General features: G+C 74.3%; 46 protein-coding genes and 1 pseudogene (1 of these 47 running past the window's edge). 23 read left to right on the top strand and 24 right to left on the bottom strand.

Features of this window, described 5'->3' with window-relative positions; translation table 11 throughout:
- Positions 1-337: the 3' end of a type VII secretion protein EccCa gene (gene eccCa / locus FVA95_RS06430; RefSeq protein ID WP_240051314.1), read on the top strand. The gene continues 3479 nt to the left of window position 1, outside the view; only the last 337 of its 3816 coding nucleotides appear in the window; the start codon falls outside the window, past its left edge; the stop codon is at positions 335-337.
- A 201-nt stretch (positions 338-538) separates the two neighbouring features.
- On the opposite strand, the gene FVA95_RS06425 is transcribed toward eccCa, so the two are convergent.
- Genes FVA95_RS06425 through FVA95_RS06415 form a run of 3 tightly spaced genes read right to left on the bottom strand, consistent with a single transcriptional unit; the run spans position 539 to position 3482 of the window.
- Complete coding sequence (locus FVA95_RS06425; RefSeq protein ID WP_149663375.1) at positions 539-1207, bottom strand: GntR family transcriptional regulator; 669 nt, start codon at positions 1205-1207, stop codon at positions 539-541.
- 26 nt (positions 1208-1233) lie between these two features.
- Positions 1234-2004, bottom strand: coding sequence for an aspartate/glutamate racemase family protein (locus tag FVA95_RS06420; RefSeq protein ID WP_149663374.1), 771 nt, complete (start codon positions 2002-2004; stop codon positions 1234-1236).
- The gene (locus tag FVA95_RS06415) at positions 2004-3482 is read right to left on the bottom strand and encodes a dicarboxylate/amino acid:cation symporter (RefSeq protein WP_149663373.1); all 1479 of its coding nucleotides are present in this window, start codon (positions 3480-3482) and stop codon (positions 2004-2006) included. The genes FVA95_RS06420 and FVA95_RS06415 overlap by 1 nt, the downstream gene beginning before the upstream one ends.
- 116 nt (positions 3483-3598) lie before the next feature.
- Between FVA95_RS06415 and FVA95_RS06410 the strand changes: the two genes are divergently transcribed.
- Positions 3599-5032 (top strand): aspartate ammonia-lyase, encoded by a 1434-nt coding sequence (locus FVA95_RS06410; protein WP_161992214.1) that lies wholly within the window; start codon positions 3599-3601, stop codon positions 5030-5032.
- Positions 5033-5115: 83 nt separating this feature from the next.
- Here the strand turns inward: FVA95_RS06410 and mycP are convergent, their stop codons facing one another.
- From mycP to FVA95_RS06385, 5 genes are all read right to left on the bottom strand, one after another.
- On the bottom strand, positions 5116-6405 hold the full coding sequence (gene mycP / locus FVA95_RS06405; RefSeq protein WP_149663371.1) for a type VII secretion-associated serine protease mycosin: 1290 nt from the start codon (positions 6403-6405) through the stop codon (positions 5116-5118).
- A 17-nt stretch (positions 6406-6422) separates the two neighbouring features.
- Positions 6423-8858, bottom strand: a complete 2436-nt coding sequence (locus FVA95_RS06400) for a hypothetical protein (RefSeq protein ID WP_149663370.1) — start codon at positions 8856-8858, stop codon at positions 6423-6425.
- 126 nt (positions 8859-8984) lie between these two features.
- A complete protein-coding gene (locus FVA95_RS32690; RefSeq protein WP_240051313.1) occupies positions 8985-10673 on the bottom strand; it encodes a MinD/ParA family protein in 1689 nt (562 codons plus the stop codon).
- A 16-nt stretch (positions 10674-10689) separates the two neighbouring features.
- Positions 10690-12546: a hypothetical protein gene (locus FVA95_RS06390; protein WP_149663369.1), complete on the bottom strand. Its 1857-nt coding sequence runs from the start codon at positions 12544-12546 to the stop codon at positions 10690-10692.
- A gap of 170 nt (positions 12547-12716) precedes the next feature.
- Positions 12717-13487 carry an ABC transporter ATP-binding protein gene (locus FVA95_RS06385; protein WP_083695224.1) on the bottom strand — a complete coding sequence of 257 codons (771 nt, stop codon included), beginning with the start codon at positions 13485-13487 and terminating at the stop codon, positions 12717-12719.
- Between the two features lie 88 nt (positions 13488-13575).
- Here FVA95_RS06385 and glgX point away from each other — a divergent pair, with 88 nt between their 5' ends.
- A complete protein-coding gene (gene glgX / locus FVA95_RS06380) occupies positions 13576-15594 on the top strand; it encodes a glycogen debranching protein GlgX (protein WP_149663368.1) in 2019 nt (672 codons plus the stop codon).
- Between the two features lie 59 nt (positions 15595-15653).
- The gene (locus FVA95_RS06375) at positions 15654-15881 is read left to right on the top strand and encodes a zinc ribbon domain-containing protein (RefSeq protein WP_149663367.1); all 228 of its coding nucleotides are present in this window, start codon (positions 15654-15656) and stop codon (positions 15879-15881) included.
- A 143-nt stretch (positions 15882-16024) separates the two neighbouring features.
- Here the strand turns inward: FVA95_RS06375 and glgP are convergent, their stop codons facing one another.
- A complete protein-coding gene (gene glgP, locus FVA95_RS06370) occupies positions 16025-18610 on the bottom strand; it encodes an alpha-glucan family phosphorylase (RefSeq protein ID WP_149663366.1) in 2586 nt (861 codons plus the stop codon).
- A gap of 258 nt (positions 18611-18868) precedes the next feature.
- On the opposite strand from glgP, the gene FVA95_RS06365 reads away from it, so the two are divergent.
- Positions 18869-20860 (top strand): alpha-1,4-glucan--maltose-1-phosphate maltosyltransferase, encoded by a 1992-nt coding sequence (locus FVA95_RS06365; RefSeq protein WP_149663365.1) that lies wholly within the window; start codon positions 18869-18871, stop codon positions 20858-20860.
- A 78-nt stretch (positions 20861-20938) separates the two neighbouring features.
- Here the strand turns inward: FVA95_RS06365 and treS are convergent, their stop codons facing one another.
- The gene (gene treS / locus FVA95_RS06360; RefSeq protein WP_240051312.1) at positions 20939-23257 is read right to left on the bottom strand and encodes a maltose alpha-D-glucosyltransferase; all 2319 of its coding nucleotides are present in this window, start codon (positions 23255-23257) and stop codon (positions 20939-20941) included.
- 393 nt (positions 23258-23650) lie between these two features.
- Between treS and FVA95_RS06355 the strand changes: the two genes are divergently transcribed.
- From FVA95_RS06355 to glgB, 6 genes are all read left to right on the top strand, one after another.
- A complete protein-coding gene (locus tag FVA95_RS06355) occupies positions 23651-25009 on the top strand; it encodes an aminoglycoside phosphotransferase (protein WP_240051311.1) in 1359 nt (452 codons plus the stop codon).
- A 168-nt stretch (positions 25010-25177) separates the two neighbouring features.
- Positions 25178-25825: a DedA family protein gene (locus FVA95_RS06350; protein WP_149663364.1), complete on the top strand. Its 648-nt coding sequence runs from the start codon at positions 25178-25180 to the stop codon at positions 25823-25825.
- On the top strand, positions 25813-27060 hold the full coding sequence (locus tag FVA95_RS06345) for a glycosyltransferase (protein WP_161992212.1): 1248 nt from the start codon (positions 25813-25815) through the stop codon (positions 27058-27060). Before FVA95_RS06350 ends, FVA95_RS06345 begins: the two co-directional genes overlap by 13 nt.
- Entirely contained in the window at positions 27057-27905 is an 849-nt protein-coding gene (locus tag FVA95_RS06340; RefSeq protein WP_161992211.1) for an alpha/beta fold hydrolase, read from the top strand. The genes FVA95_RS06345 and FVA95_RS06340 overlap by 4 nt, the downstream gene beginning before the upstream one ends.
- Positions 27902-29038, top strand: a complete 1137-nt coding sequence (locus FVA95_RS06335; RefSeq protein WP_149663362.1) for a glycosyltransferase family 1 protein — start codon at positions 27902-27904, stop codon at positions 29036-29038. Before FVA95_RS06340 ends, FVA95_RS06335 begins: the two co-directional genes overlap by 4 nt.
- A 165-nt stretch (positions 29039-29203) precedes the next feature.
- Positions 29204-31705, top strand: coding sequence for a 1,4-alpha-glucan branching protein GlgB (gene glgB, locus FVA95_RS06330; RefSeq protein WP_368667301.1), 2502 nt, complete (start codon positions 29204-29206; stop codon positions 31703-31705).
- 383 nt (positions 31706-32088) lie between these two features.
- Here the strand turns inward: glgB and FVA95_RS32685 are convergent.
- Positions 32089-32820: pseudogene (locus FVA95_RS32685) on the bottom strand (glycosyltransferase family 87 protein); the annotation flags it as partial.
- A 235-nt stretch (positions 32821-33055) separates the two neighbouring features.
- Positions 33056-34045, bottom strand: coding sequence for a tetratricopeptide repeat protein (locus FVA95_RS06320; RefSeq protein ID WP_240051310.1), 990 nt, complete (start codon positions 34043-34045; stop codon positions 33056-33058).
- Between the two features lie 666 nt (positions 34046-34711).
- On the opposite strand from FVA95_RS06320, the gene FVA95_RS06315 reads away from it, so the two are divergent.
- Complete coding sequence (locus FVA95_RS06315; RefSeq protein ID WP_020623302.1) at positions 34712-34957, top strand: hypothetical protein; 246 nt, start codon at positions 34712-34714, stop codon at positions 34955-34957.
- Between the two features lie 197 nt (positions 34958-35154).
- Here FVA95_RS06315 and FVA95_RS06310 read toward each other — a convergent pair whose 3' ends face one another.
- Both FVA95_RS06310 and FVA95_RS30750 read right to left on the bottom strand, forming a co-directional pair.
- Entirely contained in the window at positions 35155-35958 is an 804-nt protein-coding gene (locus FVA95_RS06310) for an alpha/beta fold hydrolase (RefSeq protein ID WP_161992210.1), read from the bottom strand.
- Positions 35955-36269 carry a thiamine-binding protein gene (locus FVA95_RS30750; RefSeq protein ID WP_161992209.1) on the bottom strand — a complete coding sequence of 105 codons (315 nt, stop codon included), beginning with the start codon at positions 36267-36269 and terminating at the stop codon, positions 35955-35957. Before FVA95_RS30750 ends, FVA95_RS06310 begins: the two co-directional genes overlap by 4 nt.
- 65 nt (positions 36270-36334) lie before the next feature.
- Here FVA95_RS30750 and FVA95_RS06305 point away from each other — a divergent pair, with 65 nt between their 5' ends.
- Both FVA95_RS06305 and FVA95_RS06300 read left to right on the top strand, forming a co-directional pair.
- On the top strand, positions 36335-36838 hold the full coding sequence (locus FVA95_RS06305) for a MarR family winged helix-turn-helix transcriptional regulator (protein ID WP_020623305.1): 504 nt from the start codon (positions 36335-36337) through the stop codon (positions 36836-36838).
- A gap of 289 nt (positions 36839-37127) precedes the next feature.
- Positions 37128-38096: a helix-turn-helix transcriptional regulator gene (locus tag FVA95_RS06300; RefSeq protein WP_149663358.1), complete on the top strand. Its 969-nt coding sequence runs from the start codon at positions 37128-37130 to the stop codon at positions 38094-38096.
- A gap of 16 nt (positions 38097-38112) precedes the next feature.
- Here FVA95_RS06300 and meaB read toward each other — a convergent pair whose 3' ends face one another.
- The gene (meaB, locus tag FVA95_RS06295) at positions 38113-39105 is read right to left on the bottom strand and encodes a methylmalonyl Co-A mutase-associated GTPase MeaB (protein ID WP_149663357.1); all 993 of its coding nucleotides are present in this window, start codon (positions 39103-39105) and stop codon (positions 38113-38115) included.
- A 90-nt stretch (positions 39106-39195) separates the two neighbouring features.
- Positions 39196-40383, bottom strand: a complete 1188-nt coding sequence (locus FVA95_RS06290; protein ID WP_149663356.1) for an acetyl-CoA C-acetyltransferase — start codon at positions 40381-40383, stop codon at positions 39196-39198.
- A 138-nt stretch (positions 40384-40521) separates the two neighbouring features.
- Here FVA95_RS06290 and mce point away from each other — a divergent pair, with 138 nt between their 5' ends.
- The 3 genes from mce (at position 40522) to FVA95_RS06275 (ending at position 44034) form a co-directional block, all read left to right on the top strand.
- Positions 40522-40980: a methylmalonyl-CoA epimerase gene (gene mce, locus FVA95_RS06285; protein ID WP_020623309.1), complete on the top strand. Its 459-nt coding sequence runs from the start codon at positions 40522-40524 to the stop codon at positions 40978-40980.
- A 212-nt stretch (positions 40981-41192) separates the two neighbouring features.
- Entirely contained in the window at positions 41193-42524 is a 1332-nt protein-coding gene (gene ccrA, locus FVA95_RS06280; protein WP_149663355.1) for a crotonyl-CoA carboxylase/reductase, read from the top strand.
- Positions 42525-42666: 142 nt separating this feature from the next.
- A complete protein-coding gene (locus FVA95_RS06275) occupies positions 42667-44034 on the top strand; it encodes a hypothetical protein (RefSeq protein ID WP_149663354.1) in 1368 nt (455 codons plus the stop codon).
- A gap of 21 nt (positions 44035-44055) precedes the next feature.
- Here the strand turns inward: FVA95_RS06275 and FVA95_RS06270 are convergent, their stop codons facing one another.
- From FVA95_RS06270 to nucS, 4 genes are all read right to left on the bottom strand, one after another.
- Positions 44056-44292, bottom strand: coding sequence for a hypothetical protein (locus FVA95_RS06270; protein ID WP_149663353.1), 237 nt, complete (start codon positions 44290-44292; stop codon positions 44056-44058).
- Between the two features lie 100 nt (positions 44293-44392).
- On the bottom strand, positions 44393-46177 hold the full coding sequence (locus tag FVA95_RS06265) for a 3-hydroxyacyl-CoA dehydrogenase family protein (RefSeq protein WP_149663352.1): 1785 nt from the start codon (positions 46175-46177) through the stop codon (positions 44393-44395).
- 144 nt (positions 46178-46321) lie between these two features.
- Positions 46322-47854 (bottom strand): aldehyde dehydrogenase family protein, encoded by a 1533-nt coding sequence (locus FVA95_RS06260; protein ID WP_149663351.1) that lies wholly within the window; start codon positions 47852-47854, stop codon positions 46322-46324.
- Positions 47855-47949: 95 nt separating this feature from the next.
- Positions 47950-48609 carry an endonuclease NucS gene (gene nucS / locus FVA95_RS06255; protein ID WP_020621452.1) on the bottom strand — a complete coding sequence of 220 codons (660 nt, stop codon included), beginning with the start codon at positions 48607-48609 and terminating at the stop codon, positions 47950-47952.
- Positions 48610-48696: 87 nt separating this feature from the next.
- On the opposite strand from nucS, the gene FVA95_RS06250 reads away from it, so the two are divergent.
- Positions 48697-49191, top strand: a complete 495-nt coding sequence (locus FVA95_RS06250) for an NUDIX hydrolase (RefSeq protein ID WP_240051315.1) — start codon at positions 48697-48699, stop codon at positions 49189-49191.
- 123 nt (positions 49192-49314) lie between these two features.
- Here FVA95_RS06250 and FVA95_RS06245 read toward each other — a convergent pair whose 3' ends face one another.
- Positions 49315-50565, bottom strand: coding sequence for a cytochrome P450 (locus tag FVA95_RS06245; protein WP_149663349.1), 1251 nt, complete (start codon positions 50563-50565; stop codon positions 49315-49317).
- Complete coding sequence (locus FVA95_RS31920) at positions 50562-51356, bottom strand: TetR/AcrR family transcriptional regulator (protein WP_240051309.1); 795 nt, start codon at positions 51354-51356, stop codon at positions 50562-50564. Before FVA95_RS31920 ends, FVA95_RS06245 begins: the two co-directional genes overlap by 4 nt.
- 61 nt (positions 51357-51417) lie before the next feature.
- Between FVA95_RS31920 and FVA95_RS06235 the strand changes: the two genes are divergently transcribed.
- From FVA95_RS06235 to FVA95_RS06225, 3 genes are read left to right on the top strand one after another with little or no spacing between them, the layout of a single operon-like run.
- A complete protein-coding gene (locus FVA95_RS06235; RefSeq protein ID WP_149663348.1) occupies positions 51418-52191 on the top strand; it encodes an enoyl-CoA hydratase-related protein in 774 nt (257 codons plus the stop codon).
- A gap of 23 nt (positions 52192-52214) precedes the next feature.
- Complete coding sequence (locus tag FVA95_RS06230) at positions 52215-53120, top strand: transporter substrate-binding domain-containing protein (protein ID WP_149663347.1); 906 nt, start codon at positions 52215-52217, stop codon at positions 53118-53120.
- A gap of 37 nt (positions 53121-53157) precedes the next feature.
- Positions 53158-54312 carry a hypothetical protein gene (locus tag FVA95_RS06225; protein WP_149663346.1) on the top strand — a complete coding sequence of 385 codons (1155 nt, stop codon included), beginning with the start codon at positions 53158-53160 and terminating at the stop codon, positions 54310-54312.
- Positions 54313-54351: 39 nt separating this feature from the next.
- Here FVA95_RS06225 and FVA95_RS06220 read toward each other — a convergent pair whose 3' ends face one another.
- A complete protein-coding gene (locus tag FVA95_RS06220) occupies positions 54352-56370 on the bottom strand; it encodes a protein meaA (protein WP_149663345.1) in 2019 nt (672 codons plus the stop codon).
- Between the two features lie 218 nt (positions 56371-56588).
- Here FVA95_RS06220 and FVA95_RS06215 point away from each other — a divergent pair, with 218 nt between their 5' ends.
- Complete coding sequence (locus tag FVA95_RS06215; protein WP_149663344.1) at positions 56589-56921, top strand: hypothetical protein; 333 nt, start codon at positions 56589-56591, stop codon at positions 56919-56921.
- 4 nt (positions 56922-56925) lie between these two features.
- Here FVA95_RS06215 and FVA95_RS06210 read toward each other — a convergent pair whose 3' ends face one another.
- Positions 56926-57264, bottom strand: coding sequence for a DUF1206 domain-containing protein (locus tag FVA95_RS06210; protein ID WP_149663343.1), 339 nt, complete (start codon positions 57262-57264; stop codon positions 56926-56928).
- 190 nt (positions 57265-57454) lie between these two features.
- Between FVA95_RS06210 and FVA95_RS06205 the strand changes: the two genes are divergently transcribed.
- A partial coding sequence (locus FVA95_RS06205) for a sigma factor-like helix-turn-helix DNA-binding protein (protein WP_193564260.1) occupies positions 57455-57671 on the top strand: 217 nt, incomplete at its 3' end.

Below are 57671 nucleotides of genomic sequence, written 5' to 3'. Positions count from 1 at the left end.
CGCGGTCGGCCAGGAGTACCAGCAGGACTACTCCGTCGGCGTCGACGCACTGACGACGGCGCTGCGGACGGTCGGGGAGACGCTGCGCGCCCGGGTTCCCGGACCGGACATCACCCCGGACCGGCTGCCGCGCCGGGACTGGTGGACCGGCCCGCGCTACTACGTGCTCGTCGACGACTTCGAGCTGATGGAGGGCGGGATGGGCGCCGGCGCGCTCGAACCGCTGGTGCCGCTGCTCGCCCAGGGCGCCGACATCGGCCTGCACCTGGTGATCGCCCGCAGCACCGGTGGCGCCTCGCGGTCGATGATGAACGCCGGGATCCGGCGGATGTGGTAGCTCGGCACCCCCGCGCTGCTGCTGTCCTGCCCGCGCGAGGAGGGCCGCTTCCTCGGGACGGTGCGGCCGCGCACGCTGCCGCCCGGGCGGGGCCAGTTCGTCGACCGCAGGCGGTCGGTGCGCCTGGTGCAGACACCCCGCACCGACGACGGCGGGTGACCGGCGCGGTGCCGGCGCGGCGGGTACCGCGCCGGCACCGGGTCAGCCGAGCTGGTTGGTCGCGAACAGCTCCGTGATGTGCCCGCCGAGCCGCTCCCAGTGCTGCCCCGACGAGGCCGCGGCGGCCGCGCCGTCGCCGGAGGCGCACAGGTCCACGAACGCGTCGTGGTGCTCGATCGTGTTGCGACCGCCCAGCAGCGTGGAGAACTTGCGGTAGAGGATCCGGTGGATCTGCGGGTGCAGCTGCTCGACGATCCGGGTCAGCGTCGGGTTGTCCGCGACGCGCAGCGGCACGCCGTGGAAGCGGTCGTCGGCCTCCAGGGCGGCGTCGGTGTCGTCGGAGACCACCGCACGCTCGAAGTCGCGGTTGGCCGCACGCATCTCCTCCAGGTCGGCGGCGGTCATCCGGGGCACCGCGGTGCCGACGGCGAGGGTGTCCAGCGCCCGCAGCACCGCCAGCGCGCGCTCGGCATCGGTCCGGTCCAGCGGGGTGATCCGGGTGTAGACACCGGGCTTGGCCTCGACCAGCCCGGTGTCCGCCAACCGGTTGAGCGCCTCCCGCACCGGGGTCCGGCTCAGGCCGAACCGCTCCGCGAGCTCGGTGTCACGGACCTTCTCCCCCGGCAGCAGCTCGAACCGGACGATGGCGTCGCGCAGACGCGCGAACACCTCGTCGCTGAGCAGGCGGCGCGGGACGGGAGCGATCTGCATGCAGCACACGATATATCAACGACACGTTAAATCGGCGCGGTCAACGCGACCATCGCCCGGGCCAGGATCCGTGCCGGATCCAGCAGCGGCACCGTGACGTCGGTCGTGGCCAGGCACAACGGGATCTCCGTGCACCCGGCCACGACCGCCTCCGCACCGGCCCTGGCGAGCCGGTCGGCGACCGCGGCCAGGACCGCGGTCTCGGTCGCACCGCGACGACCGGCCTTGATCGACAGGATCGCTGTCATCACGGCCTGCTGGTCGCGGGCGTCGGGCACGATCACCTCGACCCCCCTGCGGTGCAACCAGTCCTGGTAGAGCCCGGTGCCGACGGTCCCGTCGGTCGCGAGCAGGCCCGCGCACCGGACCGGCGGCGCCGCGCCGGCGAGGTGCCGGGCGACCTCGTCGATCATGTGGACGACCGGGACGTCGACGTAACGCAGCAAGGCCGGAACGAACGCGTGGGCGGTGTTGCAGGGGATGGCGATGTGCGTCGCCCCGGCCTCCTGCAGCTTCTCCGCGCCCGCGCGCAGCCAGGGCAGGGGGTCCGGCCCGCGCCCCTGCAGGCTCTCCGTGCGGTCGGGCACCGTCGGGTCGGACCAGATGACGACCCGGCGGTGCTCCTGGTCCCGGACCGCGGGGGTCGCGTCCACGAGCTTGGCGTAGAAGTCCGCGGTGGCCGCGGGACCCATGCCGCCCAGGATCCCGATCACCGGGGCATCCGGTGCGACGGGCCCGGTCGGGACCCGCGCCGCGACCGGCCCGGTCGCGTGCGGGGTGCGTTCCGGCGCGATCATCAGCCCTGCGATCCCTGCGTGGCGTCGACCCGCTCGTCCGGGGCGGGCGCCCCGGCACGGTCCGCCGTGACCGGCCCGGTGCGGACCGGACGCCCGTCCCCGGCAGCCGCGGCCGCCTCGGTCCCGGCATCGGCGGGGTCGGCGACGGGGTCGGCGGCAGCGTCGAGGTCGGCGGGCAGCGGCTCACCGCGCCGTCGGGCCCCCCGGATCTCCGACCGGTCGATGACCGCCGCCGCCAGCGAGTTGCCGACGACGTTCACCCCGGTACGGGCCATGTCGACGATGAAGTCGACGCCGAGCAGGAGCGCCACGCCCTCGGGCGGCAGCCCGATCGTCGTGCTCGCGGCGAGCAGCACGACCACCGACGCCGAGGCGACCCCGGCCATGCCCTTGGACAGCACGACGAGCACACCGACCATCAGCAGCAGGCTGCCCCAGGAGGTGTCGAGACCGAAGGCGTTGGCGATGAACACGAGGGCGACGGCCTGGTAGAGCACCGAACCGTCGGTGTTGAAGGAGTAGCCCAGCGGGACCACGAACGACGAGGTCGAGCGGCTCACGCCGAACTGCTCGAGACGACCCAGCAGCGGGGCCAGGACCGCCTCCGAGCTGCGGGTGACGAACGCCAGCCCGGCCAGGTCGCCGATCGAGCGCAGCATCGCGACGTAACGCACGCCGTAGATCGCCGCGATGATCGGGAAGATCACGCCGAGGACGAGGATCAGCCCCAGGTAGACCACTCCGACGAAGCCGAGCAGGCTCACCAGGTTGCCGAAGCCGTAGTGCGCGACGTCGTAGGCGATGAACCCGAGCACGCCCAGCGGGGCGAACGCGATGACGTAGCCGACGACCTTGAACATGGCGCCTGCGAAGGAGTCGAGGACGTCGTTGACCGGGCGGGCCTTCTCCCCGAGCGCGGCCAGCGCGATGCCCACCAGCGTCGCGAACACGATGACGCCGAGCAGGTTGCCCTCCGCGAACGCCTGGAACACGTTCTTCGGGATCGCGTGCAGCAGCAGCTCGTGGAAGTCCACGCCCTGCTGGAGGTCGCCCACCGCGGCCGCGTCGCCACCCGAGGTCGGGGCGCCGACGCCGAGGTCGAACGCCTTCGCCAGGCCGACGGCCAGCAGCAGGATGACCGTGGTGACGATCTCGAAGTAGAGGATCGACTTGCCGGCGATGCGGCCGACCTTCTTGACCGACTCCATCCGCGAGATGCCCAGCACGATCAGCGGGAACACCAGGGGGACGACGACCATCTGGACCGCGTTCAGGAACGCGTCACCGAGGATCTTCAGACCCTCGCCGACGGCGGGGAACGCCCAGCCGACCGCCGCACCGAGGGCCACCGCGATCAGCGACTGGACACCGATCGGGTAGCGCCAGAAACGCCAGTGCACGCGTCCGGCCACGGAGCCGCGGCCGGCTCGCGGCGGCGGTGGCTCCTGGGGCGTCGACGGCGTCGGGGACACGGCCATTGTGACTCCTAGCTGCTGTTCGCGTGCAATATATTGCACTCTGGGTTTTGAACTTCGCGTCCAACATTGAGTAGTCTGGCGGTCGTTGTCAAGAGTGGAGAGCAGCCATGAACGCGATGACGCGTACGGAGGGGGATTCCCTCGGCACGGTCGAGGTGCCCGCGGACAGGTACTGGGGGGTGCACACGGCACGGGCCGTCGCCAACTTCGCGGTGACCGGCGAGACGATCGGGGGTTTCCCGCGGCTGGTGCAGGCACTGGCCGCGGTGAAGGAGGCGGCCGCCCTGGCCAACCGGGACCTCGGGCGGTTGGACGGGCGCCGGGCAGACGCGATCGTCGCGGCCTGCCGGGAGCTGCGCGCGGGCGCGCTGGCCGATCAGTTCCCCCTCGACCCGATCCAGGGTGGCGCGGGCACCTCGACCAACATGAACGCCAACGAGGTCGTCGCGAACCGGGCCCTGGAGCTGCTCGGACACCGACGGGGTGACTACGCCGAGCTGGCCCCGCTGACGCACGTCAACCTGGGCCAGTCGACTAACGACGTGTACCCGACGGCGATCCGGCTCGCCATCGGATCCCACCTGCACGAGCTGATGGTCGCCCTGCAGCACCTGGCCGCCGCGTTCGCGCGCAAGTCCGCCGAGTTCCACGACATCGTCAAGATGGGCCGGACCCAGCTGCAGGACGCGGTCCCCATGACGCTGGGCCAGGAGTTCGGCACCTACACCACCATGCTGGGCGAGGACTGCCTCCGGCTGCGCGAGGCCGCCGAGCTGCTGCTCGAGAGCAACCTCGGCGGCACGGCGATCGGGACCGGGATCAACGGGCACCCGGACTACGCACGGCTGGCCTGCGCGCACCTGCGCGACATCACCGGCCGAGAGGTCGTCCCGGCGGGCGACCCGATCGAGGCCACCCAGGACTGCGGGGCGTTCGTCCAGGTCTCCGGCGTCCTGAAGCGGGTCGCGGTGAAGCTCTCGAAGGTGTGCAACGACCTGCGCCTGACGTCGTCGGGCCCGTCGGTGGGCCTGTCCGAGATCAACCTGCCTCCGGCCCAGGCCGGATCGTCGATCATGCCGGGGAAGGTCAACCCGGTCATTCCCGAGATGGTCAACCAGGTGGCGTTCGAGGTCATCGGCAACGACCTCACCGTCACCATGGCCGCCGAGGGCGGGCAGCTGCAGCTCAACGCCTTCGAACCGATCATCGTCTACGGGCTGATCCGGTCGGCCTCGCACCTGGAGGCCGCGGCGCGCACGCTGGCGGACCGGTGCGTCGACGGGATCACCGCGAACCGTGAGCACCTGGAGGAGGGGGTGCGCGGGTCGGTCGGGATCGTCACCGCGCTCTCGCCCGCACTCGGCTACGCGACCAGCGCGGAGATCGCCAAGGAGTCCCTGGCCACCGGCCGTCCGGTCGGCGACATCGCGGTGGCCCGGGGGCTGCTCGGCCCCGACGAGGTCGGCGAGCTGCTCTCCCCCGCTGCACTGGCGGGCCTGGCCGCTCCGGCCCGGCCGCTGCCGCGCGACCTGGACGCCGCCCTGCACTGACCGCCGCTGCGGCACGGGCCCCGGTGCGCGGTCGACGACCGCGCACCGGGTCCCCCGTCGTCCCGGGACGACCCGGGACCCGCTCATCCGGCCCGGATGCCGGTGGGCCGCTCCGGCACACCGCCGTCGTCCGCCGGACCGCCCGCGCCACCGTCGGCCGGGGCGGTTCCGCGGATCTCGACGCGCCGGGGCGGGGCCCACCGACGACGGTGCGCGGCAGGGCCCAGCCGGACCAGCAGCACGACCACCGCGGCCGTACCGGCGGCGGCGAGCACACTGAGCAGCGCCGTCAGCGGCCCCCACGACGGGGCGACCGACTCGGGTGCGCGGACCGGTGGAGCGACGACGGCGGCCTCCCGCCCCGTTCCCTCCTCGGGCAGCACGGCCGTGACGGCGTCGACCGGGTTCACCGTGCCCCAGCCGAGTGCCGGGTCGGGGAGCGGGACCGCGGGGTGCGTCGCGGTCGTCTCCAACCGGTGTTTGACCTGGTCGGCACGCAGGTCGGGCCGGTAGGCGCGAACGAGGGCGGCGGTGCCCGCCACGAACGGCGCCGCGTAGCTGGTGCCGCTGCCCTGCCAGTGGCCGGGCCCACCCGGTCCGATGCTGACCACGTCGCTGCCGGGGCCGACCAGGGACAGGTACGGGCCGGTCTGGGAGAAGTCGGCGCGCCCGCCCTCGGCGTCGACGGCACCGACCGCGATCACCGTCGGGTACGAGGCCGGGTAGGTGACGGGATCGCCCGTGCGTGCCCCGTTGGCGGCCGAGGCGACCACGACGACGTCGTGGGCGGCGGCGTGGGCCACCGCCGCGGCGAGTCCGGCGTCCGGGATGCTGGTGCTCGCCGACACGTTGATCACGCGGGCGCCCTCGTCCACGGCCCGGCGGATGCCCGCGGCCAGGGACGCGGCGGTCACCCGGCCGGCGTCGCCGTCCGGGCCCGGGACCGTGACCCGGATCGGCAGCAGCGTCGCGTCGGGGGCGATCCCGGCGAACCCGCTGCCCGCGACCGGCTGCGCGGCGATGATGCCGCCGACGAAGGTCCCGTGGCCGTAGCAGTCGTCGTCGGCGGGGCCGTCGGACACGACGTCGGCACCCGGGAGGACGCGTGCGCCCGCGAGCTGCGGGGTCCGGGCGTCGACCCCGGTGTCGACGACGGCGACGACCACTCCGGCACCCCGGGTCACCGGCCACACCCGCTGCGGCGCGAGCTGGCGCTGGGCCCAGGGCAGGGTCGGCTCGGTCACCGTGGGCGGGGGCAGGCAGCCCGGGCGGACCGCCGGGGCGGCGAGGGCGGGTGGCGCGGCGAGGGCCGGTGGGGCGGTCAGCGCCGTGACGAGCACGGCCGCACCGAGCGCCACGGCCCGGCCGACCACGCGGGACCTCGCCGACCTCACGACGCGGCGGCCGAGTCGCCGGTCGCGCCCGCATCGACCGTGAGGAGCGGGACGGTGAGGCGTCGGACCAGATCCGGGTCCTCCACCGTCCGCAGCACCATCCGGCGGCGACGCTCCAGGGCCCGCTCCAGTCGGGTCAGCGCCGCCTGGTCGCGCTCGCCGATCCGGGTCTCCTCGGTGCCACCGGAGCCCTCGCCCTCGTCCGCGCCGAGCTCGCGGACGAGAAGGGCGAGGCGCGGCGCCACCGGCCCGCCGTCGACGTCCTGGGGTGCGGGCGCATCGCGCACACCGATGGTCCGGAACCGCGTACCGGCCGGGAAGACGACCTCGGCGACGGGGCGGCCCGCGACGAGCTCGCTCGTGCGGCGCGCCGTGGTCGGCCAGATGAGGACGTCGTACCCGGCGTCGGGGACGGTCACGTCGAGCTCGCCGGTGGCACTGAGGAATCCCGGTTCGGCGAGCGTCCCGCCCACCACGGTGTGGTCCGACGGCGGTTGCGGCGTCTGCCCCTGACGCAGCACCGGGCGCCGGTGCGTCGGGAGGCGGCGCAGCCCGGAGACCAGGCAGGCCAGCTGTCCCTCCGGCAGGTCGCGACGGCCGGCGCGGACGCCCTCGTTGACGGCGCCGCCGCCACGGTCACCGTTGCCGAGGTGCAGGCACACCGCGGCCAGGTCGGTCTTGACACCGGACGCGTCCCCGGTGCGCAGCGACGGCCAGGACGCCAGCGCAGCGTTGACCGTAGCCAGTGCCTCGGTGTACTGGTCCCCGGCGGCGGCGACGAACCGTTCGCGTTCCTTGCCCGTGCTGGGCCGGTCCTCGACGACGAGCGGTGGCAGCTCGGGTGGCCCGGCCCGGTCAGCGGGCCCGGTCGTGGCCGCGGGGTCCCTGTCCTCGGCACCGGGACCGTCGGCGGCGCCGTTCCCGGTGACGGAGCCGGTCGGCCCGACGTCGGCGGCGGGTCCCGTGGGCACGACGTCGTCGGCCGGTGGCGGGGCCGCACCGCCGGTCGCGCCGTCGCCGGCCTCCGGCGGCTGCGGTGCGTCACCGAGGGTCGGGTGGCCGCCGGGGGTGGACGGTTCCGCGACGGCCGGGACGGGCATCGGGCGGCCGGCCGACTCGACCCGCAGGTCGGGTACGGTGGTGTCCCAGCTCGCCGGGGCCGGCCGGGGCAGCAGCCCGAGGGAGACGGCGCGGTCGGCGTCCTCCGGGGTGGCCCAGACCCCGCGGAGCCGGACCCGGTGGCGGGCGCGGCGCTCGTCGTCGAGGGAGTCGACGAGCGACCGGGCGGCGGCGAGGAGCTCCGCCCCGACGGGCTCGCCGTCGTGACCGAGGTGGAGGGTCCAGACCGCCGGGTCGTGGGGATCGGCCGGCGCCGGCCCGGCGTCCCCGGCACCGAGGACCAGGCCCGAGGGGACGACCGTGGCGACGACGTCGCCACGGACGTAGCCGCAGCCCCGCGCGGTCCACCCGGCCGGTGGGAGGCCCACCGACAGCACCTCCTGCCCCCCGTCGAGGCGTTGGCGCAGCACCGTCGGGAAGGGACGCATCCGGGTCTCCCGCCCGGGTTCGACGGCGAAGGTCTCCACCCCCGACGACGTCCGCAGCGCGACACCGGTGCCCAGGGCGAAGTCCGTGCCGAGCGCCTCGCCCAGGGCCGCCGGGAACCCGTCGGTGAGCGCTGCGGGGGTGAGCGGCGCGACCAGGACGGGGCCGTCGGAGGCGATCGTCCGCGCGGCGGCGGCGACCGCCTCCGGCGACGGGACGGCACCGGCGCCGCCGACGAGCAGCTGCACGAAGCGTCGGTCGAGAACGGCACGCAGCGCCACGTCGTCGTCCCCGGGGCCCTCCTCCGGCGCGGGGAGGCCACGGACCGCGAGACCGGCGGGCACCGGCTCGACGGCCGCGCCCTCGACGACCGTGGGCTCCTCGGGCAGCGCGCCCTCCCAGTCCGGGCGCGGGAAGCGGGTGCCGTGCGCCTGCGGGGCTGCCCCCGGTGCGAAACGCACCCATCCCGCACCGCCGACCGTGGGGCCGGTGAGAATGCCGGACCCGACGGAGAACCGCATGGCCCCCGACGGGGCGACGAGCGCGACACCGGTGGCGTCGACGACCTGTTGCAGCCTGGCACCCAGGGCGGCGATGTCGGTGACCGCGAGCCACAGCTCGCCGTCGGCACCCGCGGGGCCGGACATCACCTCGCGCAGCAGCCCGAGGAGCTCCGCCGCGAGGCCCGACCGGCGGTAGGCCGTCCCGACCAGCATGACGAGCGGCGGCCCCGACGGGCCCAGGCCGGACAGGAACCCGCGCTCCCGGGACGCCTCGGTCCCGTCGGCGATCAGGACGTGCGGCCCGACCAGGGTCGCGACCAGGGGGTCCGCGACGGACTCGGCCCGGGCGTCGGTCACCGGTCCCACCTCGCTCTCCTCGGGCACGCGTGCACCGCCCCCGGCGGGACGGACCCGATCCACCGTCGATCATGGCCAGGCCGGTCCCGCGGTGTGCCTCCGCGCGTCGCGCGGCCACCGAACACAGGGGTTTCCCCCGTCGACGGCCGGTGGTCAGCCCTCGAAACCGTCGGTGATCCGGGCGGCGAGCAGGAGGACCGCGTCGACGGTGGCCGGCGCCAGCCGGGCCAGGTCGATCCGGCCACCGTGCGCGAGGTGCTGGTCGAACGGCAGCTCCACGACGGCGCGGACACGGGACTCGAAGTGCCTGCGGACCACGTTCCGGTCGATCTCCCGGCTCCACCGGTCCTGGGAGAGCACGACGACCGCCTGCTCGGCGAGTGCGGAGAACCCGTGCCCGTGGAGCCAGTCCAGGGTCCTCGACGCCCGCGTCGCCCCGTCCACGGTCGGGGTCCCCACGACGACGAGCGCGTCGGCCAGCGTCAGCGTCCCCTCCATCGCCGAGTGCACCAGCCCGGTGCCCGAGTCGGTGACGAGCACGTTGGCGAATCGGCCGATCAGCCCGCAGACCGCCTCGTACTCCTCCCGGCTGAACGACTCCCCCGCCGCCGGATCCTGCTCCGAGGCGATGACCCGCAGGCGTCCGGCCAGGCTGCTGAAGCGGTCGAGATCGTGGACCGACGACGCGTGCGCGGCGCCCGCGAGCAGCTCCCGGACCGTCGCGGAGGTATCGCCGGTGAGCCGGTCCGCCAGGGTGCCCGCGTCGGGGTTGGCGTCGAGGGCGACGATCCGGTCGCCGCGGTTCTCCGCCAGCACCAGCCCCAGCAATGCCGACACGGTCGTCTTGCCGACGCCGCCCTTGATCGAGGCGACCGCGATCCTGCGGACCCCGGCCAGCGGTCGACGGATCTGCTGGATGAGGTTCTGCCGGGCGAGCTGCGCCGGGGACGGCCCGGGGTTGTAGCGGCCCGCGGTGACGGCGTAGACGCCGCGACGCCAGCCGTGCATCGGCTGGTCCCCGGCGTAGCGGATCGGGGCGTTCGGCGCGACGGGCCGGACCGGACCGGCGTGCTCGACCGGCAGCGGGACCGGTGCGGGCCTCGTCCCGGCGGGCGGCGCGGGCCGTCGCGGCCACGGCGGCGTGTCCGGGTGCTGCGGGACCGAGCGCGGCCGCCCCGGGCCGGGCGGCGGTCCGTCCGGCGACGCGGCGGTCGGCCGGGACGACGGATGCGCCCGACCGCGTGGCGGTGTCCGCCGGTCGGCCCCGTCGCGGGGCACCGGACCGGCCGCGGAGCCGGACCCCGCCGGTGGGGTGGTGCTCCCGCCGGAGGGGGTGGTGCGGCCGGTGACCACCGGGATCGCCGTCGTCGCCGGGGGTGCGGTCTCCCCGGTCGCGCTTCCCGTCCGCTCGGGGGACCTCGGCGGAGCCGCCGCCTGCGGCGTCACCCGCAGGGCACGGGTCTCCGGATCGGCCGCGCCCCCGGCTCCCGCCTGCGGCCCGGCGGCCCCGGCCGTCGTCGTGATGTCCCGGACCGGCGTCCCGGTCTCGGCAGGGTCCCGGACCCGCGCACCGGTGCCGGCAGGGTCGTGGTCCGGCGCCCCGAGGTCGGCGGGGTCGCGGCCCGGGAGCGGGAGGAGGTCCGGCGCCGACGACGGGGCAGGGGGTGGCTGGACCGGCGGATCCGGCTCCGGACCGGCCACGGGAGCCGGGCCGGAGGCCTGTCCGGCTCCTCCGGCGGATCCCCTCGGGCGCCCCGCGTCCCAGGTCACCGTCCAGTCGACGGGGATCCACTCGTCGGTGGCATCGCCCGTCGCCGGGTCCTGCCCCGTCCGGTCCTGCACAGTCCGGCCTCCGTCCTCAGCCGACCGACACCTCGGTCGACCTCACCGACGAGGGGTCGACCGGTTCGTCCAGGGACACGGTCACCGAGGAACCGCTGATCGTCTTCGTCGCGGACGTGCCGCCGTCGTCGGTGCTCACGGTGACGTGAGCGGTACGGCCCGAGCAGTGCTCGTCGAAGCCGGAGATGCGGACGGCCGTCACCTTGCCCTCGTCGTTCTGCTTCACCGAGACCGACAGCGACGACGCGTCGGTGGAGCACTGCTCCGAGGCCCGCTGTTCCTCGGCCTGCTGCCGCGCGGCACGCTCCTCCGCCGCCTGCCGTGCGGCCGCCCGCTGCTCGGCTGCCCGCTGCTCGGCCGCCTCCTGCGCGGCGGCCCTGCGCTCTGCCGCCTTCCGCTCGGCAGCCTTCCGCTCGGCAGCCTTCTGCTCAGCCGCCTTCTGCTCAGCCGCCTCTCGCTGGGCGGCCTGCTGCTGGGCGGCCTGCTGCTGGGCCAGCACGAACTCGACCGCCTGCTGCTCGATCGCGCGGTCGGTCCCCTCCTCGGCACGCGGGAGGGCGACCCCGGCCGGGCCGACCGCGTCTTGGGTGGCCACCTCCGAGGCGGTCCGGGTCGGCGTCGCCTCGTCCGGGGCGGAGCCGGTGGGGGTCCGGGCGGACGTGCCGTCGACGCCGGGCGCGCGCTCGGACTGACCGGCGACGGCGGCCCCGCGGGACGGCGCCTGCGCGACCATCTCGGACAACCGCCCGCGCTCGGTCGCCCCAGCCGACATCCGCGCGATCCACTGGTCGGCGAGCGAGAGCGCCTCCCGCTCCGAGACCTCCTCGGGTGCGGCGGCCACCGGAGCGGACTGCGGCGTGCCCTCCGCGGCGGGCGCCCCCTCCTCCGGCGCGGGATCGCTCGACGACGGTGCGGGCTGCGCGAGAACGGGCTGCTCCGGAGCGGATTGCGCCGGTGCAGGCTGTGACGGTGCGGGCTGCTCGGGAGCGGGCTGTGCCGGGAGGGACTGGACCGGTGCGGCCTGCTGCGTGCCCTCGGCCACGGGCTCCTCCGTCTGCTGCGGCGAGCCGCTCTCCGCCGGGGCAGCGGGCTCGGGCAGCACGCCCAACGCGGTGAGGGCCTCGGCGACCTCCGCCTGCCGGGCGGAACCGGTCGGCACGTCCGCGGCCCCCTCGGACGTCGCGGAACCGGACGCCTCGGACGGCCGGTCAGCGGCGACGAGGGACGTGACGGGGGTGGCGGCGGAGTCCACGGTCTCCACGGGCCGGTCGAGCGTCGTCGCGACGGCCCCGCCCACGGTGTCGGTGGCGTCTCCGGCGGACGCGGCTACGGTGTCGGTGGCCTCTCCGGCCGACTCGGCCACCGGCGTCACGACCTCGCGCACGGGGGCTGCCGGTACCGGCAGCGAGACCGGAGCCGACGCCACGGGGACCGGCAGCGCGACGGGCGCGGCGGCCACCGGTGCGGAGGCCACGACCGGGCCGAGCACGGACGGCGCCGAGGGCACCGCGGGCAACAGCGTCTCGGGGGCCACGACCTCCGGCTCGTCGACACCGACGCCGTCGAGCGAGGGCAGCTTCGGCTCCGCCGCGGCCGACGGGGTCGGAGCGGGCTCCGGCGCGGACTCCGGGGCGGCATCGCGCGATGCCCGGATCTCCGCGTCGTCCGGCTGCAGCGCCTCGTTCCGCTGTCCCGCGGCCCAGGCGGCCCACTCCTCGGTGGAGTCGCTGGTCTCCCCGGCCGGTGCACCGGCGACGGCCGCCCCGAACACCCCGACGGCGGTGAGCGCGGTCAGTCCCACGACCAGTGACTGCCGAGGGGCCGCAGTGCGGCGCTGGGGCCGCGTGGGGTCGTCGCGTCGGGGAGCCGACATCGGTGCACCTTCCGTCCGGTCGTCGTGCCGGCCGGGTTCTCCGGCCCGCAGCTGACCACGACCATCGCGCGCGACCGGCCCGGACGTACCTCGGGAAGACGCCGAACGGCCCATCCCGAGGAAGATCCCTCGCCAACCGGCGCCTCCCCCACCGCCCGCGTGGCGGGGGGTCAGTCGCGCCGGTAGGCGGTGAACCGTCCGTTGCCACGACGCTCGACGGTCAGCGGCAGCCCGAACGTCTCCGACAGCGGCTCGGAGGTCATGACCTCGTCCAGGAGCCCCGCGGCGACCACGCGGCCCTCGCGCAGCAGCAGACCGTGGCTGTAGTTGGGCGGGATCTCCTCGACGTGGTGGGTGACCAGCACCGACGCCGGGGCGTACGGGTCGTCGGCGAGGTCGGCGAGCCGGGTGACGAGGTCCTCGCGGCCCCCGAGGTCCAGCCCGGCGGCGGGCTCGTCGAGCAGCAGCAGCTCCGGGTCGGTCATCAGCGCGCGGGCGATCAGGGTGCGCTTGCGCTCGCCCTCGGACAGCGTGCCGTAGGCGCGCCCGGCCAGCGGCCCCATCCCGAGCTGGTCCAGCAGCTGCCGGGCCCGACCTGTGTCGTCGTTCTCGTACTCCTCGCGCCAGCGACCGAGCACGCCGTACCCGGCGGAGACGACGACGTCGGAGACGATCTCGTCACCCGGGATGCGCACACCCAGGTTGGCCGAGGTGAGGCCGATCCGGGTGCGGAGCTCGAACACGTTGACCCGGCCCATCCGCTCGCCGAGCACGAAGACGGTGCCCGAGGTCGGGTGCAGCTCGGCACCGGCCAGGCGCAGCAGGGTGGTCTTGCCGGCTCCGTTGGGGCCGAGCACGACCCAGCGCTCGTCGAGCTCGACCCGCCAGTCGACGGCGTCGAGGAGCACGGTGTCACCACGACGGACGGTGGCGGCGTCCATGCCGACGACCAGATCCTCGTCGTCGATCTCTGTGACACCGGGCGCGGCGGGGGTTCGGGGCGAAGTCACCCCCCTATCCTGGCCGATCGTGCCTGTCTTCCCCCTCGGTGCCCACCCCGACGACCACGGGACCCGCTTCGCGGTCGCCACCACCAGCGCCGAGACCGTCGAGGTCTGCCTGGTCGACGGCTCCGACAGCGACGGCGGGGAGCTCACCGAGCGCCGGGTGGAGCTGCGCGAGCACACCTTCGGCGTGTGGCACGGCCACGTCCCCGGGGTGCGCCCCGGCCAGCGCTACGGCTACCGGGTGCACGGTGAGTACCGGCCGTTCCGCGGTCTGCGTGCGAACCCGCACAAGATCCTCGTCGACCCCTATGCGGCGCGGATCACCGGCACCGTCACCGACCTCGTCGCCGCCCGCGGGTGGGACGGCGACCCGATGTCGGGGCGGCCCAGCACCGTCGACTCGCTCGGCTCGGTGCCGCTGTCGGTCGTCACCTCGACCGATCTCGCGCCGCGCCCGTCCCGGCCGGACGTGCCGTGGTCGGAGACGGTGATCTCGGAGATCCACGTGCGCGGCTGGACCCGGCTGCACCCGGAGGTGCCCGAGGCGCACCGCGGCACCTACCTCGGCCTGGCGCACCCCGCGGTGATCGCGCAGCTGCAGCGGACCGGGGTGACGGCCGTCGAGCTGCTGCCGGTGCAGGCGAACGCGCCGGAGCCGCCGCTGCTGGAGCGGGGCGCGTCGAACTACTGGGGCTACGCGACGCTCGGGTTCCTCGCCCCGCACGCGGGCTACGCCAGCGACCCCGGCAACGAGGTCGCGGAGTTCCGCTACCTCGTCGACACCCTGCACGCGGCCGGGATCGAGGTCATCCTCGACATCGTCCCCAACCACACCTGCGAGGGCGGGGTCGGCGGCACCACGCTGTCCTACCGCGGCCTCGACGCGCCGGCCTACTACTCGCTCGGCGGGTCCGGGCACGACGCCGACATCACCGGCACCGGCAACACCCTCGACGCCGGCTCCCCCACGGTGATCCGGCTCGTCTGCGACGCCATGCGGCACTGGGTGCACGCCTACGGCGTCGACGGATTCCGGATCGACCTCGCCTCGGTGCTCGGCCGGCCGCGGTCCGGGCCGTTCTCCCCGGACTCGGCGCTGCTCACCGCGATCGCGCAGGACCCGACGCTGTCGACGACCAAGCTGATCGCCGAGCCGTGGGACGCCACCGGCGAGGGCTACCGGGTCGGCGGGTTCGGCGTCGCCTGGTCGGAGTGGAACGGCCGCTACCGCGACGCGGTGCGCGACTTCTGGCGCGGCCACGGCGGCGTCGCCGAGCTGGCGTCGCGGCTGACCGGCAGCTCCGACATCTACCAGCTGTCCGGACGCCGTCCGTGGGCCTCGGTGAACTTCGTGACCGCGCACGACGGCTTCACCCTGCGCGACCTCGTCTCCTACGAGCGCAAGCACAACGAGGGCAACGGCGAGGACAACCGCGACGGCACCGACGACAACCGCTCGCAGAACCACGGCGTCGAGGGCCCGACCGACGACGCCGGCATCCGCGCCGCCCGGCGGTCCACGGCCCGGGCGATGATGGCGACGCTGCTGCTGTCGATCGGCACGCCGATGATCACCGGCGGCGACGAGCGCTGGCGGACACAGGGCGGCAACAACAACGCCTACTGCCGCGACGACGAGACCTCGTGGGTCGACTGGACCACCACCGACGAGACCACCGCGATGGAGGCGTTCACCGGACGCGTCGCCGCGCTGCGCCGGGAGTCGCCGGTGCTGCACCGCGACCAGTTCTACGTCGACGGCGAGGTCCTGTGGTGGGACCCGTCCGGGCGTCCGATGGAGCCGCACGACTGGCACGACGGCGGCCGCCGCACCCTGGTCGTGCTGCTCGCCGACTACTGGCTGCTGGCCCTGCACGCCGGGGAGGAACCCGTCGACTGCGTGCTGCCCGCCGAGCACGGCTTCGACCCGGTCCTGGACTCCACCGCGCCCGACGGCACCCCCGCCGACACCGCACCGGTCGAGGCGGGCGCGACGATCGTCCTGCCGCCCCGCTCGGTGCGCCTGCTGCGGAGCCGCTGACCACGGCACCCTCGCCGCGAGGGCTGGGAGCGGCGCGGCCCGCGGCGTAGGCTCCGCGCATGCCGCGCTACGAGTTCCGCTGCCGCGAGTGCAGCACGACGTTCGAGGTCGAACGGCCGATGGCCGCGTCGTCGGACCCGGCGGACTGCCCGCACGGGCACGCGGACACCGTGAAGTTGCTGTCGACGATCGCGCTCGGCGGCCGGTCCGGTGCCGCACCCCGGCCCGCGATGGCGCCGGCCGGTGGCGGCGGGGGCTGCTGCGGCGGCGGGTGCTGCGGCGGCTGAGGTGTACGTCCCGCGGCACGGCGAGGTGGCGGGCGCTCATCCCCCACTCGACGTCGGTGGTCCCTGAGCACGACAGCCCTCGACGCGACCGGACGACCTCCGCCGGCCGAGCGGGTCCGCCACCGGGGGCGGACCCGCCGGACTCAGCCCGCCAGGACGATCCGCCCCAGCTCGACCGACGACGCCAGGTGCGGGTGGTGCGGCAGCACCCGCACCGTGTACCCGGTGAGCCCCGCGTGCGGCAGCGGCACGGCGACCTCCCAGGACCCGTTGCCGCGGTGCTGCATCGCGACGGTCACCGGGTCCGCCAGCTCGTCGGAGGAGTCGACCCGCCCGACGACGGCCTCCACCGTCACGTCCGACGGGTCCAGCCCGGCCAGGTCCACCCCCGCCCGGACCGTCATCGGCGACCCGACGACCGGGGTGTCCGGCAGCCCGGACGCGTCGACGCCGGTGATCCGGACGTGGTTCCACGCCTTGTTCAGCCGGGCCCGGAACTGCGCGATGTCGCGGGCGACGGCGTAGTCCGACGCGGCCGCGTCGGCGGCGGCGCGGGCGGCCGGGGTGTACCAGTCCTGCACGTACTCCCGCACCATCCGGGTGGCCTGCACCTTCGGCCGCAGGGTGGTGAGGGTGTGGCGGACCATCTCGACCCAGCGGTGCGGGACGCCGTCGACGCGGTCGTAGAACGCCGGGCCGACCTGGGTGGCGATGAGCTCGTAGAGGGCGTTGGCCTCGAGGTCGTCGCGCCGGGTCGGGTCCTCGACGCCGTCCGCGGTGGGGATGGCCCAGCCGTTGGCGCCGTCGTAGAACTCGTCCCACCAGCCGTCGCGGATGGACAGGTTCAGCCCGCCGTTGAGCGCGGACTTCATGCCCGAGGTGCCGCAGGCCTCCAGCGGGCGGAGCGGGTTGTTCAGCCAGACGTCGCAGCCCCAGTAGAAGTAGCGCGCCATCGACATGTCGTAGTCGGGCAGGAACACGATGCGGTGACGCACGCCCGCGTCGTCGGCGAAGCGCACGATCTGCTGGATGAGCGCCTTGCCGCCGTCGTCGGCGGGGTGCGACTTCCCCGCGACGACGAGCTGCACCGGCTGCTGCGGGTCGAGCAGCAGGCTGCGGAGCCGGTCGGCGTCGCGCAGCATCAGGGTGAGCCGCTTGTAGGTGGGGACCCGGCGGGCGAAGCCGACGGTGAGCACGTCGCGGTCGAAGACGTGGTCGGTCCAGCCCAGCTCCGGCTCGGAGGCGCCCCGCTCCAGCCAGGCGGCGCGGACCCGGCGGCGGACCTCGTCGACCAGCCGGGACCGCAGCGTGTTGCGCAGCCCCCAGACCTCGGCGTCGGACACCTCGGCGGTGCTGCTGCCGGGCTCGCCGAGCATCTCGGTGACCTGGTGGGCCTCCCAGGTGGGGCCGTGCACGCCGTTGGTGACCGAGCCGATCGGCACCTCGTCGCGGTCGAACCCGGCCCACAGCCCGCCGAACATCTCCCGGGAGACGCTCCCGTGCAGCCGCGAGACGCCGTTCGCGCGCTGGGCCAGGCGCAGGCCCATGTGCGCCATGTTGAACGTCTCGGGATCCTCCTCGGCGCCCAGCGCGAGGAGCCGGTCGGTCGGCAGGCCCGGCAGCAGCCGGTCGGTGAGGTAGTGCCGCACGAGGTCCAGGCCGAACCGGTCGATGCCCGCCGGTACCGGGGTGTGGGTGGTGAACACCGTGCCCGCACGGACGGCGGCGAGCGCCTCGTCGAAGTCCAGCCCGCCGGACGACGCCGACGCCGTCGCGGGGCCCGCGCCGTTCGACGTCACGGCCGAGCCGGTGCACAGCTCGCGGATCCGCTCGCAGCCGAGGAACCCGGCGTGCCCCTCGTTGGTGTGGAACACCTCCGGCGTCGGGTGCCCGGTGAGCCGGCAGAACGCGCGGACCGCACGGACCCCGCCGACGCCGATCAGGATCTCCTGCTGGATGCGGTGGTTCTGGTCGCCGCCGTAGAGCCGGTCGGTCACCCCGCGCAGATCCGCCCCGCCACCGGCGTCGGAGTTCTCCGCGGCGTTCTCGGCGATGTCGGTGTCGAGCAGCAGCAGCGGGACCCGCCCGACCGCGGCCTGCCAGATCCGCGCGTGCAGCGTGCGGTCCCCCGGCATCGCGACCTCGACGAGCTCCGGCGCGCCGGAGGGGTCGATGAGCAGCTGCAGCGGCAGCCCCTGCGGGTCGATCGCCGGATAGTGCTCGAGCTGCCAGCCGTCGAGTGACAGGGACTGGCGGAAGTACCCCGACCGGTACAGCAGCCCCACCGCGACGAGCGGAACGCCCAGGTCGGAGGCGGCCTTGAGATGGTCACCGGCGAGCACGCCGAGCCCGCCGGAGTAGTTCGGCAGCACCTCCGAGACGCCGAACTCCATCGAGAAGTACGCGACGGCCGACGGCCTGTCCGCGCCGCCGGCCTCGGCGTACCAGCGCGGCTCGGACAGGTAGGTCTCCAGCTCCGCGGCCCGCTCGGCGACCTGGGCGGCGACCGCCTCGTCCGCGGCGAGCTCGGCCAGGCGCGCGGTGGGGATCTCACCGAGCAGGCGGACCGGGTCGTGGCCGCAGGCGTCCCACGCGTCGGGGTCGAGGGAGGCGAACAGGTCCCGGGTCGGCGCGTGCCAGGTCCACCGCAGGTTCGTCGCCAGTGTCTGCAGCGGCGCGAGCGGAGCGGGGAGCTGGGCACGGACGGTGAAACGGCGGAGGGCTCTCACGGCCGCGAGGGTAGCCGGGAACACCGACACGCACGCGGCGTCCCGCCCGGCCGGGACGGGGTCTCACCGGTAGGGTCGCACTGCCGCGGGATCGGTGGGTCCGTGCACGTCGAATCGGTTCCGTCCACATCCGTTCCGATCCGTTCACGCCGATGGTCCCGCGGGTGTGGCGACAGGTGACGTGGCGGCGTCAGACTGGCCGTCTCGACTCTGGTGGGGACTTCTACCGACGGTGACAATTTCCTGGGGGTGCAGCCGATGACCGGTCGGCTCGGAATCGACGACGTGACCCCGTTCGTGCAGAGCGGAGACCCGGCGAAGGCCGTGGTCGGTGAGGTCGTCCCGATCCGGGCGACCGTGTGGCGGGAGGGACACGACGCCGTCGCGGCGAACGTCGTGTTCACCCCGCTGTCGGCCGACGGGACGCCGGGGGACGCGCAGTACGTGCGGATGCAGCCCGACGGGGTGGGCACCGACCGCTTCGTGGCCTGGGTCCGCCCCGACGCCGAGGGTCGCTGGACCTTCCGCGTCGACGCGTGGAGCGACCCGTGGGCGACCTGGCGCTCGGCGGTGGAGAAGAAGATCGCCGCGGGCCAGACGGCCGAGGAGCTGGCCAACGACCTCGAGATCGGCGCGCGGCTGCTCGCCAGGGTCGGGCGTCGCCCGGCGGAGTCCGACAACCGCGACCTGCTGCTCGGCGCCGCGAACACGCTGCGGGACACCGCGTTGCCGCTGCGCGCGCGGGTCGCCCCGGCCCTGTTCGACGCCGTCGTCGCGATCATGGTCGAGCGCCCCGTCAGGGAGCTCATCACCCGCGGCCCGGAGCGGACGATCTTCGTCGACCGGCCCCGTGCGCTGTACGGGTCCTGGTACGAGTTCTTCCCCCGCTCCACCGGCGGCCGCGACGAGACCGGCCGCCCGGTGCACGGCACGTTCGCGACGTCGTCGAAGGAGCTCGACCGCATCGCGCGGATGGGCTTCGACGTCGTCTACCTGCCGCCGATCCACCCGGTCGGCACGGTGCACCGCAAGGGCCGCAACAACTCCACCCACGCCGAGCCGGGCGACGTCGGCTCCCCGTGGGCGATCGGCTCGGCCGCGGGCGGGCACGACGCGATCGACCCGGAGCTGGGCGACTTCGACGACTTCGATGCCTTCGTCGCGCGGGCGAACGAGCTCGGCATGGAGGTCGCGCTCGACCTGGCGCTGCAGTGCGCGCCCGACCACCCCTGGGTCACCGAGCACCCGGAGTGGTTCACCGTGCGCCCGGACGGGACGATCGCCTACGCGGAGAACCCGCCGAAGCGCTACCAGGACATCTATCCGCTCAACTTCGACCGCGACCCGGCCGGCATCTACGCCGAGTGCCTGCGCGTGGTGCTGAAGTGGGTCGAGCACGGGGTGACGATCTTCCGGGTCGACAACCCGCACACCAAGCCGCCGAACTTCTGGCACTGGCTGATCTGGGAGGTCAAGCGGACCCACCCGGAGGTGCTGTTCCTGGCCGAGGCGTTCACCCGCCCGGCCCGGCTGTTCGGGCTGGCGCGGCTGGGCTTCACCCAGTCCTACACGTACTTCACGTGGCGGACCGAGGCCGAGGAGCTCGCCGACTTCGCGACGATGCACGCCGAGCACGCCGACGAGTGCCGTCCCAACCTGTTCACCAACACCCCGGACATCCTCCACGAGTCGCTGCAGACCGGTGGCCCGGCGATGTTCGCGATCCGGGCGACCCTGGCCGCGACGATGGCACCCACCTGGGGCGTCTACTCCGGCTTCGAGCTGTACGAGGGCACCCCGGTCAAGCCGGGCAGCGAGGAGTACCTGGACTCGGAGAAGTACGAGCTGCGTCCGCGGGACTTCGAGTCCGCCCTGAACCAGGGACGCTCGCTGGAGCCGTACCTGACCCGGCTCAACGAGATCCGCCGCGCCCACCCGGCGCTCCAGCAGCTGCGCGAGATCCACTTCCACGAGGTGGACAACACGAACATCATCGCGTTCTCCAAGCTGGACCCGTCCACCGGTGACCAGGTGCTGGTGGTGTGCACGCTGGACTCGCACGCGCCGCAGCAGGGCACCCTGAAGCTGGACATGCCGGCGCTGGGGCTGCGCTACACCGACGTCGTCGAGGTGCACGACGAGGTGTCGGGCGAGACCTACCGCTGGGGCGAGTACAACTTCGTGCGGCTGGTCCCGACCGACCACGTCGCGCACGTGATCGCGCTGCCGGCGCAGGCCCCGCTGCTCTGAGCCGGGCCCCGTCGCACGAACGGGCCCCTCGTACGGACGGTCGTACGAGGGGCCCGTTCGCGCGGTAGCCGCGGGCGGTCAGGCGGGTCCGGTGTCCTCGGCCGGGGGCTCCAGGACGACGGCGGTCGCCCGGAACGGCGACATCCCGATCCGGAACCCGTTCAGGTCGTCGACGACCCCCAGGTCCTCGCCGGAGAACAGGTCGGTGACCGTCGCGCCCGGGGCCAGGTGCTCGGACCGGACGAACGCGTCCAACTGCTCGTCGGCGAAGTTCAGGACGGTCACGCTGGTCCGGTCGTCGTCGAGCAGGTGCACCATCACCAGCAGGCCGCGGTGCGACACGTCCGGCACGTCGACCTGGCGGGCCGTCGCCACCCCGGAGCGCTTGCGCACGGCCAGGATGGCCTGCATCTGGCGGACGAAGCTCGTCTCGTCGGCCAGCTGGTCGGGCAGCGACCCGTAGAGGCTGCGGCCGCGGGGCATGCCCGACGAGGATCGCTCGGCACCCGGCCGGCGTCCCATCAGGTCGTGCGCGGGACGCGAGATCCACCGGGTGTCCCCGGAGTTCAACAGGTCCGAGACCGACTCCGGCGGCAGCGTCAGCATGCCGAGCAGGTCCCAGCCCGACAGCGCGAAGACCCCGGGCTGGAAGGCGTTGAACATGACCAGCAGCAGGTGCACCCGCCGGATGCGCTCGACGTCGTCGGGCCCGATGTCGTCGAGCGCGGAGATGCCGAGCGACGCGGCGATGACGGTCGCGGTGGTGCAGGCGATCCCGTTCGTCGTGAAGATCAGGTTGTAGGGCGCGTCCGGCCCGGTGAGCACGTCGCACAGGTCGCGGCGGATCGTGTCGGCCAGGTCCCCGCCGCGCATCTCCTCACCGCGGAAGTGGAACAGCTCCTCGGTGTGCCCCGCGGTCCAGTGCACGAGCTCGTAGGTCAGCTCGTCGTGGTTCTGCAGCGCGTGCACCAGCGACGCCGGGTCGACACCCAGGTCCAGCGCGGTGCGCAGGGTCAGCCGCAGGAACTCGGTGTCCGAGGTCGCGAGCGCGTGGTGGTAGGCGGGGCGGTTGATGAAGTCGTAGGACAGGTCCGCGCCCGCCTCGGAGGTGACCTTGATGTCGTCGACGGTCAGGTTCAGCTCCTGGAAGGTGAACCCGCCGACCTTGCGGACCATGCTCGCGATGAGGTGGTTCGCGGCCTCGGACAGCGGGTGCCCCTCGGACCAGCCGGGGTTCCCGGAGCCCGCCTTCTCCACGCCGAGGAAGCCGTTCGCGTCCAGGCGCAGCGCACCCGACCCGAGGTCGGCCAGCGAGTGCAGGGCGTCGCCGATGACCATCCGCATGCCCGCGAAGGTCGGGTCCAGCCAGTTGACCGACGGCTGGCCGTCCTTGAAGTAGTGCAGGTACACCCAGCGCCGCACGACGCCGTCGACACCGGTGACCTCGCCGGTCGCCGACCAGTTGGTCTCCTTCACGCCCTCGCGGTAGAAGATGACCCGCTGCAGCCGGCCGACGATGTAGCCGGCCTTCTCCAGCGCCTCCTCGGTCGCGGCGTCGAGGTTGGCCGAGTCCTTCCCCGGCGGCACGTCGGGCAGCATCCCCCAGTCGGACTGTTCGATCTCGACCATGTGGTAGATGCCCGGGTAGTCGCCGTAGGCGAGCTCGGCGAGCCGGAAGTCCGGGCCCTTGCCGGTGTGGCCAGGGACGATGTCGTCGATGATCGTGCCGCCGTGCCAGGTGGCGGTCGCGCACATCGCGCGGAACTCCTCCTCGGTGCCGAAGGCCGGGTCGAGCTCGTTGGAGATGCGGTCGAAGTGGCCGTCGACGCTCGGGGTGGGCTGCCAGCCCGAGAGCCCGCCCGCCTTCTTCACCGGCCCGGTGTGGACGCCCTCGATGCCGATCGTCTCGAACGCCTGCCACAGCTCCTCGTCGCCGAGGGCGGCCAGGAACGACTCGCCCGAGGCGGTGATCAGCGAGATCGGGTAGGCGGTGAACCACACCGACGCCGTCTCGACCGCGTGTCGCGGCCCGGGGCTGGCGTAGGGGTTCTGCCACATCGAGCCCTGCCCGGAGAACTGGCGGGCCAGCTCGTCGGCGTGGCCGAGCATCGACTGGGACAGCAGCCACGACACGTAGACCGGGTTCTCCCCCGACGCCGGCCCGTCCTGGGCCACCGAGCGGCGCCGCACCGTGGACCGCACCCGGGCGCGGTGACGCAGCGTGCGCGGGCGTGCTTCGTGGTAGTACTCGACGAAGTTCACGTCCGGTGGCTCCGGGACGTGCTCGGCCTCGGCGGGCACCGGTTCGACGGCGGCGAGCGGATCGGCCGGGGTGATCCGGGCCTGGGTCTCCGGGATCGTCGGGGGGATGTCGGCCTTCGACTCTCGCTCGGTCACGCCGCCGGTCCTCCGGTCGCTCTGGGGGCAGGTCAGGGCAGGTACTGGGCACGTCAGGCCCACGGTGCGCCCTGCGCCGGAGATCCGCACGCGGGCGCGTGCGCACCGTCGCGGGGTACCCGCGGGCACCACGTCCAGTATGGGTTTCCGGGCACGGGGATGCCGGACGGAAGCGCGATCACCGCCCGTGACCAACGGGTGGTCGATCCGACACGGACAGTACCGCCCACCCGACGTCCTGACCCGGCCGGGTCGGCCTGTCCCGGTTAGGGTTTTCACCTGCGGGCCCGGGGGGCTCCGCCCGGTGCTCCGACGTGGTGCGGGCGGTCCCCCGAGACGTCCGCGGTGGGTGTTACACGCCGGGCGGACGGCCCGGCAGGAGGGGGACGACGCGTGCGGCCGAGCGGAGCATCCGAGGACCTGGCGACGCTCCCGGGCCTGTTGCGCGACTGGCTGCCCGGGCGTCGCTGGTTCGCCGAGAAGGGGCGCCCGCTGACCGGCGTCGCCGTCGCGGCACGGCACCCGCTGCCCGCCGCGGAGGGCGTCACCCGGCTCGAGGTGCTGGTCCTCGCCGTGTCCTTCGCCGACGGCCCGGACCGGCACTACCAGCTGCTGCTGGCCCGCGCCCCGCACGCCCCGGTCGGGGCCGCACCGATCGGCGACCACGACGGGCAGGTCCTCTACGACGGCCTGCACGACCCGGCCGTCACCGCGCTGCTGCTGCGGCTGGTCGCCGAGGGCGCGACCGTCGGCGACCTGTCGTTCGTCCCCGAGCCGGGCGCCGTCCTGCCGCTGTCCGAGACCGGCCGTGTCGTCGACGCCGAGCAGTCCAACACCTCGGTCCGCTGGGGCGATCGCTCCATCCTCAAGGTCTACCGGCGCCTGTCGCCGGGCCTGAACCCCGACCTGGAGCTGCACCGGGCGCTGCGCGCGGCCGGGTCGACCTCGGTCGCGGCGCTGCAGGGCGGGATCGAGGGCGTCCTCGACGGTGCGCCCGCCACCTTCGCGCTGCTGCAGGAGTTCGCCGCCGGCTCCCACGACGGGTGGGAGCGGGCCACCGCGGCCGTGCGCGACCGGGTCGACTTCACCGGCGAGGCCCGCGCGCTCGGCGAGGCACTCGCCGACGTGCACGTCGCGCTGCGTGCCGAGCTCGGGACCACCGAGGCCGACCCGCGGGAGCTCGCGGCGTACTGGACCCGGCGGTGCACCGAGATCGCCGACCAGGTGCCCGTGCTCGCCCCGCGCGTGCCCGCCATCCGCGCCGTCTACGACGAGGTGGCCGCGCTGGGCTCGCCCGTCGTCGTGCAGCGGGTGCACGGCGACCTGCACCTCGGCCAGACCCTGCGCCGCCCGGACGGCCGCTGGCTGATCATCGACTTCGAGGGCGAGCCCGCCGCCTCCCCGCAGGAGCGGCGCGCGCCGGACTCCGCGGTGCGCGACGTCGTCGGGATGCTGTTCTCCTTCGACTACGCCGCCTTCCACCACCTGCTGACCCGGTCCGACACGCCCGAGGCAGGTCTCGGTTCGGACACCGCCGAGGCGCGCCTGGCTCACGACTGGTCGGCCGCGAACCGCGACGCGTTCTGCGCGGGCTACGCCGCCCGCGCCGGTGAGGACCCGCGCGCGCACGCCGCGCTGCTGCGGGCCTACGAGCTGGACAAGGCCGTCTACCAGGTGCTCTACGAGACCCGCAGCCGTCCGACCTGGCTGCCCATCCCGCTCGCCGCGATCGAGCGGGACACCACCGCGTAGCAGCTCCGGGCCGCCGGCGACACCCGGTGGTCACCGGAGCTTTCGCGCCACGACGCCGGGGCGACGTCCGACTCCCCGGGCGGCCCGGCACGGGATCGTGGAATCCTCCCCGACCAGGAGGACATCCACCGTGAGACGACCACCCACCACACGGCCCGGGGACCTGTCGTGACCCCGGCCGGTCTGCTCGGTGTGGACGGTCTGGACGGCGTCCTGGGCCTGGTCCAGCGGCCCGACGGGCCCACGCTCGGCGTGACGCTCGCCGTGCTCTTCCTCGGTGTGCTGGTGGAGGGCCCGGTGGTCAGCGTCGTCGCGGGCTCGCTCGCGGGGGCCGGGCTGCTCGACTGGTGGGTGGTGTGGCTGGTGGCCTTCGCCGCCGACGTCGTCGCCGACACCGTCTTCTACGTCCTCGGCCGCGGCGGGCGCCGCCCGGGCATCGCTCCGCTGCTGGTCCGGCTGGGTCTGACCGCGGATCGCCGGGAGGTGCTGCGCGCAAAGGTGGGGGGCCATCCGGGCAGGGTGGTGCTGGGCGCGAAACTGGTGGACGTCGGCGCGATCCCCGCGTTCCTGGCCATCGGCCTGGCCGGGGTGTCGTACCGGCGGTTCGTGGCCTGGGTGGTCCCGCTGACGGCGGTGCGTTCGGCGCTGCTGGTCGGGATCGGCTGGGTGGTCGGGGGCCGGTTCGCCGCGGAGCTGGCCGACCGGCCGTGGATCATCGTGGCGGTGGGACTGGGCGTGGGCCTGGTGCTCGTGGCCGGGCGCGCGCTGTGGGTGCGTGCCACGACCTCGCGGAAGGAGAACGCGTGCGCGTCCTGATCGGGGCCGACACCTGGGCACCGGACGTCAACGGGGCCAGCTACGCCGGCCAGCGGCTGGCGGCCGAGCTCGCCGCCCGCGGGCACGAGGTGCACGTGGTCGCGCCCTCGCGCGGCCTGCGCAGCAGGCCACCGTGCCGGGTCGGGCCGGTGGTCGAACACCGGGTCCGCTCCTGCCGGGTCCCCAAGCCGCCGGGCTTCCGGCTCTGCCCGCCGCCCGGGCTGCGCCAGACCTGCCGCGCGATCCTGCGCCGGGTCCGGCCCGACGTCGTGCACGTGCAGAGCCACATGGTGCTGGGCCGGATGCTGCTCACCGCGGCCGCCGACCTCGGCGTCCCGTCGATGGCGACCACGCACATGATCCCGGAGAACATCATCCCGGCGATCAGCTTCCTGCACCTGCCGGAGTCCGGGCTCAAGAAGCTGTTCTGGTGGGACGCGGTGCGCGTGCTCAGCCGGGCCGGGCTGGTCACCGCGCCGACCCCGCTGGCCGCGTCGATGGCCGAGCAGGGCGGTGTCCCCGGCCCGGTGCTGCCGGTGTCCAACGGTCTGGACCTGGGCCGCTTCCGGCCCGACACCACCGGTCGCGGGCCCGCGTTCCGGGCCCGGCACGGCATTCCCGGGGGCGCGCCGCTGGTCGGCTTCGTCGGGCGGCTGGACCGGGAGAAGCACGTCGACGAGCTGGTCCGTGCCACCGCGCTGCTGCGCGCCGGTGCGGTGCCCGACGCGCAGCTGGTCGTCGTCGGCGACGGCGAGGAGCGGGCCCGGCTGGGCGCGCTGGTCCGCGCCCAGCACCTGGAGCACGCGGTCACCTTCACCGGCCGGCTCACCGACGACGAGATCCCCGACGTCTACCCGGCACTGGACGTGTTCTGCAACGCCGGCACCGCCGAGCTGCAGAGCCTGGTCACGCTGGAGGCGATGGCGACCGGGAAGCCGGTCGTCGCCGTCGACGCGGGTGCGCTGCCGCACCTGGCCCGCCCCGGCGAGAACGGCTGGCGCTACCCGCACGGCGACGTCGCCGCGCTCGCCGACCGGCTGGCCCGGGTGCTCGGCGACCCCGACGGCGCCGCTGCGCTGGGGGCGGCGAGCCTGCGGATCGCGTCCGAGCACTCGCTGGCGGCGACGGTGGACACCTTCGAGGAGCTGTACCGGACGAAGGCCCGCCCGGTCGTCCCGGTACGTGCGTTCCGCTCGGGGCGCCGTGCCCGCCGGCCCGCGGACACCCGGCGGTGACCGCAACGCTCACGCCCGCCCTCGAGCGCCCGGTCGACGGTGCCCGCACCGTCGTGCACACCTTCGGCGACCCGGACGGGGCGCCGGTGCTGGCGCTGCACGGGCTGCGCGGCAGCCACCACGGGCTCGCGCCGCTGGCGTCGCGGCTGACCGGACACCGGGTCGTCGTGCCGGACCTGCCCGGGTTCGGGGCGTCGCCGCCGTTCACCGACCGCGCCCACGACGTCGACGGCTACGCCCGATGGGCCTCGGCGCTGCTCGCCGACCTCGGCCCGGACACGGTCCTGCTGGGGCACTCGTTCGGGTCGATCGTCGCCGCGGCCGTCTGCGCCGCGGCCGCGACCACCCCCCGGGCACTGGTGCTGGTCAACCCGATCGCCGAGCCCGCCTCGGGGGCCGGCGGCATCACCGGGCTCGGGACGGCGGCCACCGCGCTGCTCCACTCCGGCGCCGCCCGGCTCGGCCTCGACGGAGTGCTCCGCCACCGGCTGCTCGCCGACGCCGCGACCGTCTCGATGACCACCACCCGCGACCCGCTGCTGCGGCACTGGATCTCCGACGAGCACCGTGCCCACTTCGGCACCTTCGCCACGACGGCGTCGCTGCTCGAGTGCTTCCGCGCCGCCGGTTCCGGCTCGGTGCGGCCGTGGGCGCCCCGCATCACGGTGCCGACGCTGCTGCTGGCCGGGGCCCGCGACCGGGTCGCCCCACCGGCCGGGCAGCACGCGCTCGCCGCCGCCTTCGCCGACGCCCGGCTGGTCCTACTGCCCCGCACCGGCCACCTCGTGCACTACGAGGCCCCGGCGTGGGCGGCCCGGGAGATACGGGGTTTCCTGCACCGGTGAGGGTGCTCGTCGACTGCCGCTACATCCGTCCCGGACGCCCGGACGGCATCGGCCGCTACACCACCGGGCTGGTCCGCGCGCTGGACCGGATCACCCCGGTGGAGCTGCTGGTGTCCGACCCGCGCCAGCGCGACGGGCTGCCCGACCGGCCCGCGCACACCCTGCCGCCGCCCACCGGGGCCGGGGAGCCGCTGGTCGCCCGGAGGATGAACCGGATCATCGCCGGGACGTCCGGCGCCGGCGGCACCGACGGCACCGCAGGGTCACCCGATGCGGTCGTCTTCAGTCCGATGCAGACGATGGGCACGCTGGGCCGCCGCTACGCGGTCGTGCTGACCGTGCACGACCTCATCTACTACCGGCACCCGGCGCCGCCGCCGTGGCTGCCCGCGCCGGTGCGGGCAGTGTGGCGGGCCTACCACCTGTCGTGGTGGCCGCAGCGGCTGCTGCTGGCCGGCGCCGACGCCGTCGCGTGCGTGTCCGCCGCGACCGCGGCCCTGGTCGCTGAGCACCGGCTGTCGCGCCGGGAGGTCGCCGTCGTCCCGGACGCCACCGACTTCCACCTGCCGCCCGGCACGCCGGCGCGGTCGCGCCCGTCGGGGAACCGGATCGTCTACGCCGGGTCGTTCATGCCCTACAAGGACGTCGCGACCCTGGCCAGGGCCGCGGCCCGGCTGCCCGACCACGAGCTCCACCTGGTCTCCCCCGTCCCGCCGGGGGTGCGCGCGGAGCTGGAGCGGCTCGCCGCACCGGCCCGGCCGGTGTTCCACGACGGCGTCGACGACGACGCCTACCGCGCCCTGCTCGACGGCGCCACCGCGCTGGTCTCCGCCTCCCGCGACGAGGGTTTCGGGCTCCCGGTGCTGGAGGCCATGGCGCGGGGCTGCCCGGTCGTGGTCACCGACATCCCGGCCTTCCGCGAGGTCGCGGGCGACGCCGGGGTGTTCGTCGCACCGGGTGACGACGCCGGGTTCGCCGCCGCCGTGCGCGGACTGGACACGACGTGGACGCAGCGCTCCGACGCGGTGCGCGCCCGCGCCGCCGAGCAGACCTGGGACGACGCCGCCGTCGCGCTGCAGGCGGTCCTCGAACGGGCACTGCGGCGCCACCGGCGACGGCGCGGGCGGGACTGACCCGGCTCCGCTCACGCTCGACTGCGATCCGGCAACACTGTGCGACCGCACGCGGCGAGCATCCGTCACTCGCAGTACGGTTCCGCCGTGACCTCCGAGGAGACCCGAGCGACCCGCTCCGAGACCGATGCGTACGCACCGGACCCGGCGACGACCGACCGGCTCCTGGGCGGTGCCCACCACGCCCCCCACTCGGTCCTCGGCGCGCATCCGCACGTCGACGGCACCGTGGTCCGTGTCCTGCGGCCGCACGCCGTCTCGGTGGCGGTGCTGCCGAACGGTGACCGCGCGCAGGCCTGCGAGCTGACGAGGGTGCACGACGCCGGACTGTTCTCCGGCCTCGTCCCCGGCTCCGGCGGCGACTACCGGCTGCTCGTGACCTACGGCGACGGCGCCGGCGGCACGACCGAGCAGACGGTCGACGACCCGTACCGCTGGCTGCCGACGCTCGGCGACATGGACCTGCACCTCATCGGCGAGGGACGGCACGAACGACTGTGGGACGTCCTCGGCGCACACGTCCGGGACTACGAGACCCCGTCCGGCCCGGTCGCCGGGACCAGCTTCGCCGTCTGGGCCCCGAACGCCCGCGGTGTGCGGGTCACCGGTGACTTCGACGGCTGGGCCGGCTGGGCGCTGCCGATGCGCTCACTGGGCAGCTCCGGGGTCTGGGAGCTGTTCCTGCCCGGCGTCGGTGTCGGTGACCGCTACAAGTTCCGCATCCTGGGTCCCGACGGCCGGTGGCGTGACAAGGCCGACCCGATGGCCTTCGCCACCGAGATCCCGCCGCAGACGGCGTCGGTCGTGACCCGCGACGTCCACGAGTGGAGCGACGACGCGTGGATGGCCGCCCGCGCGCAGGTCCGCCCGCACGAGGAGCCGATGAGCATCTACGAGATGCACCTCGGCTCGTGGGTGCCGGGCCTGGACTACCGCGAGATCGCCGAGCGGTTGGTCGCCTACCTGGACACGACCGGGTTCACCCACGTCGAGCTGCTGCCCGTGGCCGAGCACCCGTTCGGCGGGTCCTGGGGCTACCAGGTGACCTCGTACTTCGCCCCGACCTCGCGGTTCGGCACGCCCGACGACTTCCGGTACTTCGTCGACCGGCTGCACCAGGCGGGCTACGGCGTGATCGTCGACTGGGTTCCCGCGCACTTCCCGCGCGACGAGTGGGCGCTGGCCCGGTTCGACGGCACCGCCTGCTACGAGCACGCCGACCCGCGCCGCGGCGAGCAGCCCGACTGGGGCACGCTCGTGTTCGACTTCGGCCGCAACGAGGTGCGCAACTTCCTCGTCGCGAACGCGCTGTACTGGCTGGAGTCCTTCCACATCGACGGTCTGCGGGTCGACGCGGTCGCCTCGATGCTCTACCTGGACTACTCCCGCGCCGACGGCCAGTGGCTGCCGAACGTCCACGGTGGCCGGGAGAACCTCGACGCGGTCGCGTTCCTGCAGGAGATGAACGCGACCGTCTACCGGGAGCACCCGGGCGTCGTGACGATCGCCGAGGAGTCCACCGCCTGGCCGGGCGTCACCCGGCCCACCTACATGGGCGGTCTCGGGTTCGGGCTCAAGTGGAACATGGGCTGGATGCACGACACGCTCGACTACACCGGGCGCGACCCCATCCACCGCAGCTACCACCACAACCAGATGACGTTCTCGCTGATGTACGCGTTCAGCGAGAACTACGTGCTGCCGATCAGCCACGACGAGGTCGTGCACGGCAAGGGGTCGCTGTGGACCCGGATGCCCGGCGACGACTGGAACAAGGCCGCCGGGGTCCGTGCGCTGCTGGCCTACATGTGGGCGCACCCGGGCAAGCAGCTGCTGTTCATGGGCGGTGAGTTCGGGCAGCCGCGCGAGTGGTCCGAGCAGCGGTCGCTGGACTGGCACCTGCAGAGCGACGACCCGCTGCACGGCGGGATCACCACGCTCGTCGCGGACCTGAACCGGACCTACCGCGCGCAGTCCGCGCTGTGGTCGCGCGACACCACCCCGGACGGCTTCGCCTGGATCGACGCCAACGACGCGCAGGGCAACGTGTTCTCGTTCCTGCGCCACGGCGTCGACGCCGAGGGCCGTGCCACCGTGCTGGCCTGCGTCGCGAACTTCTCCGGTGCCCCGCGTGAGGACTACCGGGTGGGGCTGCCGTTCGCCGGGAACTGGACCGAGGTCGTCAACACCGACGCGTCGGCCTACGGCGGGTCCGGGGTGGGCAACCTGGGCCGGGTCCGGGCCGAGCAGGTCATGTGGCACGGCCAGCCCGCGTCGGCGGTGCTGCGGCTGCCGCCGTCGGGGGTGCTGTGGCTGGTGCCGGAGGAGACCGGCGGCCCGGTGCTGTCCGTCCCGGCACAGGAGGCCGCCCCGGCCGCGACGGTCCCGCCGCCGCTGCCGGCGGCCGCGCTGCCCGACGAGCCGGAGGACACTGACGTCGAGGCACCGGCGACCCCGGACGACGACCTGCAGGTCTCGGTCACGCCGGCGGACCTCGTCGACCCGGGGCCGGACGACGCCGAGGACGCCCCGGACGCCGGTCCGGTCTCCACCTCGGTCGCGCCCGCACCCGGCACCGTCGGTGTCCGGGCGGTGCGCACCGGCTCGTTCGTCAACGGGAGCTCCGGCACGGGCGCCTCGGACACGGGGACCACCGCGGGCGACTGATCCCCTGGGGCCCGGACCGTCAGGCCGGTGCGCGGGACGGCTCGTCCGCAGTGCGGACGGGACCGCCGGGCACCGGCCCGACGGCCGGGCGCAGCAGGGACCACCAGGTCACCAGGAGCACCGCCGTGTAGAGCGCCCGTCCGAGCGGGGTCGCCCAGCCGCCGTCGGCCCACAGGTCGGACCAGCTCACCGGGACGACGGCGACACACCCGATCGCGACGACGACCCGGCGGCGGGTGTCCCCCCGCCCGCCCGGACGCGGCGAGCGCCAGCAGCCCGGGCAGGAGCAGCAGCAGGTAGTTGTGCCAGGCGATCGGCGCCGCCAGCAGACCGGTGGCGAGCACGGCGAACAGCGCCGTCCCACCCGGGTCGGTGCCCGCGGCCGGGTCGGGGCCGTACCGGCGGGTGCGCCGCCCGAGGTGGGCGAGCGTGCCGACCACGATCGCCGCGCCCACCAGGGTGCCGACGACGGTCGGGATCCCCCAGCGGAGCGCCTGGCCCGGCAGGGACGCGTTGTCCGGGGTGGGGCCGACCGGCTCGGCCAGCGCCATCGTCAGCCACTGGAACGCCGTCGGCCACCCGGCGACGGCGACGCCGACCAGCGTCGCGACCGTCGCGGCGGCGATCCCGGCCAGGAACGGCCGCCGCCGGGCCTGCACGGCGGGGAGCAGCAGCACCGGCGCGAGCGAGGGCTTGAGGGCGACCGTCACGCCGTAACAGACGGCGGCCAGCAGTGGGTGCCCGCGCCGCTCGGCGATCCAGCCCGCGGTCAGCCCGGCCAGCAGCAGCGGGTAGATCTGGCCCAGCAGCAGCGTGCCGTGCAGCGGTGACGACGCCAGCACCACCACCAGCGCACCGGTCGTCCACCGACGGCCGAGCCGCAGCTCCCGGCAGACCAGCAGCACCGACCCGGCGACGAGCAGCACCGACAGCGCCGTCAGCAGCCGGTAGCCGGTGACCGGGTCGAGCAGGGCCAGCGGCGCAAGCAGCACCGACAGCAGCGGCGGGTTGAGGTTGTGCAGCCGGGCGCCGGTGTCGTAGATCGCGGCGCTGCCCGGACCGTGCTGGAGCAGCGCGTACGCCGAGGCCCGGAAGGTGTCGAAGTCGACGTGCATCCGCGCGATGTCGGTCGCCGGGATCCAGCGCAGCAGCGGCGGGCCGCCCAGCACGAACAGCAGCGCCGCGGTCACCAGCGCGGCGACGGCGACGACCGGCGCCACCGGCCGCGCGAGACGGTGCACGCGGTCGCGCGCCGCGGACGCCCACCGCGGAGTCGGTGTCCCGGCAGGAGCGGCGACGGTCACCGCGGGCACCGGTGCCTGCGGCCGTGGGCCATCGGGCGGGTCCGGCTCAGAACAGGGCGCGGGCGAGCGCGCGCCGGGCCGTGGCGACCCGCGGGTCGTCGGCCGGGAAGAGCTCGAAGAGCCCGACGAGGTGCCCGCGGGCCCGGTCGCGGTCCTCACCCGCGGTCCGGGCGACGGTATCGACCAGCCGGGTGAAGGCGGCCTCGACCCGGTCGGCGGCCAGCTCGGCGTCGGCCGCGGCGAGCTGGGCGTCGACGTCGTCGGGTGCGGCGTCGGCCCGCGCGATCGACGACGGGTCGGCCTGCTCGGCACGGGCGAGGAAGCGGACCTGCGCCAGCGCCGCCTTCGCCTGCTCGTTGGCGGGTTCGCTGTCGAGGATCGCGGTGTAGGCGGCCTCGGCGGCGGCGTAGTCGCCCTGCTCCAGGGCGTCCTCGGCGGCGGTGAAGCGCGGGTCCTCGGGCTCCTCGACGGGCTCGTCCGAACCGGCCGCGGCCGCCCGGCGCTCGCCCTCTGCGATGGCGGGCATCCGGTCACGCAGCGCGTCGAGCAGGGACTTCACCCACTCGGCGGCACGGTCCTCGGGGATGGCGCCGTTGACCGCGTCGACCGGCTGACCGCCGACGAGCACGACCAGCATCGGCACCTGCTGCACGCCGAAGGCCTGGGACACCCGGGGCTGGGTGTCGATGTCGACCCGGGCCAGGCGCCACGCGCCACCACCGGTCGAGGCGAGGCGCTCCAGCTCGGCCGACAGCTGCTCCTCGCGCGGGTAGCGGCTGGCCCACAGCTCGACGACGACCGGCACCTGTAGGGACGGCTCGAGGACCTCGCTCTGGAAGCCCTGCTCGGTCGCGTCGACGACCCAGGAGCTCGCGCCCCCGCCGGGCGCGGGCGGACCGCCCCCGGCACCACCGGACGGGGCGGGCCGGTTCGCCGCATCGGCACGGGCCTTCAGCCCGGAGAGGTCGACCGCCCCGGCCATGGCCGAGGAGATCGCCGCACGCTGGGCCGCCTGACGAGGATCTGGGCGAGACACGCCATCCATCCTGGCACGTCCGTGTGTCCGGCGTGACCCGCCCCGCCCGGTCGGACGCACCCCCGCGCGACGCGTCCCACGTCTCCTCGCCCCGCCCCGCCGTCCCGGGATGTCCGCCGGGGTCCGACGCCCGCACGGCACCGCCGATGCCGCGCGAGTCGGGCCGCGCCGGGAACCCACCGACCCCGCGCGATCCGGAGGAGCACCACCGGACCCCGGGGAGAGCCGACGGCACTCCCCGGTGCCAACTCGCTTACCGGGTAAGCGAGTTGGCACCGGGAACCGTCCGACCTCGCACCATCCGGAGCTGCACCACCACGCCCCGGGAGAGAGCCGGCGGCACCCACCTGCGTGAACTCGCTCACCCGGTAAGCGAGTTCGCACCGGGACAGGTCCCCGGTGACCGACCGACACCCACCCGTGCCCGCAGAGCCGACGACGGCACGGAGCCCCCGGAACCCGGCGGAACCGGCGGGGTCGCCCCCCACGATCACCGGACCGGCGGAGCAACACCGGGCCTCGCCACTCGTTGAACACCCTGCAGGGACTCGATGCTGACTCTGCGTGATCGCGGCGGGGCGTTCCCCCGGTTGCCCCACCCCGCGGTTCCCTTCCCCGACAGAACGACCGCCGGCTCCCCGGCGCACAACGGAGGGCTCCACCCCGATGAGCAACATGCAGACGACCGACAAGCCGACCCTGGCCTACGCGTCGGTGGCGCTGGGCATCATCGCGATCGCCGCGTTCCTCGTGCCGATCGCCGCCTGGATCCTGGGTGCCGCGGGCCTGGTCACCGGCTTCCTCGCCTACCGCAAGCCGGGCATGACCAAGCTCGCCCAGATCGGCATGACCGTCAGCTTCGTCGGCATCCTCGCCGGCGTGTACTACTTCTCGACCATCATGGCGGGCTGAGCACGGCCTTCCTCGCGGCACGCCGCGACGACGACACGGCCTCCGGACCCGGTCCGGGCGCCCGACGGCCGGTGACGGGTCTCCCGCCACCGGCCGTCGTCGTCCCGGCGCCCGATGCCGCCGTCCTCGGCAGTCCGGTGCCGCTTCCTCGGCAGTCCGGTGCCGGCGTCCCGGCGCCCGGGCCGTGGCACCTCCCGTCAGGCCGGCGCGGCGAGCCCGGCGAGCAGGTCCGCCGTCTCCTCCGGCCGGGTGAGCATCGGGAAGTGCCCGCCCGCGAACTCGACGAGCCGCGCCCCGACCCGGTCCGCCTCCCGCCGTCCCGCGACGGGACTGACGACCCGGTCCCCCGCGCACACCACCGACACCGTCGGCACCGCGGGCCACGACGGCGCCGGGCACGGCTCGAGGAGCAGCGACCAGTCCTGGGGTCGCAGCTGCGCCGCCGCGTCCGCGACCACGGCCCGCCCGTCACGGCGCGCCGCGTCGAGCTCGTCCGCGACGCCCCGGTAGAGCCCGTCGGCGACCGTCCGCGCGTCCGGCCAGTACGTGCTGACCCCCGGGCCACGACGGACCTCGGCGTCGTAACCGGCGACCATCAGGTCGCGCTCGGCACGCATCCGGTCCCGGTAGGGACGGCCCGGCTCGGGGACGAGGGCCGCGACGAGGACCAGTGCCCGCGCCCGGTCGGCGACCCGGCCGGCGGCCGCGGTGGCCACGAGACCGCCGAGCGAGTGGCCGACCAGCACGATCGGCGGACCCTCGCCCCGGGGGCCCGACCCGTCCGGACCGCCACCGGCGACGGCCAGGACCGCGTCGACGAGCTCGGTGTGGCCGACCCCCGCGACGTCGGACGGGAGATCCGGCGCGACCGCCTCCACGCCCCGGGCCGCCAGGGCCTCGACCACCGGCACCCACGACACACCGCGGTGCCAGGCGCCGTGGACGAGCACGACCCGGGCCGGGGCGGACTCCCCGGCTCCCGGTGCGACCGGGCCGCTCACGCACCGCTCCCGCGCAGGTGCTCCTCGACCCGCTCCACCTTGGCCTGCAGCTGCCCCCGGTACCCGGGCCGGATGTCGGCCTTCAGGACCAGGCTCACCCGGGGTGACACGGCGGTGACGGCCTCGACGGCACGTTTGACCACCGCCATCCCCTCGTCCCAGGTCTCGGACTCGATGGTGGTGAACATCGAGGTGGTCTCGTTCGGCAGGCCGGACTCGCGGACCACCCGGACGGCCTCGGCGACGGCGGCACCGACGCTGCCGTCGCCGGAGTCCGAACCGGACGGGGCGATGCTGAAGGCGAAGAGCATGCCGACACCGTGCCACGCCCGGCATGCGGAACGGACCCGGTCACGGCACTTGCTAGCGTCGGACCATGGCATCCCGCGGGTCGCTCCCCTTCGACCCGATCCAGCGTGCGGCCGAACTCTGGGAGGAGCGGGTCGGCCCCGCCCGCACGATGGCGACGGTCACCAGCGTGATGCGCGTGCAGCAGATCCTGCTCTCGGCCGTCGACACGGCGCTGCGGCCGCACGGGCTGACCTTCGCCCGCTACGAGGCGCTGGTGCTGCTGGACTTCGCGCGCCGCGGCAGCCTTCCGATGCGGGTGATGGGCGAGCGGCTCCAGCTGCACCCGACGAGCGTGACCAACATCGTCGACCGGCTGCAGGGCGACGACCTCGTCCGCCGGATGCCGCACCCCACCGACCGCCGCGCCACCCTGGTCGAGCTGACCCCCGAGGGGCGTGCCCGGCTGGAGAAGGCCACCGCCGCGGTGACCGGCATCGACTTCGGTCTGACCGGGCTGGACCCGGCCGAGGAGGAGCAGCTGACCGCGCTGCTGCGCTCGGTGCGCCGCGCCGCCGGCGACTTCGCCTGACCCGTCCACCTCAGCCCGCCCGTCTCCGCCGGCGCGGCCCACCCGATGGCGGGCCGCCGTGTCCCGGACCGCGCCAGCTGCGCATCACCGAGCCGCGGGGCGGCCGGGGCCACAGCATCCGCCGCACCGCGGCCCGCCCGGCCAACGCGCCGCTGAGGCCGGACAGGCCCACGCACGCCAGATAGTCGATGAGGTCCACGGGGCACGCTCCGAGGTGTCGAGGCAGGCGATGACGCGGGTTGCGTCAACTGTGTTGACCCTACGACGGAGCACCGACAGAATCGGCCGCGTGCATGCTCCTCCGCCCCCGTCCGACCGGCCCGGTGCCGGCCCGGCGCTGCGGGCCGCGCGCGACCGGCGGGGCTGGTCCCAGTCCGAGGCGGCCCGTGCGCTGGCCGCGCTCGTCGCCGGGAGCGGCGGCACCGCGCGGGCCGCGAGCCTGAAGACGCAGCTGTCGCGCTGGGAGAACGGCCACGCCGTCCCGGACGCCGCGCACCGCGCGCTCCTCGCCGAGCTGTACGAGACCACCCCGGCCGGTCTCGGTCTCGCCGACGAGCCCGGGCCGGACCCCGTCGACGGGGCCACGCGGCTGCGCGCGGCCCTGGAGCGGACCGCCGCCGTCGGGAAGGAGGAGCTGGACCTGCTGCGCGCCCAGTGGGCCGCGACCAGTGCACTGGACGACCGGCTGGGCACCGCCGCCGCCCACGACGCGGTGTCCGCCGTGGTCGTCCAGCTGCGCGAACCGGTCGCGCACGCGCGGGACCCGCACCTCCTGCGGTCGCTCGGCGGGCTGCTCGCCGCGGCTGCACTGCGGCTCGGGGACCAGGAACGCGACCGCGCCGCCCCGGACCGGGCGTGGGCGGCCTACGTCGAGGCCGAGTCCGCGGCCCTGCGGGCCGGGGACATGGACACCGCGGACACGGCGCGGCACCGGCGGGAGCGCCTGGCGGCCGAGCTGCCGGGCGTCGCCGCACAGGACGCCGACACCGAGCAGGCCGGCCCGACCGGCACGACGGCGCTGCCCACGATCGACGTCCACACCGCCCCCGCGTGGCTCACCGTCGAGGACGGCCCGCCGCAGCGCCCGGTCCGCGAGCGCACCGATCTCGCACTGGGCGAGGTGCTCGCCGCCCTGCGTGCCGGCGACGGCGCCGCCGCGCGGGCCGCCCACGCCCGGGCCCGGGCACTCGCCCTGCGGACCGGGTCGCAGCGCGTCCTCGACCGGCTCGCGGCGCTGCCCGGGACCACGCTCCCCTGATCGGAGGCGGGTCGGCTCAGTCCGCCTGGTCCAGCAGCTCGTCGGCGGCGGCCCACGGGTCCAGCTCCCCGCCCAGCACCCGCTCGGTGAGGGCGTCGAGCGCGTCACCGCCGCGCACGCGTTCCATCCGGGCCCGGACCTGCTCCATCCCGATGCCCTCGATCTCGCGACGCGTCCGCTCACGGCGCCGTCGTTCCCGCTCGCCGGACTTCTCGGCCCAGGCGTGGTGCTCGTCGAGGGCGTCGGCGACGGCCGCGATCCCCTCCGCGCGGGACGCGACCGTCGAGAGCACCGGGGGCTCCCACGGCTCGGTCCCGAGGCCGGTTCCGTCCGCGCCCCCCTCGCCGCCGTCCGGGAGGCGCAGGTGCAGCATGTTCCGCAGCTCGCGCACCGTGCGGCGGGCCCCCTCGCGGTCGGCCTTGTTGACCACGAAGACGTCGCCGATCTCCAGGATCCCGGCCTTGGCCGCCTGGATGCCGTCGCCCATCCCCGGCGCGAGCAGCACGACGGTGGTGTCGGCGAGGCCGACGATCTCCACCTCGGACTGCCCGACGCCGACGGTCTCGATCAGCACGACGTCGCAGCCCGCGGCGTCGAGCACCCGCAGGGCCTGCGGCGTCGCCCAGGACAGCCCGCCCAGGTGCCCTCGCGTGGCCATCGACCGGATGAAGACCCCGTCGTCGTCGGCGTGGTCGCCCATCCGCACCCGGTCGCCCAGCAGCGCCCCGCCGCTGAACGGCGAGGACGGGTCCACCGCCAGCACCCCGACCCGGCGCCCACGCGCCCGCAGCTCGGTGACCAGCGCCGACGTCGACGTCGACTTGCCCACCCCCGGGGACCCGGTCAGCCCGATGACGTGCGCCCGTCCGGTGTGCGGGGACAGCGCCGCGGACACCTCGCGCAGCTGCGGACCGGCGTTCTCCACCATCGAGATCAGCCGGGCGACGGCGAGCTGCTCACCGCGGCGGGCGCGCTCCACCAGGTCGCGGGGGTCCGGCGGTCCGGGCACGGTCGGGCTCCTTGTCGGGACGGACGGGTGGATGCACGTCGGCCCCCGCCGAGGCGGGGGCCGACGTGGACCACACGGAGGTCGGGACGGTCAGGCGGAGGGGACGCGCACGATCAGCGCGTCGCCCTGGCCGCCGCCGCCGCACAGCGCGGCCGCGCCGACGCCGCCGCCGCGCGCCTTGAGCGCGAGCGCCAGGTGCAGCGCGATCCGCGCACCGGACATGCCGATCGGGTGACCGAGGGCGATGGCGCCGCCGTCGACGTTCACCTTCTCCTCGTCGATGCCGAGCTTGCGGGCCGAGACGATGCCGACCGCGGCGAACGCCTCGTTGATCTCGACGAGGTCGAGGTCGGCGGGCTGGATGCCCTCCTTCTCGCAGGCCTTGGCGATCGCGTTCGCGGGCTGCTCGTGCAGCGAGGCGTCCGGACCGGCGACGACGCCGTGCGCGCCGATCTCGGCGATCCAGTCCAGGCCCAGCTCCTCGGCCTTGGCCTTGCTCATCACGACCACCGCGGCCGCGCCGTCGGAGATCTGCGAGGCCGATCCCGCGGTGATGGTGCCGTCGGCGGCGAAGGCGGGGCGGAGCTTGCCGAGCCCCTCGGTGGTGGTGTCGCCGCGCACGCCCTCGTCGGTCGAGAAGACGATCGGGTCGCCCTTGCGCTGCGGGATCTCGACCGGGGCGATCTCCTGGTCGAAGGTGCCGTCCTGGGCGGCGCGGGCGGCGCGCTGGTGCGAGCGGGCGGAGAAGGCGTCCTGCTCCTCGCGGGTCAGGCCGTAGCGCTCGTTGTACTTCTCGGTGGAGGCGCCCATCGCGACCTGGTCGAACGCACAGAACAGACCGTCGTAGGCCATGTGGTCGGTGAGGGTGGTGTCGCCGAACTTGGTGCCCTCGCGGGACTTGGTGAGCAGGTGCGGCGCCTGGGTCATCGACTCCTGGCCGCCGGCGACGACGATGTCGAACTCGCCGGCGCGGATGAGCTGGTCGGCCAGCGCGATGGCGTCGACGCCGGACAGGCAGACCTTGTTGATCGCCAGTGCCGGGACGTCCATCGGGATGCCGGCCTCGACCGCCGCCTGGCGCGCCGGGATCTGCCCCGCGCCTGCGGTGAGGACCTGGCCCATGATCGTGTACTGGACCTGGTCGGGAGCCACACCGGCCCGCTCCAGCGCGGCCTTGATGGCGACACCGCCCAGCTGGGCCCCGGAGAAGCCCTTCAGGGAGCCGAGCAGACGGCCCATCGGCGTGCGGGCGCCGGCGACGATCACGGTTCCGGACACGGGGTCCTCCATCAGGCTTCGTTGTCAGGTGGGCCGCCACCATACCCACGGCGACGACCCGTCCGGACGCACCGAACGGTGGGGGTGACCAGCGGCACAGACTCCTACCGGCGAGTAGAACCGGTAGCTTCAGCCCCCATGACGACAACCGAGGACGCCCTGTCGCCGCTGGTCGTGGCCGTGGACCACGTGGGCATCGCGGTGCCCGACCTGGACGAGGCCATCCGCTGGTACGCGGACAACCTGGGCCTAGTCGCGGTGCACACCGAGACCAACACCGAGCAGGGCGTGCGCGAGGCCATGCTGGGCGCACCGGGCGAGGCCGCCGGCGCCACGAAGGTGCAGCTGCTCGCCCCGCTGAACGAGGACTCGACGATCGCGAAGTTCATCGGGCGCAACGGCCCGGGCCTGCAGCAGGTCGCCTACCGGGTCACCGACGTCGCCGCCGCGGCGGACGCGCTGCGGGCGAAGGGCCTGCGCCTGCTCTACGACGCCCCGCGTCGTGGCACGTCGAACTCGAAGGTCAACTTCGTGCACCCGAAGGACGCCGGCGGAGTGCTGGTGGAGCTCGTCGAGCCGGCCGCGGACGCGCACTGACGGGCGGAGGGACGGGCGGAGGGACGGCCGGGGCACGACCCCGTCCCGAAGGACAGTACGGGCGTCCGGTGGGGTGGATCACGAAGTGCGCTTCGGGTATCACCCTCACCGTCGACGTACGGTTACGATACTACGCAGTAACTTGCGGTATCCCAAGCACCATCGGGTGAGCCACCCGACTCCCCTGACAACGTCGCCATCGGAGGCCAGCAGTGAAGGACATCCGCGACGCCATCCTCGCCGGGCAGTTCACCGACGTCGGAGGCCTGGAGGTTCCCGAGCACTATCGGGGCGTCACCGTCCGCGCCGAGGACGTGGACATGTTCGAGGGTCTGACCACCAAGGAGAAGGACCCGCGCAAGAGCCTGCGCGTCGAGGACGTCCCGGTGCCCGAGCTCGGCCCCGGTGAGGCGCTCGTGGCCGTGATGGCCAGCGCGATCAACTACAACACCGTCTGGACCTCGATCTTCGAGCCCGTCTCGACGTTCAGCTTCCTCAAGCGCTACGGCAAGCTCTCGCCGCTGGCCAAGCGGCACGACCTGCCCTACCACGTGGTCGGCTCCGACCTCGCCGGCGTCGTCGTGCGAACCGGTCCCGGCGTCAACACCTGGAAGCCCGGCGACCAGGTCGTCGCGCACTGCCTCTCGGTCGAGCTGGAGAGCCCGGACGGGCACTCGGACACGATGATGGACCCGGAGCAACGCATCTGGGGCTTCGAGACCAACTTCGGCGGCCTCGCCGAGCTGGCCCTGGTCAAGTCCAACCAGCTGATGCCGAAGCCGGACCACCTCACCTGGGAGGAGGCCGCGTCCCCAGGCCTGGTCAACTCCACCGCCTACCGCCAGCTGGTGAGCAAGAACGGCGCCGACATGAAGCAGGGCGACGTCGTGCTGATCTGGGGCGCCTCCGGCGGCCTCGGCTCCTACGCCACCCAGTTCGCCCTCAACGGCGGCGCCACCCCGATCTGCGTCGTCTCCTCGGAGGAGAAGGCCCAGATCTGCCGCGACATGGGCGCGGAGCTGGTCATCGACCGCAACGCCGAGGGCTACCGGTTCTGGAAGGACGAGACCACCCAGGACCCCAAGGAGTGGAAGCGGCTCGGCGCGAAGATCCGCGAGCTCACCGGCGGTGAGGACCCCGACATCGTCTTCGAGCACCCGGGCCGCGAGACCTTCGGTGCCTCGGTCTACGTGACCCGCAAGGGCGGCCAGATCGTCACCTGCGCCTCGACCTCGGGCTACATGCACGAGTTCGACAACCGCTACCTGTGGATGAACCTCAAGCGGATCGTCGGCTCGCACTTCGCGAACTACCGCGAGGCCTACGAGGCCAACCGGCTCGTCGCCAAGGGCATGATCCACCCGACCCTGTCGCGGGTGTACCCGCTGGCCGAGACCGGCCAGGCCGCGAACGACGTCAAGCAGAACCTGCACCAGGGCAAGGTCGGCGTGCTGGCGCTGGCGCCCGAGGAGGGTCTCGGCGTGACCAACCCGGACAAGCGCGCGAAGCACCTGGACGGCATCAACCGCTTCCGGGGCGTCTGACGCCGCCGGGGTTCACCCCGCTATGGACAAAGGGCCCGTCCGTGTGACACGGACGGGCCCTTTGTCCATAGCGGGGTGAACCCGGTGACCCCCGGCCGTGAACTTACGGTCCGGCAACCCCCGCGACGGTACGGTGAATGACATGGCCGGCGACCACGACGTACCCGTACCCCGGACCGGTTTCTCGATCGCGCGCCGCGGCTACGACCAGGCGCAGGTCGACAGCCACCTGCGCCGGCTCGACGCCCAGGTGCGCATGCTGGCCGCCGACCGTGACGCCGCGGTCGCCCAGAACACCCGGCTGAGTCGCGAGCTCGACGATGCACGGACCCGGGCCGAGGCCATGCAGCAGCAGGTCAACCGGCTCGCCGGCCCGCCGCAGAACGTGCAGGGCATGAGCGAGCGGCTGCGCTCCATGCTGCGCCTCGCCGAGGACGAGGTCGCCGAGATGCACGCCAAGGCCGACCGCGAGGTCGCCGACCAGCGCCGCCGCGCCGAGGAGCAGGCCCGCGCCCTGATCGAGGAGGCCAGGGCCCGGGCCGAGCAGACCGTCGCCGACGCCGAGGCCCACGCCGCCGAGGCCGCCCGCCGCTCCGCCGAGCGCGACCGCGGCCTCGACGAGAAGCAGGCCCGCGTCGAGCGCGAGCTCGCCGAGCTGCGCGAGCGCACCGAGACCGAGCTGGCCGAACTCCGCCGCCGCACCGAGGCCGAGCTGACCGAGCTGCGGACCACGACCGAGCGCGAGCTGGCCGAGCGGCGCAGCACCACCGAACGCGAGCTCGCCGAGGCCGAGCGCACCGTCACCGAACGGATCACCAGGGCCGACGCCGAGGCCCGGGAGAGCCGCGAGCAGGTCGAGCACGACTTCCGGATCGCGATGGACCAGCGCCGCGCCGAGGCACTGACCTCGCTGTTCGCCGAGCGCGACGCCCTCGAGGCCGACATCTCCCGCCGGGAGCGCGAGGCCGCCGAGCGGATCCGTCGTGACCTCGACCAGGCCCACGCCGACGGCGAGAAGATCCGCTCCGACGCCCGCCGCGACGCCGATGAGACCACCGCCGCCGCCCGGCGTCGGGTGGAGCAGCTCACCGAGCTGCGCGCCCGGCTGACCGAGCAGCTGCGCGCCGCCCGCGCGCTCATCGAGTCCGGCGTCGACGACCTCGACGCCGGCCCGGACCTGGCCGACCTGCCCGTCGACCAGCCGCCCGCCGAGCGGTCCTCGGTCGACCGGCTGCCCGCCGAGCAGGCGTCCATGGGTTCCGCGGCCGCCGAGCCCCGCACCTCCGGGGCTCCCGCGTCGGGTTCGGCCGACACCCCCGCGGCCGTACCCCGCACGGTCGAGGAGGCCGTCGCGGCGCGGGAGCGCCGGTCCGCCGCGACCGCGGAGGACGAGTCGGGGTCCCCGACCGGGTCGACGGGCAGCGGGTCGTCCGGATCCGGCCGCCCCCGGCCCTCGCCGCGGGCCCGCAGCGGCTACAGCGGCGGCAAGCGCGCCGCACGCACCCGCTGACCCGGAGTCGGTCCGCTCGGCTCAGCGCCGCCGGAACCCCGCGCGACGACGGTCCCGCGCGTTCCAGCACGGCAGGTGCCAGTGCCGCCGCTCCTCGACACCGCGGCCGTCGTCGGCGGGCCAGGTCACCACGTGGGGCATCCCCGAGGGCAGCAGCTGGTCGCAGCCGGGGCACCGGTAGTGCTTCACCGTGGTGCCTCCCGGCACCCGGCGGACGTAGTGCTCGCCGTCGCGGCCGCTCTCGAGGTCGGTCGTCATGCCGCTGCCCAGCGGTGGCGCAACGGGACGGCCCCGCCCCCGTTCCGAGGGGCGGGGCCGTCTGCCACGTCCACGAGCCATGCGACAAGTGTCGCAAGCGCTACCGCTTGGTGTAGTCCCGGAAGCCGTGACCGGTCTTACGCCCGAGCCGGCCCGCGGTGACCAGGTGCTCCAGCAGCGGCGCGGGGGCGAACCCGGCCTGGTGGAACTCGGCGTACAGGGACTTCTGGATCGCCAGCGACACGTCGAGCCCGACGACGTCGAGCAGCTCGAACGGCCCCATCGGCAGGGCGCAACCGGTCTTCATGGCGGCGTCGATGTCGTCGGCGGTGGCGTAGTGGGCCTCGAGCATCTTCACCGCGTCGTTGAGGTACGGGAACAGCAGCGCGTTGACGATGAACCCGGCCCGGTCGCCGCAGCTCACCGGCACCTTCTTGAGCTTCTGGCACACGTCCAGGACGGTGGCGGCCACGTCGCGCGAGGTGCCGATCGTGGACACGACCTCGACCAGCTTCATCACCGGCGCCGGGTTGAAGAAGTGCATGCCGATCACGTCGCCCGGGCGCTGGGTGACCGCGGCACACTCGACGACGGGCAGCGAGGAGGTCGTCGTCGCCAGGATCGCGCCGGGCTTGCAGATCTCGTCGAGCGCGCCGAACATCGCCCGCTTGACGTCGAGCTCCTCGGCGACGGCCTCGACGACCAGGTCGACGTCGGCCATGTCCTCCAGCGCGGTGGTGCCGCTGATCCGGGCGAGGACGGCGTCGCGGCCGGCCTCGTCCAGCTTCCCGCGGGCGACCGCCTTGTCCAGGGACTTGCGGACCAGCGCGACCGAACCCTCGACCTTGGAGTCGCTGCGGCCACGGACGACGACGTCGTAGCCGGCCTTGGCGAACACCTCGACGATGCCCGAGGCCATCGTGCCGGTGCCGATCACGCCGACCCGCGCCACGTCGCGCAGGGTCACGTCCTCGGGAACGGCGGAGGCCGGGGTCTCCCCGTCGGCGACGACGGTGGAGCTGTGCGGTGCGGAGTAGGTGTAGAAGCCGCGCCCGGTCTTCCGGCCGAGCAGGCCCGCGGTGATCATCTGCTTGAACACCGGGTTCGGCGCGTGCATCAGGTTGCGCGACTCGCCGTACATCGTCTCGAGGATCTCGTAGGCGGTGTCCAGGCCGATGAGATCGAGCAGGGCCAGCGGGCCCATCGGGTAGCCGCAGCCGTAGCGCATGCCGGCGTCGAGGTCCTCGCGGCTGGCGTAGCGCTCGGCGTACATCTTCGCGGCGTGGTTGAGGTAGCCGAACAGCAGCGCGTTGGCGATGAAGCCCGCGCGGTCGCCGATGACGACCGGGACCTTCCCGAGGGAGTCGGCGAACGCCTGGACGTCGGAGATGACGTCGGGCTCGGTGACGACGGTCCGCACGACCTCGACCAGCTTCTGGACCGGCGCCGGGTTGAAGAAGTGCATCCCGACGACCTTGCCCGGGCGCGTGGTGCGCACGGCCAGCTCGGTGACCGACAGCGACGAGGTGTTCGAGGCGAGGATGGCGTCCTCGGCGACGACCTTGTCGACCTCGGCCAGCAGCGCGGTCTTGGCGTCCAGGCTCTCCGGGATGGCCTCGACGACCAGCTGCGCCGGTGCCAGGTCGGCCAGGGTGGTGGTCACGGTGATGCGACCGAGGAGCTCGTCGGCCTGCTCCCGGGTGAGCTTGCCGCGCTCGATGGCGCGGTCGGTCGAGGCCGCGAGGTGGGCTCTGCCGCGCTCCCCCGCGGCGTCGTCCACCTCGACGGCGATCACGTCGAGACCGTTGCGGGCGAACACCTCGACGATGCCTGCCCCCATCGTGCCGAGGCCGACCACTCCGACGGTCCGGAACTCACGTGCCACGCTGCAACCTCCACCGATTCGACAACCTTGTCTTCCGCGTCGGCGCCGATCCTGTCATCCAGAGGTGCTACCAGTGGGTAACATGCGACCAGGACCACCCCGCCGTGCGGGAAGGGCCCTGGTCGTCGGGGGAGGAAGGGCGCCTCAGCGCCCGTGCCGGGCCTTCACGATCCCGACGAGCGTCTGCATCGTCCGCGCGGTCCGCTTGAAGCTGGTGACCACGATCGGCATGCCGAACCGCTGCCGGGCGATCGACTGGGCGCGGGTGAACTCGCGCAGCCCGTCGGCGCCGTGGATGCGGCCGAAGCCGGACTCCCCCACCCCGCCGAAGGGCAGCGACGGGATCCCGGCGAAGGAGATCACGCCGTTGATCGAGACCATGCCGCAACGCAGCCGCTGCGCGATCTGCTCCCCGCGCTTCGCGGAGAACACCGTCGCGCCGAGGCCGTATCCGGTGGCGTTGGCACGGCGGACCGCCTCGTCGACGTCGGGCACCCGGTTGACCACGATGAGCGGGCCGAAGGTCTCCTCGGTGACCGCGACGGAGTCCTCGGGCACGTCGGCGATGACGACCGGGGAGATCGACCCGCCCTGGGCGGGCACCGAGTCGGCGCCACCGACGATCGCGCGGCCGCCGCGCTCCAGGGCGTCGGTGACGTGCCGGCGCACGATCTCGGTCTGCGACGGCATCGTCATCGGCCCGAGGTCGCCCTCGTTCGTGGCGGTGCCGACCTGCAGCGCCGACGCCGCGGCCCGCACCTTCTCCAGGAACCGGCCCGCGACGGACTCGACGACGTAGACCCGCTCCACCCCGACGCAGGTCTGCCCCGCGTTGGACATCCCGCCCCAGACGGCGGCGTCCGCGGCTCCGTCGAGGTCGGCATCGGCGTCGACGATCAGCGGGTCCTTGCCGCCGCACTCCATGAGCACCGGCACCAGGTTCTCCGCACAGGCGGCCATCACCCGGCGTCCGGTCGCGGCGGACCCGGTGAACGCGATCTTGCCGATGCCGGGGGCGCGGCACAGCTCGGCGCCGGTCGGCCCGAACCCGGTGACGACGGTCAGCAGCGGGTACCGGCCCACCTCGGGGACCGCCTCGGCGAGCGTGCGGGCGATCTCGTGGCCGACGCCCGGGGTCAGCTCCGAGGGCTTGAACACCACGGTGTTGCCGGCGGCCAGCGCGTAGGCGATCGAGCCCATCGGTGTGAAGATCGGGTAGTTCCACGGCCCGATGACGCCGACGACGCCCAGCGGCCGGTACGCCACCGACGCCGCCTGGTTCGCCATCAGCAGGCCCGGGGACACCGAGCGCCGCCCGAGCACCTTCTTCGCGTTCGCCGAGGCCCAGTCCAGGTGGTCGATGGCGAGCACGACCTCGAGCCGGGCGTCGTCGAGCGGCTTGCCGGTCTCGGCGGCGACGACGCCCGCGACCCGGTCCAGCTGCGCGACCAGCACCTTCTTCCACGCCGCGAGCCTGCGGCGGCGCTCGTCGAAGCCGAGCCCGTCCCACCAGACGGCGGCCTCGGCGGCGTCCCGGACCCGGGTGCGGACGTGCTCGCCGTCGTGCACGGGGTAGCGGGCCAGCTCCTCGCCGGTACGGGGCGAGAGCGACGCGAAGTCCCCGGAGCCGGGGGCGGCGGCGGTCGTAGGGGTGGAGTCAGCGGCGGTGGCACTCACGTGACCAGGCTAGACGCCGCGGCAGGGCCCGGCCGGGCCCGCGCTGGCCCGCCGGGGCCGCGCCGACCCGGTGAGGCCGCCTCGGACCAGCCGCCTCAGAACAGGAGCAGGTCGTCGCGCGCCATGCCCCGCAGCGCGTCGTAGTCGACGGTCACGCAGCGGATCCCGCGGTCCACGGCCAGCGTGCGGGCCTGCGGCTTGATCTGCTGGGCCGCGAACACCCCCTCGACCGGCGCGAGCAGCGGGTCACGGTTCATCAGCTCCAGGTACCGGGTGAGCTGCTCGACGCCGTCGATCTCGCCGCGGCGCTTCACCTCGACCGCGACGTGCGCGCCGTTCCCGTCGCGCAGCAGCAGGTCGACCGGGCCGACCGCGGTCATATACTCGCGCCGGACCAGGGTGTGGCCCTCCCCGAAGGTCTCCGGGTGCGCGGCGAGCAGCTCCTGCAGGTGCGCCTCGACGCCGTCCTTGACCAGGCCCGGGTCGACGCCCAGCTCGTGGCTGGAGTCGTGGAGCACCTCGTCGATGGTGATGACCAGCGACTCGTCGGCCTTGTTGCGCACCGTCCACACACCGGGCTCCTCGGTGAGCCAGCACGGTGGGGACATCCAGTTGAGCGGCTTGTAGGCACGGTCGTCGGCGTGGATGCTCACCGAGCCGTCCCGTTTGACCAGCAGCAACCGGGGGGCCATGGGCAGGTGGGCGGTCAGCCGTCCGACGTAGTCCACCTGGCAGCGGGCGATGACGAGACGCACCCGCCTCACTGTAGGGCCGAGCGGATGGATCACCCTGGGCGGGTGATCGAGCAGACCTCGACCCGGCAGGTGTACGCCAACGACTGGATGACCGTCCGCGAGGACGGCATCCGGCTCCCGGACGGCACCGAGGGTTTCTACGGCGTCGTCGACAAGCCCACCTATGCCCTGGTGATCCCCCGCGACGACGACGGCCGCCTGCACCTCGTCGAGCAGTACCGCTACCCGGTGGGTGGCCGCCGCTGGGAGTTCCCGGCGGGCACCGCACCTGACCGGGCCGACCAGGACCCGGCCGAGCTGGCGGTGCGCGAGCTCGTCGAGGAGACCGGGCTGGCCGCGGCGCACATGACCCTGCTCGGCACGCTCGACTGCGCGCCGGGCATGTCCAGCCAGCGCGGGCACGTCTACCTCGCGACCGGGCTGACCGCGGGGCCGCCGCGCCGTGAGCACTCCGAGCAGGACATGCGCGCCGCCTGGTTCACCACCGCCGAGCTGACCGCGATGATCCGCCGCGGCACGCTCACCGACGCCCAGTCACTCGCCGCCTGGACCCTGCTCTCCCTGCACGACGCGGGCACCTGACCGGCGCCCACGGCCGCCGTTCGTGATCGCCGCTCCATGATCACCGCTTCATGATCACCGGGAGTGGAGCGCCGGGTGCGTCCGGCTGCACCATGGGCTCCACTCCCGGCGATCACCCGCGGGTCACCCGACGCGCACCGGCAGCGCCGCGACCCGGCTGAACCCGGGGCGGGGCAGCCACACGACCTCGTCGGCGGGCACGGCGAGCCTCAGCCCGGGGAACCGTTCGAACAGCATCCGCAGCCCCACCTCGCCCTCCTGGCGGGCCAGCGCGGCGCCCAGGCAGTAGTGCGCGCCCTGCCCGAACCCGACGTGCCCCTCGCCACGGCCGGTCGGACGGGCGAGGTCCAGCTCGTCGGGACGGTCGAAGGCCCGCGGGTCGTGGTTGGCCGGGAGCAGCCCGGCGATCACCGGGGTCCCGGCCGGGATCGCGGTGCCGCCCAGCTCGACGTCGACGGTCGGATAGCGGAGCTGGGTGAACTGCACCGGGCCGCGGGCCCGCATCAGCTCGTTCACCGCAGCGGGCCAGCCCGCCGGGTCGGCCCGCAGCGCGGCGAGCTGGTCCGGGGCGCCGAGCAGCGCCAGCGCGCCGTTGCTGAGCAGGTGCGCGGTCGTCTCGTGCCCGGCCATGACGATCGCGAAGATCATCGTGACCATCTCGCGGTCCGAGAGCCGGTCGCCGTCCTCCTCCTGCGCGGCGACGAGCGCGCTGATCAGGTCGTCGGTGGGCTCGGCCCGGCGGGCGTCGACGAGGGCGTGCACGTGCGCGATCGCCGCCCGCAGCGCGGGCCCGGTCCGCTCGCGGTCCATCGTCGTGAGGACCGAGCCCCACTCGTGCCACTGCGCGCGATCGGCCTCCGGCACCCCGACGAGCTCGCAGATCACCGTGATCGGCAGCGGGTAGGCCAGCGCCTCCACCAGGTCGACCGGTGCCCCGCCGGCCCCGGCGGCGGCGACCTGGTCGAGCAGTGCGGCGGTGATCTCCTCGACCCGCGGGCGCAACGCCGCGACCCGCCGCACGGTGAACGCCCGCGACACCAGCCTGCGCAGCCGGGTGTGCTCCGCGCCGTCGACGGTGAGGATGGTGCGCAGCAGGTAGTCGGCGACGTCGGCGGGGACCCCCATCTGCTCCATGATCGTCTCGCGGGTGTCCGGCCCGCCGGCCAGCGCCGGGTCGGTCACGAAACGCGGATCGGTCAGGACGGTGCGGACGTCGTCGTAGCGGGTGGCCAGGACGGCGGGCGGGCTGCCCATCATCGTCACGGTCGCGGTCGGGGCCTGTTCGCGCAGCCGCCCGTAGGCCACGTACGGGTCGGCGGTCACGGCCGGGTCCATCAGGTCCACGGCTCCACCGGGAGTGCTCGGTGCGGTCATCTCACCACTGCCTCTCTGGCGCGCTCGGGTCGGCGGACGCGTCGTCTCCACTCCTCGTCGATGTGGTCGACGAGCGGTCGGTACAGCCCGGCGACCTCCGCCGCGACGCCCGCGGCGCCGGCCGCGGGGGCGGGCCCGGCCAGCAGCCGGAACAGGCCGTGCTCGATCAGGGCGGCGGTGCGCTCGGGCCCGGACGGCGCGAACGTGCCACCCGGGCCGTCGGCGAGGAGGAACCCCCGGGCCGTCGCGCCCCAGACGTGGATCTGCTCGTCGACGGCCAGGTCGTCATCGACGAGACCGGCCGCGCGCAGCACCCGGAAGTGCTCCCGGACGACGTCGTCACGGTGGCGCCCGAGCTCCCCGAGCGTCCCGGCGGCCTCGTGCGCGAGCCGGCCGAGGACCTCGTCGTCGCCCCGGTGCAGGGCCCGCGCCACGTCGTCCTCCGCAAGCCGCTGGTGGAACATCCGCGACATCCCCCAGGGCAGCGCGAGCACCGGTTCGACGAGCATTCGGTCGGCGAGGTCGGCGAACAGCCGCCGCTGCGCCCGCAGCAACACGGTGAGGAACAACGCGTCCTTGGTGCGGACGTGCAGATAGACGGTGCCCTTGCCGATACCGGCCCGGCGCGCGACGTCCTCGATGGTCACCCGCCGGTAGCCCTGCCGCACGAGCAGCTCGCCCGCCGCGTCGAGCACCCGTTCCATCCGGGCGGTGTCCTCCGCACCCGGTCCGTCCGGTACCGCCACCGCTCCCCCTCCGCGCTGCATGACCGGATCGACGAATCCGGTCACTGGGTCACGGTAGCGTGCCGGGGTCTCGGCGACGAGCGAATTCCGGGCTACCGTTCCTCGCATGACCGACTACGAGCACCTGCTGGTCAAGCAGGACGGCGACACGGTCCGGATCACGATGAACCGCCCGCAGCGACGCAACTCCCTCACCGAGGGCCACCTGCGGGAGCTGCTGGACGCGTTCGAGAGCGCGGGACGCAGCAACACGACCGGGATCGTGCTGGCCGGGGAGGGCAAGGCGTTCTCCTCCGGCCACGACTTCGGCGACGTCGCCGCGCGCGACCTCGCCGGGGTGCGCACCCTGATGCGGCTGTGCACCACGGTCATGCACACCGTCCAGTCGGTGCCCCAGGTCGTGATCGCCCGGGTGCATGCGACGGCTTGGGCGGCGGGCTGCCAGCTCGTCGCGTCCTGCGACCTCGCCGTCGCCGCGGAGTCCGCGACGTTCGCGCTGCCCGGCGGCAAGGGCGGCTGGTTCTGCCACACCCCGGCCGTCCCGGTCGCGCGGAACATCGGCCGCAAACGGCTGATGGAGCTGGCCCTGACCGGGGACCCGATCGACGCGGCCACCGCCGCCGACTGGGGTCTGGTCAACTACGCCGTCCCCGACGACGACCTCGACGCCCGCGTGGACGAGCTGCTCGCCCGCGCGACCCGGGGCAGCAGGCTGTCCAAGGCCGTCGGCAAACAGACCCTCTACGCCCAGCTCGACCGTCCCGAGGCCGATGCCTACGCCGTCGCGGCCGAGGTGATGGCGTCGATGTCGCAGTCCGGGGGCGCCCGCGAGGGCATGGCGTCGTTCCTGGAGAAGCGGGCCCCGCAGTGGACCGACTGATCGGCACCTAGGCTCGCGGAACCATGCACATCCGCACCACCACCCGGCTGAGCCGGCGCCGTCTGCTGGGGGCGGCCGCCGCCCTCGGCGGGACCGCGCTGGCCGGGCCGCTGCTGGGCGGCTGCGGCGGGCCGTCGGACCCGCTGTCGCGGCTGCGCGCCGGCGGCGACGTCGTCGTCGGGCTGTCCGGGGAGCGCCCGTTCGGCTACACCGACGGCTCCGGGCGGGTCACCGGGGAGAGCCCGGAGGTGGCCCGCGCGGTCGTCACCGGCCTCGGCGGCAGCGGCCTGGCCGCGGTCCAGACGAGGTTCGACCAGCTCATCCCCGGTCTGCTCGACGGCCGCTTCGACGTCATCGCGGTCGGGCTGACCATCACCGCGCTGCGCTGCCAGCAGGTCGCGTTCTCCCGCCCCGACTACGTGGCGGGTACTGGCCTGGTGGTCCCGGTCGGCAACCCCCTCGGTGTCGCGACGCTGGCCGGGGTCCGCCGCTCCGGGGCGACGCTGGCGGTGCTCGACGGCAGCGCCGAGCAAGAGTACGCACTCGCCGCGGGCATCCACGCCGACCACATCGTCACCGTCGACTCGCAGGGCGCGCTGGTGCGCGAGGTGGCGAACGGCGGCGCGCAGGTCGGTGCGCTCACCCGCATCGCGCTGCTCGACGAGGTCCGCCGCAACGCGGGCATCGGGCTGGAGGTGACCGCCGCGTTCGCCCCCGAGGTCGCGGGACGCCCGGTCGTCGGGGCCGGTGCGTTCGCCTTCCGTCCCGCCGACAGCGCCTTCCGCGAGGAGTTCGACCGCGGGCTGACCGCGTTGCAGGAGTCCGGGCGCTGGCTGGAGCTCGCCGCGCCGTTCGGGTTCACCGCGGCGAACCTGCCGCCGCGCGATCTCACCGTCGACGAGCTCTGCGCCCGCACCCCGGACTCGTGACCGACGCGCGCCGCCGGGGAGTGCAAGGATCCCGGTCATGGCACTGCGCATCGCGGGGATCCACGTCCCCGGCCCGTCCGACCTGCTCACCGGCGCGGCATCGGTGGTCGAGGCGACCGGCGAGCTCGCCGGGACCGTCGCCGGGCTGCCCGCGCGGGCCGGGGAGCTACTGGAGGAGGTCGGCTCGCTGGTCGGCCGGATCGGCACGATCGCGACCCGCGCCGAGCAGCTGCTCGACCGGGTGGACGGGGTCGTCGACCGGGCCGAGGGGCTGATCGGGACCGTCGACGCCGTCGCCGGGGAGGCGACCGGGCTCGTGTCCCGGATCCGCCCGGTCGCCGAGCAGGCCGAGGCGCTCGTCGCCCGGGTCACCGGCGTCGCGGGGAACGCCGAGGAGCTCGTCGGACGGGTCACCGGCGTCGCCGGGAACGCCGAGGAGCTGGTGGCGCGGGTCGGCAGGGTCGCCGACGAGGCCGACACCCTGGTCCGCAAGGTCACCACCGTGTCCGAGCAGGCCGACGGCCTCGTCCGGCGGGTCACCACCGTCTCCGACGAGGCCGGCGAGCTGGTCCGGCGGGTCACCACGGTGTCCGAGGAGGCGGGCGACCTCGTCCGCCGGGTCACCACGGTCTCGCAGAACGCCGAGGGCATCGTCGAGCAGGTCTCGGTGGTCACCGGGAACGCGAGCGGGCTGCTCGCGCGGGTCGACACCGTCACCGGCGAGGCGGGCGGGCTCATCCGCACCGTCGGTGAGATCAGCGAGCGCGCCGGCGGCCTCATCGGGCAGGTCGAGACCGTCACCACCGACGCGACCGGTGTCGTCACCGCAGCGAAGGCGGTGTCCGACCGCGCCGGAGAGGTCGTCGGGCAGGCCGCGGGCGCCAGCGAGCAGGCCGGTGAGCTGCTGGACCTCTACGGCCCGCTGGCCCGCCGGGCGGCGCCGCTGGCCCAGCGCTTCGTCGACGAGCTCTCCGAGGACGAGGTGCGCGCCGCGATCCGGCTGGTGGACCAGCTCCCGAAGTTCACCGAGCACATGGAGGACGACATCATGCCGATCCTCACGACGCTGGACCGTGTCGGACCGGACGTGCACGAGCTCCTGGACGTGCTCAAGGAGGTCCGGCAGGCGATCGTCGGGATCCCCGGGTTCAAGCTGCTCAGCCGCCGCGGGAGCGAGAAGGAGGAGAGCTGAGCTCCCGGCCGGGCGGCGCGTACCGCCCGGCCGGCACGGTCAGCCCAGACCCTGCGACTCCCGGATCAGGGTGACGATCTCGTCCATCATCCCGGTCAGGCGGAAGTTCTTCGGCGTGAACACCGCCGCGACCCCGCCCTCGCGCAGCCGCTTCTCGTCCTCGGGCGGGATGATCCCGCCGACGACGACCGGCACCTCCCCGGCCCCGGCGTCACGCAGCCCCTGCACGACCGCGGGCACGACCTCCAGGTGCGACCCGGACAGCACCGACAGCCCGACGGCGTGCACGCCCTCCTGCACCGCGGCCGCCACGATCTGCGACGGCGTCAGCCGGATCCCCTGGTAGACGACCTCGAACCCGACATCGCGGGCGCGCACGGCGACCTGCTCGGCGCCGTTGGAGTGGCCGTCGAGGCCGGGCTTGCCGACCAGCATGCGCAGCCGCTGGCCCAGCTCCTCGCCGGTGGCGCGGACCCGCTCGCGGACCTCGGAGATCTCGGTGGCGCCCTCGCCGGACATGCTCGCCCCCGCCACTCCGGTCGGGGCCCGGAACTCCCCGAACACCTCGCGCAGCGCCCCGGCCCACTCGCCGGTGGTCACGCCCGCCTTGGCGCAGTCGATCGAGACCTGCATGAGGTTCTGCTCGGTCTTGGCCGCGTCGCGCAGCGCCCGCAGCGCCTCCTCGACGGCGTCCTGGTCCCGCGCGGCCCGCCACTCGCGGATCGCCTCGACCGCGGCCCGCTCGGTGGCCGGGTCGACGGTGAAGATCGCGTCGGCACCCTCGGCCTGCAGCGGGCTCGGCTCGGTCGTGTCGAACTTGTTGACCCCGACCACGACCTCCTCGCCGGACTCCAGCCGGCGACGGCGGGCGGCGAGGGAGTTGACCAGCTCGCCCTTCATGTAGCCGGACTCGACGGCGGCGACCGCGCCACCCATCTCCTGCACCCGGTCGATCTCCGCGCGGGCGCCCTCGACGAGCTCGGACACCTTCGCCTCGACGACCCGGGAGCCGTCGAAGATGTCCTCGTACTCCAGCAGGTCGGTCTCGTAGGCCAGCACCTGCTGCATCCGCAGCGCCCACTGCTGGTCCCACGGCCGCGGCAGGCCGAGCGCCTCGTTCCAGGCCGGCAGCTGCACGGCGCGGGCACGCGCGTCCCGGGACAGGGTGACCGCGAGCATCTCCAGCACGATGCGCTGGACGTTGTTCTCCGGCTGCGCCTCGGTCAGCCCGAGCGAGTTGACCTGCACGCCGTAGCGCAGGCGTCGCTGCTTGGGGTTCTGCACGCCGTAGCGCTCGAGGGTGATCTCGTCCCAGAGCCGGCCCAGCGCCCGGAGCTTGCACATCTCCTCGACGAACCGGATGCCGGCGTTGACGAAGAACGAGATGCGTCCGACGACGTCGCCGAACTTCTCCGGCGGCACCTGCCCGGAGTCGCGCACCGAGTCGAGGACGGCGATCGCGGTCGACAGCGCGTAGGCCAGCTCCTGCGTCGGGGTCGCCCCGGCCTCCTGCAGGTGGTAGCTGCAGATGTTGATCGGGTTCCACTTCGGGATCTCACCGACCGACCACGCCACCATGTCGGTGATCAGCCGCAGGCTGGGCCCGGGCGGGAACACGTAGGTGCCCCGCGACAGGTACTCCTTGACGATGTCGTTCTGGGTGGTCCCGGCGAGCTTCGCCCGGACCTCGGCGTAGTCCAGACCGGACTGCTCCGCCTGCTCCTCGGCGACGGCCACGTACAGCGCGAGCAGCCACATCGCCGGGGCGTTGATCGTCATCGAGGTGTTGGCCTCGGCGACCGGGATCCCCTCGAACAGGGTGCGCATGTCCCCGATGTGGCTGACCGGCACGCCGACCTTGCCGACCTCGCCCTTGGCGAGCTCGTCGTCGGGGTCGTAGCCGGTCTGGGTCGGGAGGTCGAAGGCCACCGACAGCCCCGTCTGGCCCTTGGCCAGGTTGCGGCGGTACAGCTCGTTGGTCTTCTCCGCCGAGGAGTGACCGGCGTAGGTGCGGATCACCCACGGACGGTCGCGCTCACGATCGGTGGGGTACGGCACCGGGACCTCCGTGTCGTCGCGGGAGCACAGTCGGCACTGCCTGTGATGCGGACAGATCCTACTCGTCAGTAGCCGACGGCGGGCACGGAGTCGTCCCTCGTCACAGTCGGCATGTTCGGCAAAGTACGCGATCCGCACGGGAAACCGAGCGCTGGATCGGTTCACCACCCGCCCCCTCGGACAGGGCGTGTCGCCCGTCCGGGTGCGACGATCGGCGGATGGAGCTGGACCTGGTCCCGCGGCTCGGCGCGGTCATCGGCATCGCGATCGTGCTGGCGGTGCTCGCGCTGCTGCTGCGCTGGACCTACGGCCACCAGAAGCACCACGCGCTGCCCACCGACGACCCGGACGACCCCGTCGCGACCGGCCTGCTCACCGAGGTCTCCCGGGTACCTGGGCCGGAGGCGGCGCAGGTGCTGCGCGACCGGCTGCGCTCCGAGGGCATCCGGGCGACGATCTCCCGCGCCGACGACGGCGGCTGGGCACTGCTCGTCTTCCCCCGGGACGTCGGGGACGCCCGCGTGGTGCTCAGCCGTCGCTCGCTGGACTGAGCGCTCAGCCCACCCGGTGGTAGCGGGCGTCGAGGAAGCAGAACACGCCGTAGCAGGCGATCCCCACGCCGACCGCGACCAGTAGGAACACCCCGTAGGGCTGTTCGCGCAGCGTCTTGAGCGCGGAGTCCAGCCCGTTGGCGCGCTGCGGGTCGAAGGTCAGTGCGGCGACGCCCAGCAGGATGCCCAGCACGCCGATCGCGATCCCCTTGGCGATGTACCCGGCCTGTCCGGTGCGGGCGTTGATCCGCCGCAGCCGGGTGTCGGCGCCACCGAGGTCCTGGTCCTCGGTGAACGTCGTCCGGTAGCCGTTCCAGGCCATCACCCCGCCGCCGATCAGCACCCCCAGCCCCAGCAGCGCGGTGAGGACCTGCCCGCCCGGCAGGCCCAGCAGTCCGGCCGTCGCCCGACCACCGCCACCGCCGGACGTGCGTCCGCTGATCGCGGTGGTCGCCGCGGTGTGTCGACGACGGCCTGAGACTGACCCCCTGACGTCGGATTGGGATTGACCCCTTCTGGGCGACGCTGAGGGGGTGTTGTCGGTGGAGGACTGGTCCGAGATCCGTCGTCTGCATCGGGCGGAGGGTGTCCCGATCAAGGAGATCTCCCGCCGGCTGGGAGTCGCGCGGAACACGGTGCGTTCGGCGCTGCGGGCGCCGGGCCCACCGCGGCGGGAACGGGGCCCGCGGGGTTCGCTGGCTGATGCGGTCGAGCCGCAGGTGCGGGCTCTGTTGGCGCAGTTCCCGCGGA

Origin of the sequence: Pseudonocardia sp. EV170527-09, assembly GCF_008369905.1 — a bacterium.
GTDB lineage: Bacteria > Actinomycetota > Actinomycetes > Mycobacteriales > Pseudonocardiaceae > Pseudonocardia.
This window is presented reverse-complemented; position numbering and strand designations above follow the sequence as displayed.

What these genes read in the sequence shown, in the direction of transcription:
- FVA95_RS06275 (WP_149663354.1), top strand. Translation starts at nt 42,667, where the DNA reads ATGGCCGGCGACCACGACGTACCCGTACCCCGGACCGGTTTCTCGATC.
- FVA95_RS06425 (WP_149663375.1), bottom strand. Translation starts at nt 1,207, where the DNA reads ATGCAGATCGCTCCCGTCCCGCGCCGCCTGCTCAGCGACGAGGTGTTC.
- FVA95_RS06215 (WP_149663344.1), top strand. Translation starts at nt 56,589, where the DNA reads ATGGAGCTGGACCTGGTCCCGCGGCTCGGCGCGGTCATCGGCATCGCG.
- FVA95_RS06375 (WP_149663367.1), top strand. Translation starts at nt 15,654, where the DNA reads ATGCCGCGCTACGAGTTCCGCTGCCGCGAGTGCAGCACGACGTTCGAG.
- FVA95_RS06225 (WP_149663346.1), top strand. Translation starts at nt 53,158, where the DNA reads ATGGCACTGCGCATCGCGGGGATCCACGTCCCCGGCCCGTCCGACCTG.
- FVA95_RS06365 (WP_149663365.1), top strand. Translation starts at nt 18,869, where the DNA reads ATGACCGGTCGGCTCGGAATCGACGACGTGACCCCGTTCGTGCAGAGC.
- mce (WP_020623309.1), top strand. Translation starts at nt 40,522, where the DNA reads ATGACGACAACCGAGGACGCCCTGTCGCCGCTGGTCGTGGCCGTGGAC.
- FVA95_RS06410 (WP_161992214.1), top strand. Translation starts at nt 3,599, where the DNA reads ATGACGCGTACGGAGGGGGATTCCCTCGGCACGGTCGAGGTGCCCGCG.
- FVA95_RS06315 (WP_020623302.1), top strand. Translation starts at nt 34,712, where the DNA reads ATGAGCAACATGCAGACGACCGACAAGCCGACCCTGGCCTACGCGTCG.
- FVA95_RS06235 (WP_149663348.1), top strand. Translation starts at nt 51,418, where the DNA reads ATGACCGACTACGAGCACCTGCTGGTCAAGCAGGACGGCGACACGGTC.
- FVA95_RS06390 (WP_149663369.1), bottom strand. Translation starts at nt 12,546, where the DNA reads ATGTCGGCTCCCCGACGCGACGACCCCACGCGGCCCCAGCGCCGCACT.
- FVA95_RS06420 (WP_149663374.1), bottom strand. Translation starts at nt 2,004, where the DNA reads ATGATCGCGCCGGAACGCACCCCGCACGCGACCGGGCCGGTCGCGGCG.
- FVA95_RS06270 (WP_149663353.1), bottom strand. Translation starts at nt 44,292, where the DNA reads ATGACGACCGACCTCGAGAGCGGCCGCGACGGCGAGCACTACGTCCGC.
- FVA95_RS30750 (WP_161992209.1), bottom strand. Translation starts at nt 36,269, where the DNA reads ATGCTCTTCGCCTTCAGCATCGCCCCGTCCGGTTCGGACTCCGGCGAC.
- FVA95_RS06305 (WP_020623305.1), top strand. Translation starts at nt 36,335, where the DNA reads ATGGCATCCCGCGGGTCGCTCCCCTTCGACCCGATCCAGCGTGCGGCC.
- FVA95_RS06245 (WP_149663349.1), bottom strand. Translation starts at nt 50,565, where the DNA reads ATGACCGCACCGAGCACTCCCGGTGGAGCCGTGGACCTGATGGACCCG.
- FVA95_RS06230 (WP_149663347.1), top strand. Translation starts at nt 52,215, where the DNA reads ATGCACATCCGCACCACCACCCGGCTGAGCCGGCGCCGTCTGCTGGGG.
- FVA95_RS06250 (WP_240051315.1), top strand. Translation starts at nt 48,697, where the DNA reads ATGACCGTCCGCGAGGACGGCATCCGGCTCCCGGACGGCACCGAGGGT.
- FVA95_RS06385 (WP_083695224.1), bottom strand. Translation starts at nt 13,487, where the DNA reads ATGGACGCCGCCACCGTCCGTCGTGGTGACACCGTGCTCCTCGACGCC.
- FVA95_RS06415 (WP_149663373.1), bottom strand. Translation starts at nt 3,482, where the DNA reads ATGGCCGTGTCCCCGACGCCGTCGACGCCCCAGGAGCCACCGCCGCCG.